Origin of the sequence: Frateuria sp. Soil773 (assembly GCF_001428405.1) — a bacterium.
Classification (GTDB): domain Bacteria; phylum Pseudomonadota; class Gammaproteobacteria; order Xanthomonadales; family Rhodanobacteraceae; genus LMSL01.
The window spans coordinates 109719-163913 of record NZ_LMSL01000034.1; the positions used below are offsets into that span (position 1 = coordinate 109719).

The window sequence follows — 54195 nt, forward strand, 5'->3', positions numbered from 1 at the left end:
AGGCGCCAACGGGCCACGGCGGCGTCCACCGCAGCCCTGTAAGCCTGCTCGCTCATGCTCAGGCAGGCTGCCGGGCGGTGTGCACCCGATGGTGAGCCAGGTGATCTGGGTGAGGGTGCTCAGCCGGATGCGCGGGTAACCGCAACTTGCGGCCACGCAAAGGTGCGTATTCCGAACCATCCAGATCAGGGCCGATTTGCACGAAGCCATCGGCATCGACCCAGAGCAACCCACGATCAAACAAGGTGTGGATGTCAGAGCGCAGGAGCAGGCCGTTCGGCACCACGTTCGAGGCCGCGCCACCGGATGCATACGGCACGATGTGCGCGCCTTCCAGGATTGCGAGGACCCCGCAGCCGGTGATGGCGCACTGGTGACCATACGCATCGAGCAAGGCCGCCTTGAACTGCGGCTGCCCTTCGCGTAAGGCGATGGCGCGCATTTCGTAGCGTCGCGCATCGGGTTCGCTCGCGAAATCGGGCAGGGCATCCCCGTAGACCTCCGCGCGGGCTTCCGCCAGCGCCTGTTCGGCCGGTCCCAGGTCCAGCTTCACGGCTTCCCATTTGCCCTCGGCGGACGGGCGCAAATCCCAGACGCCATGCTGGGCCACGTCGTAGAGCTCATACGTGACCCCGGTGGTCTGATCGCCCCGGCGATACAACACGTCTTTCGGGTGGCCGCGATCGGTGCGGTAACTCTTGCGGCCTGCATCGAAGTGGGGGCGGTTCGGCTCGTTGACCGTCAGCATCCCCGCGTTCTGGCGCACATCGGGGTGCCGCACTTCCGAATGATGCGCTTCCAGCCAGTCCGTGATTTCGCGGATCGTGCTGGGCCGGCTCAGCGCCTGCACCGCTTCCAGGACTTGCCAATACCGCGCATTGCGATCGAGGCGTGCGGCGGCTTTCTCTCCGGTCAAGCCCAGGTCGGCCGTTTCGGAATAGGGCGCCGGGCCACCGGTGGCGTGGTCGTAAAACCAATACCGCACGTCCCGCCCACCGCGAACGCCCACCCGGATCAGGAGGTCCTTCGGGTTACCTGCATCCGGCGTGAAGTCCTGGCGGGCGCGATCGTTGTGATGCCGGTTGGTGTCGTTGATCGACAAAACCGAGAGCTTGTTGGCCACGTCCGTCCACTTGCCCGGGTGGTGGCGTTCCAGCCACACGGTGATTTCCTTCACGGTGCACGGGCGACCGATCGCCCCAATGGCTTCCAGCACCTGGTCTCGCTTCGTCATCCCTGTTTCCCCTGATTTGTTGAGCATCCATTCTAGCCGTGGACCCGTCTCACGGCCTGCGCCAGGTCACCGCTTCCCGCGCTTCCCCTTCGCCTTCCGTGCCGCCTCCGCGGCCAGGATTTTGGCCTGGCTCATCGCCAGGGAGCGATTCGCAATCAGCTGCATGCGCAGGGGTGTGGAGAGTTCCCCCTTCGCGGACATCGTCCGGATGTCCGCGAGCACGACTTCCGGTTTGCAACCGAGGTGAGGCGCCATGGCGCTGCCACACAAGCCTTGACGGATCAGATCCGGGATCGCCTTGCGGCGGGCGACATGGGGCGGATCGAACCGGACCACCTGTTCAGCGTCCCTGAGTTGCGCCACGCGCTGGCGGGAGATGCCCAGAAGGCGTGCGATGTCGGAGCCGGAGGTGCCGGCGGCGGAGAGTTTGACGATTTTGGCGCGCCGCTGGGCTGCGCGATGGGGAGACATGACCATGGACCAAGGGTCGATGAAGGCTATGGGGCTGTCAAGGATTGGACGGACGACAGCCGGTGTCGAGACCGCACCCCAAACCCGTCTCCCATGCGTGGAAGGCCACCTGCGGTTCCGGTTCACCCCTGATGCGGGTCACGTTGGCTCAACGGCCGTCCCGGTCAACCCTTCGGGTGCGCCATTGCATTTCGCCCACCGCTGCACGCTCACGCGTTGGCTTTGTGGTGTCAGGGCCTTGTGCCGATGAGCCGCCGGTTCCCCGCGGGGCAATCCAGCCCCGAAGGAGCCACCCCATGTTTGCACGAGACGTTTTGGGCCACTACACACTGACACCGAGCACCGGGCCGCAAACCGAAGAAGACATCCTGGCCGCCGCCGAAGACATCCTGGCCCGTCGGCTCTACCGCGAAGCCACGATCAGCAACCCCCGCGACATGGAGCAGTTCTTGCGCATGCGCCTGGGTCACCTGGCGCACGAAGTCTTTGACGCAGTGTGGCTGGACAACAGGCACCGGGTCATCGGCGTGGAACGCCTGGCCACCGGCACCGTGGATGGAGCGTCGGTGCATCCCCGCGAAGTCGTCAAAGCCGCCCTTCGGGCCAACGCGTCAGCCGTGGTGTTCTCGCACAACCACCCTTCGGGTCTGACCACCGAATCGCAGGCCGACAAACAGATCACGAAAGAGCTGCAAGCCGCTTTGGCGCTGGTGGGCACCCGGGTGCTGGATCACCTGATCGTCAGCGCCGGCCAAGAATGCACCAGCTTTGCCGCACGCGGGCTCTTGTGAGCCCGCACCACCCTAGCCAAAGCAAAGGCCCCTTTCGGGGCCTTGTTTCATGGCAAAAACAGGGAAAAGCGGAGTGTCGCTTAACCAACACCTTGACGTGGCCGTGCTTTTTTGAGTGGCGTGGGTTGACGGCAAGCGAAGTTTTGAGAAGATCATGGGTGAGGCATGGAGCGCTTCATCCCCCGCCCAGGCGGGGACCGTTCCGCATCCGCCGGGACAACGACCCAGGAGCGCTACCCATGTCCGATTTTATCGTGCGGCACCGCGATCACTTTTCCATCCATGCGTCTTACAACCCGGATCTTGTTTCCGAGATCAAAGCCATCCCTGGACGGACCTTTCAAGGTTCGGACAAGACGTGGAATGTGCCCCTCGATGAAGGGGCTGCACTTGATCCCATTGCGGAGAAATACAACTTGATGCGGGGTTTCACGCACGATGGTGTGCAAACCTTGGAAGACTTGAAGAAATATCTGGCACAGCCCACGACGGAAGCGTTGGAGGGGCAATTTGGTCTGCTTAAACCCTTGCATGGAAGCGATACCACCATGGGATTCAGCAACGACGTCAACCATGTCTTTTCTTACAGCAACACCCGCGATACGGAACGCGTGACATTACTGAATGGCGCCTCGGCCGAAATGACCAAGGCACTCCTGGAAGCGGGGGCTGAGGTGAACCCCAAGCAAGAATACACAAACCTCACCCCACCGCCCGTGCCGCCACTTCACTCGGCCAAAACCGTCGAGGTCGCCAACCTGCTGATGGCGGCGGGTGCGGATCCCAATGGTGAAATCCAATACACAAAAGATCGCCCACTTCACCGAGTTGAAAACCCCTATGTGGCGGTAGCTATCTTTCGAGGTGGCGCCGATCCCAACGCGCGGAACCAAGAAGGCAACACCCCATTGCACACGGCCCGGACATCGGATGTGGCCACTGCGCTGTTGCAGACCGGGGCGGATCCGCACGCAGTGAATGAACGCGGTCAAACAGCATTGCATGCCTTGTCAGATGTCATGGCAGCGGCCTGGCGTGCTGGGCAGAACAGGTGGCCCACCAAGGAAATCTGGGATCAGCATTGGGAGACCGAAATGAATGATCACGCGGCGCACGCCCAGACCTTGCTCGCCAAAGGTGTCGATCCTGCTGTCCGCGATCAGGAAGGGCGCACCGCTGCTGAATACATGCAGCAGCAGCGATTCCCTTTCAACAACATGCTGGAATACGAGCAAAGCGTCAGTCCGCCTGCACCCCGTCAATCCATGCCTGAATTGCATGATCCCGGCCGGGAAACACCCGGCGTCAGGCAAACCATGCCAGTGCTCCAAGATGGCGGGGAGGGCTTTCGGCCGAGGCGGAACGATGGCCGCGGGATGGGTTTGTAGGCTCATTGAAACGACAAGGGCCGCAACAGCGGCCCTTTTCTTTTATCTACCGCCCTCATTTACTCCGGCAGTCGCTCAGTAGTCCCGTCGATCGTTCGTGGTCGCTCGCCACGACCGTAAGGCGTCCAGCTCCGCACGCCGGGCGGCCAGGACTTGGCGCGTTTCAGCCGCCTTCCTCGCCTCTATCGTATTCATGATGCGCGCGTGGTCCTCGGCGACCGCGATGCGCTGACGCTCATAGTCCTCCGCTTCATCACGCCGATTCCGATCACGCCGGATCAGGTCCTCGCGCACGGCCACCTGCGTGCGGTGGCGCCGCCAGAAACTCATCCAGATGCTTTCCTCGTCGAGAATTTGACCGATGTTCATGGTGTGCACTCCGCAGGGTTGAAGGTCTCGATGCCTGTCTTACCATCGACAACGGGCGAAGTGTCGATGGCAAGAAGGGGCGTTCAGGAGCCGGATCGTCAGTGACCGATGATGTCCACGCCCACGCTGGGGCCGCTTGGGGTGTTATCACCGCTGCACCAGAAGGTCACCTTCGACATGTCCAGTTTCCCACCGGTCAGGATGGAGTCGCCGCCCATGAAGCCAGGATCCGAGTCCCCCACGATGACGTCGTCATAGCCTGAGTTGCCAAGCGCCATGAGGAGCTTGGTGCACTCCGCGCCGGCCTGCGGAATGTTGTTGATGTTGATGTCGAATTGCGCTTTGGACTTATACCAAGGAGCCGTTTGGATCAAGCCGTAGTCGGTATTTGGTTTACCGTCGACAAGCAGGTTCGCCGGAAAGATCGCCCCCTTCAACGCGGAATCATTCGACAAGCCGGTGTAGTCATGAGCAAGGCCGAAGGGGCTCGCGCGCAAGTTCGCAGCCAAGAGGTTCAACTGATCGGCCGTTTTCGCGGCCCCGCTGGAAGCGCTGGCCGACGAGAACACGGTGAACGTCACCGCGGCCGCGCCGATCACGATGGCGAACACCAGGATGACTTCGAGCAAGCCGAAAGCGCGGCTGCGGCGCTTCATGCGCACGCGAGGGAACATGGGGGAGAGGGTGAGGGTGGTCATGATGGGTCCGAGGGGTCAGTGGGTGATGAATTCCACGCCCACGCGGTCATGCGCGCGGCACGCGTGGTCGAGAGCGGAACGGTCGAGGTGGCCGTGGCGGAAGACGGAGCCGCCCACGGCGGTGGGGCCGGCAGCGGCCATCCAAACGTCATCGAAATCCGGCGCAGCCGTCGAGACGAAGGCCACGCAATCCGCTTGCGGCACGCCGTCGATGTGGAGCGCGAAGTTCTTGAACGAGTGCGTATCCGGATACGGACCCGAGAAGGCGGTGAGTTCTCCCCATGGCAACATGACCGTGCCTTGCGGCGGGTTCAGATCGGCGTAGTTGCCCTTGTGGTTCAGGCGGATTTGCTGGGCGACGGAGGCCACCACCTGGGCCGCGCGGGTGGTGTCCGAAGCAAAAGCGGGCGAGGCGGCCAGGGCGAGGGTGGCGGCGAAGATCAGCGCTTTCATCACTGCACCCCCGCATTCACGGGTGCCACGCTCAACCCATCACGCGAGCGGATGAGCAGCACGTCCTGGCCCACCCGAATGTCCTGGTCGGCGTCCTGGACGACGCTGGTCAGGTTCGGGTTTGGACGGCCATTCGCTGCCGTGGTTTGCACGAAGATCTGGACGCCTTCATGGACGCGTGGCCGGTTACTGATCCCATTGCCAATCGCGGCCCCGGCCGCACCCCCAACAATGGTGCCCAGCCCGCGAAAGCTGCCACTCGATTTACGCGTGACGGCATAGCCCGTGGCCGCGCCGATCGCCGTGCCCACAAAAACCGAGGTATGGCCGTTGGGCTGCACTTGGATCTGCACGGGGCGGATCGCGACGACGCGGGCGAGGGAAGCCTGTTGAGCCGTCAAGGCGCTGCGGCTCGTGTAGACCTGTCCGCTGGTGTTGGGCAGGGTTGAGGCCGAAGCGCAAAGCGGCAGGGCGAGGAGAGCAAGGAGGGGAAGAGCAGAAGCGCGCATGGAAGGCTCCGGAGATTAGAAAAGGGTGGTGGCGTCCACGGCTTCGTCCACGTTTTGCGTGGTTTCGGCGGTGGGCGTGGAGTGCGAGAGGGCGACGCCGCTCAGGCCCAAGGCGATCGTGTCGAGGCAATCTTTGTCGTCACCGGTGGAGCAGACATTGCGAGCGTTCACGCTCACCGATGCGATTCGGCTGGGCGCCTGGATCGTGGCGGCATACGCGCCGTTGCCGTCCGTTGACACGGTTTCGTGGCGTGAGAAGCCGCCCTCGAGCACCACGACCACGTCCACTTTGGCGCGAGGCAGAGTCTGGCCTTCGGCGAACACGACACCGCTGACTTGGACGCGACGGTGCAGCCATGAATAGCGCAGGGTGGGCAGAGTCGTGGGTTGCACGTTGTGGGGTCCGCGAGCGTATTCACTCTCGACAGTGAGGGGGAATTGAACAGATGGGCCGACGGTTGCTCCCCAACCACTGAACCAACTGTCGCCATCTGGCAGCTGGTAGTCATTGGCGAATGCCGGCGTGTTCGAATCGGTGGACGCTTCCTGGGCGTGCAGGTCGATGCATTTCAAGCCGCCCAAGACGAAAAACGCGGCGACGAAGAGTTTGGCGGTGGTGCGGTCGAAGGCAGAGAGAGAGAGCACGGCGATGGCCTGTTTGGTCGGGACACCTCCAACTTCTCAAAAGACCTAAGACTGTCAAGGTCATAACCTCAAAAAAGAAGCCGCCCGGAGGCGGCTGCTAAATGGAGAGACTGATCCCCGCTCTTCTGGTCGCCCGCCTGGGACAAAAGAAGCAGCCCCAGGCGAAGCGCCAGAAGAAACACCACCGCTAACGTCCACTAACTCGAACCTGTTGTTGAACTTTTCCAGAGCGACGCAACAAGAACGAGCCTTCCAACACCCAAGCCAGCCCAGAGGTCTGACCCGACAAACAACTTATCTCCTACCACCAGCCTCTCAAATCGCCCAGAACTGTCAAGGTGCAAACCCAAAAAAGGAAGCCGCCTTTCGGCGGCCTCTCTTCATCTGGTGAACTCACCCACCGCATCGACTTCCAGATCCTCAGGCGAAGGGTTCGCCAGGCGTGAGTCGGGGTCGCCCAACTCTCGCGTGAGGAAGTCGAAATAAGCGGCGGCGGCGTTCACCACGAATACCCGACACCGGCGCCGATGGTCCGTTCGCGACCGGCGATCGCGCCGCCCACGTTCCAGGCCACACCCTTGTCCGTCACATGCTGGTAGCCCACGCTCACTGCGGAGGTGCCACCCGCAAACCCGGTGCCCGCGGCAATGCGGTTGTGGGCGGACGGATCCGCACCGGCGAACGTCGCGACCATTTGCGTCTGAGCAGTGCCCAGCGCTTGGGTGCGCGAGAACCGATCGTTGAGTTGTGAGAAACGCCAGTCGGTGTAGGTGTTGGCGGACTGCAAGGTTTGCCGGTCCCCGGCATCCGCATACGACTTGGCCGTGGCAATGGCCTGTTCCACCTGCGCGGACACCTGGCCCACGTTGGCCGCGTCATCATCCGCGACGCCGGCTTTGACGTTGCTGATCGTGGTGCCGTCGGTGCCGGCCAGGGTGACCGTGGACTGGGTGCCGTTGTCGTAGTGCACGGCCAACGCATCGGTGCCCGTGCCAGTCCCGTCTTTACCAGGCGCACCCGGATCGCCCTTCGGGCCTTGCGGCCCGGTGGGACCCGTCGGCCCTTGCGGCCCGGCCGGACCGGTGCCCGAAGGCGGCAAGTTGTCCACGCGGGTGTTCACCGCGTTCAGCCCGTTGTCCAGGGCCAGCAGCGCGCTGTTCGTGTCCGAGTAAGTGCCCGCCGCACCGGGAGCGGTCAGGATGAACTGAGGCGCGGTGTAAACCCCGCCGAGGAAACTGGCGCCACCGCCGAAGCCGGCCATCACCTGATTGATCTGATTCACGGTCACGCCGTCCTGCAACTGCACCCCGTTCGCCATCTGGCTGACGGTGCGGTTGCCCACCGCAACCGTGTTCGCACGATCGGTGCTGGTGAACTGGCCGAGCGCCACGGAGCCAGTGGCGTTCACGGTGGCCGAGGCTCCTTGGCCCAGGACAGTGCTGCCCGGCGCATCGGCGGCGGCACCCGCACCCACCGCGGTGGCCTGGCCGCTCACCCCATCGGCATCCGCCACAGTGCCCGCGGAGGCATCGGCGCCCACAGCGGTGTTCCCGCCATACGAGCCACCGGCCATGCCCGTCTTCGCATTTGCACCCACCGCAGTGGCGCCCCAGCCATTGGCCGAGGCCGGCGTGTTCGGATCATCCGAAGCCAGCCACGCAGGGGGCGGTGTGGGCGTGCCACCCGACGTGTTGATGTTGGTGATCTGGGTTTGCAGGCCGCTCAGGGCCGAGCCCACGTCGTGATACGTGTTGCCGCCCAGGCTATATGTCGGCGGGTAGAACGTGCCGTTGTTGAACACGGCCCCGCCTCCCAACCAGCTGGACATCGCGGACCAGCCCGCGGTCATGGACGTGTCCAGATAGTTGAGCGCGTCGCCCACCGTGTGGAAGGAAGCTGGGACGCCGCTCGCCAGCGAGTAGGTTGGCGTGGTGAACACGCCCGCGTTGTAGCCGGCTCCGCCGCCCAACGAAGCGGCCTGGTCCTGCACCTGGCCCACGGTGGCGGCATCGTCGAATTGCGTGCCGGCGGTCACTTGGGAGAGCGTGCGGTTGCCGAAGGCCGTTGTGTTGGCTCGATTGGTGGAGGTCCATGCGCCGATGGCGGTGCTGTTCACCGCATCCGTGCCGGTGGTGGCGCCCACGCCAAAGGTGGAACTGTTGTCCGCTTGCGCATTGCTCAGGGCACCCACCGCCGTGGTCTGACCCACGGTGCTGTTAAGGCCGGCGTTCGCGCCGTAGCCGAAGGCTGAGTTGTAGACCCCGCCGGAGGCATTTCCAGCTACCGCGTTCGGGCCCACGGCCACCTGGCCGCGGAATGCGCTCGTGTCGCCGTTGACGGTGGCCGGCGCCGAGGTGTCGGTGGCGGCGATCCAAGTGATCGGATCACTGGTGCCCCCGGTGGGCAGGCCTGCAATGGCGCTGTTCAATTGCTGCACGTTCACGGCATCGAGCGGGTTCGTGCCGGCCGTCACCTGCGTGATGCGCCGGTTGCCGACGGCCACGGTGTTCGCTTCGCTGTTTTGCGTGTTCGCGCCGAGGGCCACGCTGTTGGGGGCCATGGCGAAAGCCTGGTAACCGAAGGCCGAAGCGTTGGGCGCCGACCCGTTGTTCGCCAAGCTGCCAGCAAAGGCGCCAGTGCCCACGGCGGTGCCGTTGGCCTCGTAGGCCGTGCCACCGATGGCAATGGTGTTGGCACTGAACGCCGTGCCACCGATCGCGATCGCCTTGGTGTTCTGCGTGGGGTCGTTGCCGAACCCGGCCTGGCCAGAGATGGCGATCGAGTAATCCGATTTGGCGTTGCCGTTCAACGCAATGGCACCCAGGCCCGGGGCGTTGGAGGCGTTACCGAAGGCCAAGCTGTAATCACCGGTGGCCGTTGCCTGCTGACCCCAGGCCAGCGAGAACTGGCCGGTGGCCTGCGCCAGGTTGCCGAAGGCCCAACCATCCAGCGCGGCGGTCGCACTGTTCCCGAACGCGACGGCGGTGGACTGATCCGTGATCGAGGCGGGTTGTGCAGGCTGGGTGCCCACACACAGGAAGACATAGGGACATTCAGCCGTCACGGCGGGATCCGCACGCACCGGGGTGGGCGAGGCGGACAAGCCCACCGCCAAAGCGAGGGCCAGGGAAAGGGCGAGTGGGCGGGTGCGCATGGGGAGAGGTCTCGATGAGGAAAGGAAATCAGGAGTTGCCTTCAACCTCTCAAAAATCTTCGAACCGTCAAGGTGCGCACGCGAAAATGAAAAAGGCCGCGCTGAGGCGGCCTGGATTTCCATTGCTTGCTTGGGTTGCGGTCAGTGGAAGCCGGGCAACCGCTTCGTGAGCTCGGCGGCCACCGCGTGCGCTTGTGCGTCGGTCAGGCCACCCGCGAGCACCGTGCGAGTGCCGTCGTGCTCCACCTCCACCGTGTGCGAAATCTGGGTCAGGAGCGCGAGGGTGCCCGCGGTCATTTGACTGACGCCCGCCGCCACACCGTGGCCTGTGACCACAACCACGCGGCCATCCTGGGCGTTGCGACGCACGATGGCGTAGATCCGATCGCGCGGAACCATCGTGGCGCCCAGACGGATGCCACGGGAACACACCGAAAGCGGTTGGTGGACCACCTGACGACGGTGGTCGTGATACGTCTGCCACAGGCGGCGAATGACGATCCCCAGCGTGAGCCAAACCCCCATCGCCGCCAGCGTCGCGCCCACAGGTTTGGCTTGGCGGATCATGAAAGCGACCCACACCACCACGGCCAAGCCGGTGGCGAAGACGACAGAAATGGCGGTGAGCCGCTTGGGCAGCGGGGCCGGGGTGGCGACGATGACGGTCCACCCGTTGTCTTCCGTGACGTGCAGCGGCGGCGCCTTGGGCTGACCGGCCCCGAAGCGGTTGATGGCCCACACGCCACCGCAGAAGAGACCGAGGGCCAGCAGGACGGGAATGAGGACTTCCATGTCAAGGCCTCAGTTCGACTTGCCAGCAGGATCGAAGCCTTGCACCCACAAGACCTTGCCACCGGTGTTGCTGATGCCCTTCGTCGTGGCGTCCTCGAAACCCGCGGCATACATCACGCGCAGCAGAATTTCATGATATTGCGGCATGAGGGCCGGGCCCTCCGCGCCGAAATTCAAGGCAAAAAGCATGTGCGGCGGATTGGGACCGGCGTTGCGCGTGTTGGACGTGTCCGCGTGGGTGATGCCCTGGATGTTTTGCGCGGTGTCCATTTGCACCGTCACGCTGGACGCGGAGTGCGTGGCGCTCAGCTGCATCGAGCCGCCCATATCGTCTTTGATGTAGAGCGGGGCGTTGCAGACTTGGAAGGTCTCGACATGCGACGACCGCGCCGAACGCCAGATCGTGGCGCGGGCGGTCCAACACGGCAGGGACGGGCCCCAGCGGGTGAAGTAGACCGAGGCCCGCGGCCACGCATCCCCCGAGTGCCAAGTGTCGAACAAGCCCTGGAACTGACCGCCTGATGCCGGGGTGATTGGGCGGAAAGTGGCGCCCGTGGTGGTGGCGCCACCGCCAGCCGCATTGGGGTGGCCAAGCACCTGGCTGGCCCCCGTTTTCAGTGCCGCACCGGCGCGGTGGAAGAAGCCGGCCACGCCGGACTGCTGGGCGTGCACGGTCGAAGCACACACCGCGAACACCAGCGCGCTGGCCATGATGGATAGTTGTTTCATCGGGATCCCCTGTTGGACGCGGGCCAAGCACCACGGCCAAGGCGCCCGCACCCTCCCTGGCGGGTTCAGGTTACCGATTTTCACCGGGCGATAACACAACCTCGACTAAACGGGTAACGTAGGCCGGCCTTTTCGCCTTTCCCGTTTAACGTCAAGGCCTTCCTTGATGTGGTGCAGGCCATGGCTCCAAAACCCCGCGCACCGGCCGCGCAAAAATCGCTCTACCGGCCCGAATTGCAGGTGTTTCTGGGCGTGTTGCGCACGTTGCGCGAGCGCACGGAACTCAACCAGACCGATTTCGCCCAGCGCCTGGGCCGCTCGCAAACGTATGTGAGCGCCGCCGAGCGGGGCGCCGTGCGCCTCGATGGCTTGCAGCTGATGGATTGGGTCCGAGCGTGCGACGCGGACTTGCGCGAGTGGGCCGATCTGATCGAAAGCCAGTTGACGCCGGTGGCCGGAAAGCCGAGCAAGAGCAAAAACGCTGGGGTGGGGAAGAAGCACAAATGAACGAGCCGCCTCGCGGCGGCTCGGTTGGTGCATCGGCTTCCTTGCGGACCTGACTTCCCAACGGTTTCCAGTGTGCATGGGCGGACGACTTTTGCCAATCAGATCCCAATCAGATCCGGACTCGGCGTGCGTCATCCGTTTCTGACGCCGTGTCATCCACCCAGCTGGCGGGGCCATGGGGCGGCGCGGACGTGATCCAGCGTGGCCCGCCACACCGCCGGACCTTTCGTGGCTTGCAGGAACGCCAGATCGTCATGCAGGAAACCCAGCTCTTTTTGCATGAGCGGATGGGCCGCGATCGTGGCCTCAAAATTTCGGTCGGCTGGGTCCAGGTCCAGGGTGCGCTGCACGAACAAGTCCAGGGTGTCGCGGCGGGCTTCCACGGCCTCCACCAGTTGCTGCACGTCCTGGTCTTCGAGGAAGGCGAGCACGCAACACGCGATGTTGACCGTGTCGATCGCCGCGGAGGCGAAGGGGGAGGCGTGATCTTCCGAATCCGGCAAGACGGTTTCGCAGGCGGCAACCGAGACGAATGCGGGGGGCGCCGCGCCCTGTTCCAGCGCGGCCCAAGCCTGCGCGAGCGCCGCCCGCAACACGCCGCCGCCCAGGCAACCGGTGTCCGATTGAAACTGGAAGAAGGCCGGAAGGGCGCGCTCCAACACGCACACGCCGAAAGCCAGCTGGCGCGTGGGGTCCAGCGCCTTCAAGTCGGCGAGCAACGGGTTCAGATCAAACGAGTGGGCCATGGAGAATAGATACGTCACTGTTTCAGGGGTGACAAGGGTTTCACGCCTTGCTGTTCCATTGTCTGAGCGCACGAGGGACAAATCGGCCGGCTGGCGGCGGTGCCGGTTGGGGTCAAACCCATTTCACGAGCCGCGTTGATTCCATTGACTTCGGCGTGGGTGCCCGCCACACCTTTGGCGGCCACTTCCCCTTGGCCGAGCGCCGCCCGAGCGGCCGGACGCAATGCGCCTTCGCTCGATGACACGACGCGGGTGCCTTCCTTGGTTTCCGTCACGGCAATGGTCACCGCCCGCTGAGTGCGGGCGCTCATCGTGCCGGCAATGGCGCCTGCGCGGTCCACAGCCGCGGCCCCGCGGATGCCATCGGCGGCCGCCCCACCCACGACCGGGACGATGCCCACCACGGCCGCTGAAATGTTGACGGCCGATGGATTCGCAAACGCATTGGCGATGTTCATGCCATCGCCGATCACCGGCAACATGCTGAAACCGGCCTGGATGGCCGGCCCCACCGGATCGTTGGGCGAGGTGTAGGTTTGCGCCTTGCCGCCCATCATCACGAATTCGGAATGGAAGGCGATGCCCGTTTCGCGACCGTCCGGGTCGATGTTGACCACGGGATTGTTGTTTGCGTAAACGTAGCGGTTGAAGTTGAACGCGTTGCCAGCGGCTGGCGGATTGGGATCCACGCTCAGGAAACGACCGGTTGAAGGGTCGTAATACCGGGCTTGCATGTAGACCAGACCCGTCTCCGGGTCATTCACATGGCCCGTGTAGCCGGGGCCATTCGGCGGCGCGCTCATGCTCGCCACGGACGTGCCGTAAGGCGAATAGTCGAACCGTGCGGTGATGTTCCCGTTCGCGTCGGCTTCCGCCAAAGGCGTGCCTTGCGGGTCGGTGTAGATGTAAGTGACCTTGCCGGCGTGCGCGCCCGCAATGTAGAACAACGCCAGCAAGCAGCAGAGCCACTGGCCCACGCGACGGTTCCCCATGACCCTCTCCTTGTGCCCCTTCCAGACTCGAAGCCTACACCCGGATTCGGCGGACTGGAAACAAACCGATATTCCCGGTGCTCGCACACTGTTGACGGCCTTTCGGGCACGCTTCGGGCATCAAGTCGAGGACAAACCATGGCCAAAACACGCGAAGAACTCCAAGCCCTGCTGGACACCTTGCGCGAACAGGTGCCAGCGCTGGTGCGCGAACACACGGACGAGGGCGATTTCTGGTCGAATTTTGCCGGTGCTTCGGACTTCATCCTTGATGACGCCGGCCCCGATGACTTCGAGTGGGCGCTGGAACAGATCAATGCGATGCTGGCGGCCAACGGAAAGGCGAGGTGAGCCATGTGCGGACGCTACGCGCGGCAGTTGGAGATTGAATTCACTCCCGAAGAGCGTGAGGCGCTGGATCAGCTCAATCCGCTCCTGGTGGACCAGCTGATGCAGCGGGAACCCGCTTACAACATTTGCCCCACCCAGATTCAGCCCGTGATCGCGCGGAGCGATGATGGGGTAGAGATGAAAGGGTTGCGCTGGGGCCTCGTGCCTGTCTGGGCGAAGGACCTGAAAATGGGCGCCCACGCGATCAATGCGCGGCAAGAAACGGTGCAGGAAAAGCCGATGTTTCGGGCCGCGTTCAAGAAGCGCCGTGCGTTGGTCCCGGCCACCGGTTACTACGAGTGGACCGGCGAACCCGGGCACAAGCAACCGTGGTTCATCTATCCGCCCAACCATTCCCTGCTGCTGTTCGCCGGGTTGTGGGAAGCGTGGAAGGACAAGAACGATCCGGAGGCGGAGTGGATCAAAACCTTCACGATCATCACAGGCGAGCCGGGAAAGGTGTCCGGCGACGTGCACGACCGCCAACCGGTGATCCTGCCGCCATCGATGTGGGAGCCGTGGCTCGACGGCACGCCGGAGGAGGCGGCCGCGCTGCTGGCCGAGGTGCCGGAAGCTGAGCTGACGTATCACCCCGTGACCAAGGCGGTCAGCTCCCCAAAAAGCCAAGGGGAGCAGCTGGTGGCGCCGATCGAGCTATAACCTGCGCGGCTTGTCGAGCCGCCGCGGCGGCCGTTCCACCACCGCCTCAGGCAGACTTGATCGGAGCCCTTTGCCGCGGGCGATCGCGGCTTGCACGCTCAACGCCTCCGCTTCCTGGGCCAAGGCCTCACCTTGGGGCGTGCCCGCTCGACGCCTGGCCCAGTCGCGGGCTTCTGCGGCCGCCGCTTCGAGCAAGGACGCGCGTTCGTCCAGTGTCAGGTTCATCGTTGGCGCCCCAGGTTGATGGCCCATCATACGGATCACGCTCTCAACGCGTGAGACCCCGCCGGTGGTAATCTTGATTTCTGTTCAGTAATCAAGATGCCTTCCCATGACACCCTCCGAACACGGCGGTTTCCGCCCCGGCGCCGGCCGCAAACCAGGCTCCGGCGGCCTTTACGGCGAGCCCACCCGCCAGTTGCGTGTGCCTGAAAGCCAGGTCGAAACCGTGGTCGCCTACCTCGATGCGTATCGGCAGCCGGCCACGGCCGAGCACCCACGGCCGGTGGAGCGCCACCCGGTGTCGCTGGGCCTCACGGCTTTCGCCCATGGCGTTCAAGCCGGTTGGCCGTCGCCGGCCGACGATTACCTCGACGACACCGTCGATTTGAATGCGGAGTTGATCGTCAAAGGGCACGAAGCCTGCACCTTCGTGCTGCGCGTGGCCGGCTGGTCGATGATGCAGGCCGGCATCTTCGACGGCGACCGCATCGTCGTCGATCGCTCGCTGTCGCCCGTGCAGGGCGATGTGGTGGTGGCCGTCATGAACAACGACCTGACCATCAAGCGCTTGGGGCGGGTCGATGGGAAACTCGCCCTGTTGCCCGAAAACCCGCATTTCAAGCCGATCATCCTGGAAGAAGGGGACACCCTCGAAATCTGGGGCGTGGTCACGAATTGCTTGCGGCAGTTTCGCCGAGGCGGTCGATGAAACCTCCGCATTTCACACGGATTTGAAACGTATAAATAAAAGGGTCAAACCAAGGAGAAACACATGACACAGTTCCATCCAACCTACGACCGTGATGTGCTCGCACACGCATTCAACAACAAGACGTTCCACACTTTTTCACTCGGCACCGCCGACATCTCGGCGATCGGAGTCACGCATCCCGATGATGTGGCGCAAATCCGAGACGGTGGTCGATTTGACCTGACGCCGTGGCACAACCTGGCGGGCCAGATTCCCCGATTGATGGAGAAAAGTCCCGTGCAGATCCTGCAAGACGCGAGCACCGTGGTGCCGTATCTCTACCTGCAACTCGACCAGAGCGCTGGGCTGGATGGGAGGGGCGACATCACAGCCACCTACAACCCGGAGCCGAACGCGGCGACCACTCGGATCCTGACCGTGGTGCCACCGCAGCCATGAAACCGGAGCCCCGGCGCATCGCCCTGGTCGATGCGAATTCGTTTTATTGCTCATGCGAACGGGTGTTCCGCCCCGATCTGGAACACACCCCGCTGGTGGTCCTGTCGAACAACGACGGGTGCGTGGTCGCTCGCGACGCCCTGGTGAAGCGCCTGGGCGTCCAGATGGGCGTGCCCTGGTTCCAGTTGAAGGAGCAAGCGGAGCGCCAGGGCATCGTGTGCTTTTCCTCCAATTACACGCTTTATGGCGATCTGTCGCGGCGCTTCATGAGCGTGTTGGGCCACTACGTGCCGGCAGAGGACCAAGAGGTTTATTCGATCGACGAGAGTTTCCTCGACTTCACCCACCAGCCGCAGCTGGACTTGACGACCACAGGACAGGCGATCAAGGAGCGGGTTCGGCGGTGGACCGGGCTGCCGGTGTGCGTGGGATTTGGCGCATCGAAGACGCTGGCCAAATTGGCCAACCACGTGGCGAAGAAGCAAGCCCCATGGGGTGGGGTGTGCGACCTCACGGCGTTGACCGAAGCCGAGCGGCGGGGCGTGATGAAAGGCATCGAGGTGCGGGAGGTGTGGGGCGTGGGAAGGCAGATCGCCAAGCAGCTGATGTTGCGCGGCGTGAACACCGTGGCGGACCTGGCGGCGTGCGACCCCAATCGGATCCGCGAGCGGTTCGGCGTGGTGGTGGAGCGCACGGTCAACGAACTGCGCGGGATTTCATGCATTGATTTCGAGATGGCACCACCGGCCAAGCAGCAAATCATCGCCAGCCGATCGTTCGGCGGTCCGCTCTACACCATCGCCGACCTGGCCGAACCCCTGCGCCTCCACATGGGCCGGGCGGCGGAGAAATTGCGCCACCAGCAGAGCACCGCGGGGGTGGTGGGCGTCTGGATTCAAACCAACCAGTTCCGCCCGCAAGATCCGCAATACTGGCCCACGCGCACGATCAAGATGACCGAGCACAGCGACGACACCGCGATGCTCACGGCCTGGGCGATGAGCGTGCTGCGGTCCATCCACCGGCCCGGCTACCGCTACATCAAGCTGGGCGTGATGCTGATGGACTTGCGGCCCCGCGCGCTTCACCAAGGCTCGCTGTTCGACGCCACGCCGCCGGAGCTCGACGCACGCCGCGAGAAGCTGATGGGGGTGCTCGATAAAGCGAACGGGAAGTGGGGCCGCGGGTCGATGGGCATCGGCAGCGCTGGGGTGAAGGCTGACCGCGCCTGGACGATGCAGCGCGGTAACCTGTCCCCGTGCTACACCACGCGCTGGAACGAATTGAGGACCGTGTCATGACGCAAGAACCCCAACCCACCGACGCGGGAAAGCGGCGCTGGCCGCACACCGGTGGCTACGTCTTCGTGAACGACGGCGAGAGACTGCCGTGCACGTGCCTGGACACCTGTTCCGTGCCGTATTGCTCCGGGCGGTGTGGCTGCGATGCGTGCAGCCTGGCTTTCACCATCACGCTCGATGAAATGGGTGTGCTCGGGCCGGACGGCTACACGATCAGCGAGGAGGAAGGGCGGGCACGGTTCGGGCCGCTTTGGCCGAACCCGTGAAACCGCCTCAGGCCTTGGGCCGAGGTGCGCGCACCGGCGTGTCCTCATCACGCGGCGGGAGTTTGCCCGCACGGGCCGCACGCAAGGCGGCCTCTTCGGCACGCTGAGCGGTCACCTCCGCGTGCAGGAACGCGGCCAAGGCTTCCGCATACGCACTGAGCGACATTTGCTGGCACGTCGCATCGGCGAGCGTGTCCGGGTCCATGTCGAGGGTGGCGATCAGGTCCACGGGCCGGCGCAACGGGTTGCCAGGGGTGGGCGAAGGCACATTGAGAAAAACCCACTCGTCGTCGGGTGCGCCAACGGACAGGAACGCTGCGGTCGAGGTCTGATTGACCCCACCGCGAGCCTGGCCAGCGCGCAACCTTTCGTCGTCAAATCCAAAGATCCGCACCGCATCCTTGCCGGCGATCTGGCGAACCTTCTCCGCGGCCGTGGTGGGGGCCGTCGGGGAAGCAGGCGCCGGAGCCGGGGGAATGGCCACGGCCGTCGCTTCCAATTGCTCGCGCGAATACCGACGCAGTTCGCCCAGTGGATAGCGCACGATGCCATCGTCAGTCCAGCCCGGGGGACGCTTGCCTGCGGCGCGCCACTCGGCGAGCGAAGTGACCGAGCGGGAGAGGAAACCGGCGGCCTGTTCAATCGTCAATTGCTGGGCGTCGTCGCGACCTTCCAGTGAGCGAAGGAAGGGGTCAGCGGTGAGTTCGGCGAGGGATCTTTTGGCCATGTCTGAGGATAGGGGGCCGCAGCATTCGCGTGCAAATCGAGCCGGGGAGCGGGGGCCGCCTTCGAGGTGACCGAGGGGGCCGAGTGGGGGCCGCAAACGAAAAAGGCCACCCGAGCGGATGGCCTAACCTGTTGATGCTGTTGCACTTTCTAACGGTACCCCATTCAGCAACGGCGGGATTTTCAATCCCCTGCTCTACCAACTGAGCTACTCGGCCATATTGCGTGGAGCCGTGCATTTAAGCGGATGCGCGGCGGAACGTCAAGACTCGTCGGGTGCGACGTAGCCTTCCGGGCGTTGCGCCTCGCCGCCGCCGAACAGGAATTTCTCCATCTCGGCGCCGAGGAACTGGCGCGCCTTGGGATCGAGCGGGTTGAGCCGGTATTCGTTGAGCAGCATGGTCTGGTGCGCCAGCCATTGCTGCCACGCCGGCTTGGAGATCTCCGCGTAGATGCGCTGGCCGAGCGGGCCGGGCCAGGGGGCGAAATCCAGTCCCTCGGCCTCGGTGCCGAGCTTGCTGCAATGGATGGTGCGGCTCATGGGGTTTTCCTCGGATGCTTGCCGGCGCGTGCGGCGCTCGCGGGACGGCTGCCCGCCTGCGCGAACGGCTGGCCGATGCCTTGCAGCAGGGTGCGCACGGGGGCGGGCAGGCCCAGCGCGGCCAGTTCGATGCCGTCGCACCAGCGCAGTGACTGATTATCGGCGATGCCGTGCAGGCTTGTCGCGCCGTCGAACAGCAGCGGCTCGACGTTCAGCCGGTAATGGCTGAAGACGTGCACGAAAGGCGCCAGCGGCTGTGCGTCGTCGATGCGCGCGTGCCGCTGCGCGGTGCGCCATGCGGTCTCGTGGTCGCCGGCCTCGGGCAGGCTCCACAGGCCGGACCACACGCCTTGCGGCCCGCGCCGTTCCAGCAGGACGCGACCGTCGGCGTCGCGCAGGACCAGCATCACCGTTTCGCGCGTGGGCAGTGCCTTGCCGGGCTTGGCGGTGGGCAGCAGATGGGTGAGGCCGTCGCGGCGCGCGACGCAGCCGTCGGCCAGCGGGCAGGCCGCGCACAGCGGGCGCGAACGCACGCAGACGGTGGCGCCCAGGTCCATGATCGCCTGGGTGTAGTCGGCGACGCGTTGCGCGGGCGTATGCGCGTCGGCGTGCTGCCAGAGCTGCTTCTCGACCGCGCTTTGTCCGGGGTGGCCGTGGATGCCGTGGTAGCGGGCGAGCACCCGCTTGACGTTGCCGTCGAGGATGGCGAAGCGCAGGTCGTAGGCCTGCGCCAGGATCGCGCCGGCGGTGGAGCGGCCGATGCCGGGCAGGGCGGCGAGCGCGTCGAAATCGCGCGGCAGCTCGCCGCCGTGGCGTTCCACGCACAGTTGCGCGGCGCGCTGCAGGAAGCGCGCGCGGCGGTAGTAGCCGAGGCCCGACCACAGCGCCAGCACGGTGTCCTCGTCGGCCGCGGCCAGCGCGGCTAGCGAGGGCAGCGCGGCGACGAAGCGCTCGAAGTACGGGATCACCGTAGCCACCTGGGTCTGCTGCAGCATCACCTCGGACAGCCACACGCGATAGGCGTCGCGCGGCCCGTGTTCCGTGCGCTGCCATGGCAGGTCGTGGCGGCCGTGCCGGTCGAACCAGGCCAGCAGGGCGTTAGCGAATGGGTTCATCTAGGACTTCTTGGGCTGCTTGACGGCCGGCTTGGCGCTTGTCGCCGGCGCGCTGCTGGAAGAGGGGGCGGGAACGTCGGCGCCGGCCTGCAGGCTCAGGCCCTCGATGACGATGCCGGAAGCCTCGATCTTCGCCGCCTCGAGGTGGCCGCTGCCGGGCGGCACCGACAGGCGCGGCTCCTGCGTGCTTGCCAACTGGCTCCACCAATGCGCCAGCGCCAGCGGCGGCAGGCGCAGGTCGGCGTGGTTGGACGGGCCGTCCAGTTTCAGGGCGAGCAGCAGCGGGTCGCGCTGGTTGGCGGGAGTCAGTTCCAGCGCCACGTCGTAGGGACCGACCTTGGCCTCGTCCAGCTTGCCGCGCAGGCTGGCCGAGGCGTCGGCGGCGCCGTGCCAGTGCGCGCTGCCGCCCAGTTGCAGCGACAGCGACGGGCCGTACGACAGGTGCAGGGCCACGTCGTTCAGTTGCAAGGTGTTGCCCAGGAGGGCCGGCGTGGCGGACAGCTCCAGCCGCATGGGCGTGCCGGCGGCATCCTTGGCCGCCACGTCGAGCGGGAACGGCTGGCCGGGCACCAGGCTGCCCGCCTTCAGCGACAGCTCGCCGAGCAGCAGCTGGTTGCCGCGCACCAGGCTGCCGCGGGTGATGCTGACGCCCGCGTCGATGCGCGGGATCGACGGCACGCTGTCGGGGCGCGACGGCAGGCCGGACAGCCAGGCCTGCAAGGCGTCCAGGTCGACCCGGGGCGCATCGATCTCGAGCCGGGAAATCACCGTCGGGCCGCCGAACAGGGTGCGCCAGGGCAGCGCGAGCCGTCCTCGCGCGGCGAGCAGGATCGGCATGCCGGCGCCCTCGGCGTTCAGGGTGAGCCCCTGCAGCTCCAGCGCCGGCCGCGGGAACAGGGTGGGGCTGGCGGGGCTGGCGAGGTTGAGTTCCAGGCCGGCGTTGCGCGCCTGCCGCTGCAGCATCGCGGTGAACCGCTCCGGCTGCAGCAGCACGTAGACCGTCACCACCGCGACCAGCAACCCGACCAGCAGCAGCCCGGCCAGCGTCCATAGCAGCAGGTGCCATCGGCGCGACACGCGCGTCAATCCTGTGGGCCGCGGGCTTCAGCCATGGCCGAGCGCAGCCGGCAGCAGGCCGTCGACGTAGGCCTCGGCGTCGAACGCGCGCAGGTCGGTCGCGGTCTCGCCGAGGCCGACGAAGCGGATCGGCAGGCCGAACTCGCGCGCCAGCGCGAACACCACGCCGCCCTTGGCGGTGCCGTCCAGCTTGGTCACCACCAGGCCGGTGACGCCGACGATCTGGCGGAACTGGCGCACCTGGCTCACCGCGTTCTGGCCGGTGGTGCCGTCGATCACCATCAGCACCTCGTGCGGCGCGTCGGCGTCGAGCTTCTTCAGCACGCGGGCGATCTTGCCCAGCTCGTCCATCAGGCCGCCCTGGGTATGCAGGCGGCCGGCGGTGTCGGCGATCAGCACGTCGGTGCCGCGCGAGCGCGCGGCCTGCAGGGCGTCGAAGATCACGCTGGCCGAATCGGCATCCTGGCCCTGCGAGATCACCGGCACGCGGTTGCGCTCGCCCCAGGTCTTCAGTTGTTCCACCGCGGCGGCGCGGAAGGTGTCGCCGGCGGCCAGCAGCACCTCGCGGCCCTCGTCGCGCCAGCGGCGCGCGAGCTTGCCGATGGTGGTGGTCTTGCCGACGCCGTTGATGCCCACGGTGAGGATCACGAAAGGCTTGCGGCCGGCGATGTCGAGCGGCCGCTGCACCGGCCGGAGCAGGGCGACCAGCTCCTGCCGCAGCGCCGCCAGCAGGGCGGCGGCATCGGCGAACTCGCGCCGGTGCATGCGCTTGCGCAGCCCTTCCACCAGCGTCGTGCTGGCCTCGACGCCGACGTCGGCGGTGATCAGGGTGGTTTCCAGCTCGTCCAGCAGGTCGTCGTCGAGCTTGGGGTGGCGCACGAACAGCGAGGAGAGCCCGCGCGCGAAGCCGCTGCCGGCCAGCCGCTCGCGCCAGCCGCGCCGGGCCGGCGCGGCCTCGTCGTCGTCGGGCACGCCGGTAATGGGCTCGCCAGGGCCGGCCTGGGCCGGCTCCGCCGTCGGCGTTTCCGCCAGCGCCTCGTTCAGGCCGGGCGCGGCGCCGTCGACCGGGGGCACGGGGGATGCCGGGTCTTCGCTGGTTGCGGCAGGGCCGGTCGCGGCAGGCTGCTCCGAAGTCGTTTCGGCGGGCTTCTTCTTCCAGAACTTGAGCATTGCGGCAGCGATTCAAAGACAATGCCCCCATGCTATCACCCCGACCCAGACTGCCCGCTGAGGACGCCCGCCCGTGCCGCCGCCGCTGAGCGCCGCGCCGGGGCGCATCCGCATCATCGGCGGCAGCCTGCGCAATTCGCGCCTGCAGGTGCCGGGCCTGCCCGGATTGCGGCCGACCCCGGAGCGGGTGCGCGAGACGCTGTTCAACTGGCTGGCGCCGGTCATCGGCGGCGCGCGCTGCCTGGACCTGTGCGCGGGCACCGGCGCGCTGGGCATCGAGGCGCTGTCGCGCGGCGCCGGCGCGGTGCAGTTCGTCGAGCGCGACGCACAGGCGGCGCGCGCCCTGCGCGAGAACCTCGCGCGCCTGAAGGCGGCCGGGGGGCAGGTCGCGGCGGCCGACGCGCAGGACTACCTGCAGGGCGAGCCGCAGCCCTTCGATCTGGTGTTCCTCGACCCGCCCTTCGCGTTGCAGTTGTGGTCGCCGCTGGCGCAGCGGCTGGAGCGGGGCGGCTGGCTGGCGCCGCAGGCGTGGCTCTACGTGGAGTCCCCGCGCGACCCGCCGCCGGCCCTGCCGTCGCAGTGGCGGCAGCATCGCGCGGGACAGGCCGGCGAAGTGGCCTACGCGCTCTATCGCCGGGCCCCGGGGCTTCCGTTAAGCTAAAGCCTTTCCGCCCAGTCCATCGCCCGTGAACAAGCCGTCGGCCAATACGCGCCTCGCCGTCTACCCCGGCACCTTCGATCCGATCACCAACGGCCACACCGATCTGGTGAGCCGCGCCGCGCCGCTGTTCGACAAGGTGGTGGTGGCGGTGGCGGAAAGCTCCAGCAAGGGGCCGGGTTTCAGCCTCAACGAGCGCATCTCGCTGGCGCGCATGGCGCTGGCCGATCTGCCGAACGTGGAGGTGCGCGGCTTCGACTGCCTGCTGGCGACCTTCGTCGGGCAGATCGGCGCCGGCGTGATCATCCGCGGCCTGCGCGCGGTGTCCGACTTCGAATACGAATTCCAGCTGGCCAGCATGAACCGGCACCTGATCCCGCAGGCCGAGACGCTGTTCCTCACGCCGGCGGAGCAGTACAGCTTCATCTCATCCTCGCTGGTGCGCGAGATCGGCCGCCTCGGCGGCGACATCTCGGGTTTCGTGCATCCGGCGGTACAACAGGCCATGCGCCAGCGCTGGCACAAAAAGCAACCTGAAACAGAAGGTGATCACTATGCGTAAGTTCGCTCTCGCCGCCACGCTCGCGCTGTCCGGCGCCCTGCTGCTGACCGCCTGCAACAAGCAGGAGGACGCCAGCCAGGGCACCGAGCAGGTGCAGAAGCTCACCAAGCCTACCGACCCGAACGACAGCAAGGCGTGGAACGCCTACCTCGGCCAGATCGTCAGCAGCAACATGCAGGGCATGACCGCCGAGCGGCCGTACCCCTACCTGGTGCCGGCCGGCGACGACGAGGATGCCCAGGCCAAGTACGACCGCCAGTTGCAGAACGTGCAGGACACCGTGGCCCGCGGCGTGCTGCCGGGCAACATGCTGGTGTTCGCCGGCCCCAGCTCGGCCAAGACCGCCGACCTGGTGATCGCCGCCTTCAAGGACGCCAAGCCCGGTTCGTTCAAGGACGTGATCGTGCTGTTCATCGGCGACCAGGCCGACCAGGAGCGGGTCACCACCGCGCTGCAGCCGACCGGCGCCACCGTGCGCTTCGTCGCCATGTAAGACCTGCGGCGACCGCCGCGCGCGGCCGCCATCGCCGCCCTCTCCCCGCGCGGGAGGGGGCCGGCAGGGCCAGCCTTCGCGGCGGCCCGCCGCGCGGGCCATTCCGCGCCCAGCATGTACTATCGATGCCATGTCCCTGAAGATCCTCGATACCTGCGTCAATTGCGACGTCTGCGAGCCGGCCTGCCCGAACAAGGCGATCTCGCTCGGCGAGGAGTTCTACGTGATCGACCCGGCGCTGTGCACCGAGTGCGTCGGTCACCATGACGAGCCGCAGTGCGTGGTGGTGTGCCCGGTCGAATGCATCATCGACGACCCGGACCGCCCCGAGACGCGCGACCAGCTCGAACTCAAGTACCGCCAACTGATGGCGAAGGAGACCGCGACATGACGTTTTCCCGGCGCCGGCCCGCGTGGGGCCGTTCCGCTTCGCGCGGGCTCGCCCTGCTGCTCGGGTTGCTGCTCGGCGGCAGCGCCGCCGCCTTCGCCGCCGACGGCCCGCGCGCCGCGACGGCCGCCGCCCCGTCGCAGGCGGCGCAGAAGCCCGGCCGCGCGGCGATCGCCAGCGCCAACTTCCATGCCACCAACGCCGGGCTCGAAGTGCTCGCCCGGGGCGGCAACGCCTTCGACGCCGCCGTGGCGGTGGCGTCCACCCTGTCGGTGGTGGAGCCGGAAAGCTCCGGCATCGGCGGCGGCTTCATGGCCGTGCTGCGCCGCGCCGGCGACGGCCGCGAGGTGTTCATCGACGCGCGCGAGACCGCGCCGGCCGCGGTGGACAGCAAGGACTACCTCAAGCCCGACGGCACGCCCAACCGCGACACCGCGCTGAACGGCCCGCTCTCCGCCGGCATCCCCGGCGAGCCGGCCGGGCTGGCCTGGCTGGCGAAGCATTACGGCAAGCTGCCGCTGAAGGATTCGCTGGCGCCGGCGATCCGCATCGCCCGCGACGGCTTCGAGCCGGACAGCCGCCTGCGCGAGGCGATCGCCGACCGCGCGGACGACCTCAGGCGCTGGCCCGCCTCGGTCGCCAAGTACCTGCCCGGCGGCAAGCCGCCGGCCGAAGGCGCCGCCTGGCGCGATCCCGACCAGGCGCACACGCTGGAGCTGCTGGCCGAGCGCGGCGCCGACGGTTTCTACCGCGGCGAGGTGGCGCAGAAGCTGGTCGCCGCGGTGCGCGCCGCGGGCGGCAACTGGAGCGCCGCCGACCTCGCCGGCTACCAGGTGAAGGAGCGCGCGCCGATCAGCGTCGACTACCGCGGCTACCGCATCGTCACCGCGCCGCCGCCGTCTTCCGGCGGCGTGGCGGTGGCGGAGATCCTCAACATCCTGCGCGGCTTCGATCTCGGCAAGCTGGACCGGGCGCACCGCATCCACCTGGTGATCGAGGCGATGCGCCGCGCGTTCCGCGACCACAACGACTACCTCGGCGACCCGGACTTCGTGAAGATGCCGCTGGAGATGCTGCTGTCGCCGTACTACGCCGACGGCCTGCGCCAGAGCATCCTGCCGGACAAGGCCACACCCTCGTCGATGCTGCCGTACACCGCGGCGGCCGACCCGGGCATGCACACCACGCATTTCTCGATCATCGACAAGGACGGCAACATGATCGCCGTCACCTCGACGGTGAACTACACCTTGGGCTCCACCTTCGTCGCCGCCGGCACCGGCGTGCTGCTCAACGACGAGATGGACGACTTCGCGCTGGTCGCCGGCAAGCCGAACGTGTACGGCCTGCTCGGCAGCGAGGCCAATGCGCCGAAGCCGGGCAAGCGCATGCTGTCGTCGATGACGCCGAGCCTGGTGATCGGCGCCGACCGCAGCGCGGTGATCGGCTCGCCCGGCGGCTCCACCATCATCACCCAGGTGCTCGAAGGCATCCTCGCCTTCATCGACGGCAAGAGCGCCACCGCGATCGCCGCGCAGAAGCGCTTCCACCACCAGTTCATGCCCGACCGCGTGGACGTGGAGGAGGGCGTGTTCGACCCGGCCACCGCCGAGTCGCTGAAGCGGATGGGCTACGAGCTGCACCCGCGCCAGTCGTGGGGCTTCATGAACGTGGTCACCTGGGACCACAAGACCAACACGCTCGACGCCGCCAGCGACCCGCGCCGGCCGTCCGGGCTGGGCAAGGTGCAATAGCGATGGCGCCGCGGCCGCTCCGCGCCGGCTCGCGGCAGACCGGGGGCGGCGCGCCGCCGCCCGGTTCGTCCATGGACTTCGTCGCGCGTTTTGCGCGGGCTTGTCCGCGGCGTCCGGATCCGCTTGCGGCGGGTCCGTCGGCAACGAGGTACTGATTCGTCATGGAATTCTGGTCGATTCTCGGCAATTCGCAGCAACTCGACGGCGGCGCGATGTTCGGCAACGCGCCGAAGGCGCTGTGGTCGCGCTGGATCGCGCCGGATGCGCAGAACCGCATCCCGCTGGCCTGCCGCTGCCTGCTGGCGAGGGACCTGGACGGGCGCAACGTGCTGTTCGAGACCGGCATCGGCGCGTTCTTCGAGCCCGCGCTGCGCGAGCGCTATGGCGTGGTGGAAGATCGCCACGTGCTGCTCGACTCGCTGGCCGAAGCCGGCCTCTCGCACGAGGACATCGACGTGGTGGTGCTTTCGCACCTGCACTTCGACCATGCCGGCGGCCTGCTCGCGGCGTGGCAGGAAGGGCAGCCGCCGCGGCTGCTGTTCCCGCGCGCGCGCTACCTGGTCGGCGCCGAGCACTGGCGCCGTGCCATGCAGCCGCATCCGCGCGATCGCGCCTCGTTCATTCCCGAGCTGCAGGCCTTGCTGGAACAGAGCGGGCGGCTGGAGCTGGTCGAGGGCGAGCATTCGCCGACCCTGGGCGAGGCGGTGCGCTTCCATCATTCGGACGGCCATACGCCGGGGCTGATGCTGGCCGAAGTGGCCGGCGTGGTGTTCTGCGCCGACCTGATTCCGGGGCGCGCCTGGGTGCACCTGCCGATCACCATGGGCTACGACCGCTTCCCGGAGGCGCTGATCGACGAGAAGCGCGGCTTCCTCGCCGACATGCTCGCGCGCGACGTGCGGCTGTTCTTCACCCACGACCATGCCTGCGCACTGGCGCGGGTCACCCGCGACGAGCGCGGCCGCTACGGCACCGCCGACGAGCAGCCCGCCCTGGCCGGCTGGCAGGCCGGAGCGCGCGGATGATCCGGCTTCGGGCAGGCGCCGTGGGCGGCATGGCGCTGAAGGCGGCCGGCACGTTGCTGCTGCTTGCCGGCGTCGGCCTGGGCGCGCTGACCGAGCGCAACCTGGTCCTGCATCGCGTGGCGGTGCAGCGGCACGGCGGCCTGGTGGCGGACGTCGGCGATGGCGGGCCGCAGGCCGGGTTGCACGGCGGCATGGTGCGGGTTTCCGGCCCGCTGCAGGTGATCGAGCCGGCCCGCGACGCGGAATTCAACCAGACCGTGCCGACGCCGGTGCTGGTGCGCCGGGTGGAGATGTTCCAGTGGCGCGAGGTGCGCGTGGGCGGCGACGTGCACTACGAGCTGGACTGGGCGGACCGGCCGCTAGACGCCACCGATTTCAAGCAACCGGCCGGCCACGTCAATCCCGGCGAATTCCCCGTGCGCGGCAAGCAGTTCGATGCCGGGCAGGTGCGTGTGGGCGGCTATGCGCTCGACACGCAGCTGCTGCACGCGCTGCCGGGAACGCAGCGGGTCGAGCCGGACCTGCGCCACCTGCCGCCGAACCTCGCGGCCAGCTTCAGCCTGTACCAGGACCGCCTGGTCACCAGCGCCAACCCGGCCAACCCGCGCCTGGGCGATGTGCGGGTGAGCTGGGATGCGGTGCCGCTGCAGGAGGTGACGGTATTCGCCCGGCCGGAAGGCGACCGCCTGGTGCCGGCCGGCGATGCGGCGGACGGCAAGGGCTACGAGATCCAGGTCGGCGACCGCGCCTTGACCGACGTGCTGCCCGACGTGCCGCTGGCACCGGAATTCGTGCAGGTGCGCCGCGCGGTCGCCGTGCTGCTGGCCGCACTCGGCGCGCTGGCGCTGCTGTGGGAACACCGCCGGCGCGACGCGCTGCTGGCGCTGGGGATCGGCGTGGCGCTGGTCGCCGGCGTCGGCTGCGTGCTGTGGCTGGGCGGCGGCTGGTCGATCGCCCTGGGCTGGCTGCTGGCCGCCGCGGTTGGCGTCGCCGTTGCGGTGTGGCGGCTGCGCCGTCCCGGTTGACGCGCATGCGCCGGGCGGTTCGTCGATGCCTGCGCGCTCGGCGGCCCATGCCCGTCATTCCGCGCCGACTTCGTCATTCCAACTTCCGCTGGGATGACGTCCAGGGAACCACCCAGTTGCCCCGTCATTCCGGCGCAAGCTGGAATCCAGCGCCTTTGGCTGTCCGCGGATACGGAGTCGCTGGATCCCAGCCTTCGCTGGGATGACGTCGAAGGAGTCTCGCCCGACCGCCCCGTCATTCCAGCGCAAGCTGGAATCCAGTGCCTTTGGGTATTCGAGGGTACGGAGTCGCTGGATCCCAGCTTTCGCTGGGATGATGTCGAGGGAGCCTCACCCGATCGCCTCGTCATTCCAGCGAAGGCTGGAATCCAGCGCCTTCGGCGCACGGCGCCCGAAACCCCACGGCACCAACAGCTCAAGCAGCCTGCTGCTCCGCATGCGCGAACACCTGGTCCGCCCACTGGGTCGCTTCCAGGTAGATCGCGGCCAGGCGCTGGATGCGCTGCGGCTGCGTCTGCTGGGCGCCGAGTGTGCCGGCTTCCCAGGCGTAGACCTGTTCGAGCAGTTGCGCGAACGGCCCCTTGTTCTCGACCAGCGCCTCGCGGATCTCGGGCACCAGCGGCAACTGGGTGAGCACGAACTCCATCGGCGCGCTCATCAGCGTGTCCAGCAGCGAGAACAGGCCGGCGGTGAACGCCATCTCGCGTTGCTCGCGCGGCAGGCCGTCGGCGAGCTTCTCGCACATGTGGGCGCGGATCAGGGCGGCGCGCAGCAGCTCCGGCGGGCGGTCGTCCATGCTGCCGAGCGCCATCGTGTAGATCCAGTTGCGCATGCGGGTGACGCCGAAGAAGATCGCCGCCTGCTGCACCGACTTCAGTTGCCGCGGCAGCGCGAAGTAGGCGGAGTTCACGCAGCTCAGCAGCTTGTAGCTGAGGATCGCGTCGTTGCGGATGATCTCGCCCAGCTCGACCGGGCCCGGGTTGCCGTCCTGCAGCATACGCATCAGGCGCAGGATGCTCAGCCGGTTCGCGCTCAGCACCGGCACGTCGACCCGGTCGGGAATCAGCAGGTGGCGGCCCTGGATCGCATGCAGCGGCAGGGCCAGGCAGCGCTGGTAGGTGGCGTGGTCGTCGACGTGGCCGGCGACCACCCAGATGCCGCGCTCGTGCAGGCTCTCGCTGCGCTCGCGCAACTGCTCGGGCGACAGGGCGCCGGCATCGAGCCGGACGAACTGCACGATCTGCAGCAGCGCCTCGAGCGCCGCGCTGTCTTCCGGCGCGGTGGTGCCGGCATCCAGCATCAGCAGCGAACCGCGCTGCGCCATCTTGCGCAGCAGGTCCATCAGGTCCGCGTCGGTGGCCGCCGCGGGCGGCAGTATCACGCCGAGGCGCGGATGGTGCTGCAGCACGTCGGCATGGCCGAGCAGCAGCTCGCGCGACAGCGACAGGAAGGTGCGGTTGCCGCGTACCAGCCGGTTGAGCGCGCCGTCGGCGATGGTGGACAGCACGTGCTGCATCAGCATCGCCTCGTCGCCGGCGCCGCGCTGGAACGCCAGCTCGTAGGCGAACAACTGGCGGTCGGGGTCCAGCATGGGCACGCGCACCACCGGCAGCGACAGGTCGCCGGTCGGCGGTGCGGGGGAATGGGACGCGGCGCTGGCGGTAACGGCGGTTTCGCTCATGGTCTGTCGTCTGCTGGAGCGGCGCGTGGGGGCGCGCCGCGGGTCGTGATCGCGCCGTGGCACGGCGCCGCCGTTCGGTTCCTCAGGCCTGCGCGAGCTGCTGCGAACGGGGGCGCGCGCGCAGCTCGCCGCTCGGTCCGTACAGTTCGGCGTCGCCGGGCTGGCCGGTCAGCACCGCCAGCGCGCGGCGCACCTGTTCCAGCCGTTGCGCCACCAGGCTGCCGTTGCGCTGGTTGAGCTGGCGGCAATTGGCCAGGGTCTGCAGCACCTCCTGCCAGCGCGTGGCGAGCAGGGCCGCCGCCGGCAGCGCCTCGCTCAACTGCACCCGCTCGGCGTCGTACTGTTCCAGTTGCTGCATCAGTTGCTGCTTGTGCGAACCGATCCGGTCCAGCGCGGCGGCGTCGGCGCTGGCCAGCGCATCGCGCTCGGCTTCCAGCACCCGGGCCAGCTCGTCGGCGGCGCGGCGGATGTCCTCGACCACGGCGGTCAGGGCGGCATCCAGTTCGGTTTGCAACTGGCGGTTCATGCCTTGTCTGCGGACGGCGTGCCGCCGATCTGGGCGTCCAGCGCCAGCATGCGGTCGGCGATGCGGGCCGGGTCGATCCGGTAGCTGCCGTCGGCGAGCGCCGCGCGGATCTTCTCCACCCGCTTGGCGTCGATCGCCGCGGCGTCGCCGGTGCGGGCGGCGTCCTGCAGGGCGCGCGCCGAATCGGTCAGCTTGACGCGGTCGTCGTTCCTGGCCGCCGTGCCCACGGCAACGTCGCCGCCGGCCGTCGCGCCCTGCGCGGGGCCGCTGGGCTGGCTGCCCGGGGGCTGCGGGAGCTTGGGCATGCCGTTGTTGGAGATCGTGGTGTTCATCGGTGCATTCTCGATGCGGTATGGATTCCGTCCCGGATGGGATCGGCCGGGCGGGCGGAAACTTTAGGGTATCTCCTGGCGGCCGGCGCCGCCGGTGGCGGGCGGCCGTTCATGGCAGCGCCACCACCTGGCCGGGGCCGCGCACCAGCGCGTCGACCACCCGGCCGGAACTGCCGTTGCGCACGCGCAGGCGCGCGCCGTTGTCGCCGCTGCCCAGGGCGGTGCCGTCGGCGCGCACCTGGATGCCGTCCAGCTCGGCGATCAACTGGACGTGGTCGCCCGCGCGCACCATCTGCCGGCCGCCGAGCGCGCCGGGCGTCAGCACGCTGCCGGCCGCCAGCGGGCGCGCCAGGGTGCGTTCGGCCACCTGCGCCATGTCCTCGACGTAGCCGTAGCCGAGCCGGGTGACGTCGCGTTCCTCCGCGTGCACGTCGCCGGCGGCGATGCCGTCGCCGCGGACCAGCGGCCGGCTGGCGACCAGCACCTGGCGGTACAGCTTCAGCCGCACCGGTACGCGCACCGTCCAGCCGTCGCGGTCGGGGCAGCGCACCAGCACGCTCATGCGCGGCGCCGGGCGGGCGTTGGCGGGCAGGCTGGCGTCGAGCGGCGCGGCGCAGGCGGTCAATTGCAGGCGGGTGTCGAGCGGTTCGGCGTGGACCTCGAGGCGGCTGCCCGGCTGCGCATAGTGCTGGCGCAGCCACCGTTCGGCGGCGGCGGAGGCGTCCGCCGCCGAGCCCCGCGCGAAGCCCGGCGCGGCCGCGACGAGCGCGGCCAGCAGCCAGGGGCGCCAGGGCATGCGCATGCTCATGCGTCCGCCAGCAGGGCGGCAAGCTGTTTCACCAGCGCCTCGCGCTCGCTTTCGAGCTGCCGCGATACCTGCGCCGCCTGTTCCAACTGGCCTTCGCAGAGCAGGCCGACGAAGGCCGCGCTGTGCGCGGCGAGCCGCGTGCCGGCCTCGCGCATGGCGCCGGCGGCATCGCCGTGGTGCTGTGCGGCGAGGCGGTCCACGCTGCGGCCGAGGGTGCCGGTGTCGAACCAGCGCCGGTCCAGCGCGGAGGGCTCCTGCAAGGCCAGTTCGGTCGCCTGGCGGATGCCCTGCGCGGATTCGCGCACGGCGAGGCTGAGGCTGGCGCGGTCGCCGTCGCTGTCGTGTTCCAGCCAGCCGAGCGCGAGGTGGTGCGCGAGCAGGGCGGCGCGGCTGAGCGCCTCGGCCTGCCGGCGCGCCTCGGTGCCCCGACGCTGCAACGCGCCGAGCGCGGCCTGGGCGGCGGTGGCGCGCGCGTGCTGGGCGTCCTGGCTGCGCTGCAGCGCGGCGATGCGCTCGGTGGCCAGGTACAGCGCGGCCTCGCCGTCGCGCTGCGCGGCCTCGGCCTGGCCGACGCCGGCCTGGGCGCGTTCCAGGCGCTGCATGCCCTGCTGCACGTCGCCGTCGAGCTGCAGCGAGAAATCGCCGATCGAGCCGGTGACGCTCTCGATCTCGGCGGTGGTCTGGGTGGTGCGTTCGGCCAACTGCTTCACTTCGTCGGCGACCACCGCGAAGCCGCGCCCCGCCTCGCCGGCGCGCGCCGCCTCGATCGCCGCGTTCAGCGCGACCAGGTTGGTCTGGTGGGCGATTTCCTGCACCACGCCGGTGAGCTTGCGGATCTGCGCCACCTGCTCGGCCAGCCTGGCCTGGTTGCGGTTCATCGCCGACAGCGCGCTGCGCAGCAGGCGCAGCTGGCCGTCCAGTTCGCCGACGCCGCTGGCGTGGCCGGCCTGGGCGGCATTGCTCAATGCGGCGGCGACCTGGGCCAGGGCCGTCGAGATCCCGGCGCTGCCGTCCGTCAAGCGACCGACGCCATCGCGGCTTTCCTGCGCGGACTTGTCCAGCGCGGCCTGCTCGCGCGCGAGCTGCTGGGCGGCCGCGAGCACCAGCGCCTGCTGCTCCAGCGCCTGCGGCGCGACGGCGGCCGGCGCGCGCGCGGCGAGACGGGACAGCAGCGGCGCCAGTGCCTGCGCCAGCCGGGGATGGCGCTGCGACAGTTGGGCGAGCCGCGGCCCGTCGCCCGCCGCGGCGGCGTCGGCGAAGGCGGCCAGGTGCTGGCTCCGGATCAGGCTCATGGGCGGCGGGTTCCTTGCGGCACGGTTCGATGTCCCGGGATCGGCAGTGGCGGGCGGAACTTGAGAAGCAAGCCACGTGCCATGCGCGCGGCACGGGCTCAAGCGGGCCGCGATCCGGCCGATATGCCTTGCGGCCCGGACGGCGGGCGTCGAGGAAGCAACGATGAGCGGCCCGCTGCTGGACAACGTGGAGCGCCAGACCCGCCTGGCCGGGCACAACCGGATCGCGCTGCTGCTGTTCCGGCTCGGCGACGCGCAGTTGTTCGGCATCAACGTGTTCAAGGTGCGCGAGGTGTTGCGCCGGCCGCCATTGGAACGCATGCCGGGCGCGCACGCGCTGATCGCCGGCAGTTGCGACTACCGCGGGCAGACCATCCCGGTGATCGACCTGGCCGGCGCGCTCGGCTATCCGCCGCTGCGCGACGATCCGGCGGCGCACCTGATGGTCACCGAGTTCAGCCGCACCGTGCAGGGCTTCCTGGTCGCCGACCTGCAGCGCATGGCGCATTGCGACGGCGAGGCGATGACCGCGCCGGACGCCGCGCTCGGCTTCGGCGCGCGGGTCAACGCGATCACCCGCGTGGACGGTAGCCTGGTCGCGGTGATCGACGTGGAGCAGGTGCTGGCAGGCCTCGACGCCGCGCCGCAGGCGCTTTCCGCGCAGATGCTGCGCGTCGCCGGCGCGCACCGGCTGCATCCGCGCCGCGTGCTGGTGGTGGACGATTCGGTGATCGCGCGGCACCGGCTGGTGAGCCTGTTCAAGCAGATGGACATCGAATGCGTGCTGGCACAGGACGGCCGCGAAGCACTGCAGCGCCTGCACGAGCTGGCCGACGCGCCGGCCGGCGAAGGCGTGAACCTGGTGGTGTCCGACATCGAGATGCCGCAGATGGACGGCTACGCGCTGACCCGCGCGGTCCGCGAGACGCCCGCGCTGCGCCGGCTCAAGGTGGTGCTGCACAGCTCGCTCAGCGGCATCTTCAACGAGGCGATGGTGAAGGAAGTCGGCGCCGACCGCTTCGTCGCCAAGTTCCAGCCGGACGTGCTGGCGCAGGCGGTGATCGAGTTGCTGCCGGAGCCGGCGGGGTGACCCGCGCTAGTCATCCCGGCGAACCCCGAAAAGGGGGCAAGAGCCGGGATCCAGTGGCTTTGGGCCTCCCAGACAACCAAGGCACTGGATTCCAGCGTCCGCTGGAATGACGGGTGTTGAGGGATTCGGGAAACCGGAGGGCCCGGCCTTTGTCCGTCATCCCGGCGAACCCCGAAAAGGGGGCAAGAGCCGGGATCCAGTGGCTTCGGGCCGCCAAGACAATCAAGACGCTGGATTCCAACGTTCGCTGGAATGACGGGTGTTGGGGGATTCGGGAAACCGAATGGCCGGCCTTTGTTCGTCATCCCGGCGAAAGCCGGGATCCAGTGGCTTTGGGCCTTCCAGACAGCCAAGGCCCTGGATTCCAGCGTTCGCTGGAATGACGGGTGTTGGGAGACTCGGGATCTTGGACGGCTCAGCCTTTGTTCGTCATCCCGGCGAACCCCGAAAAGGGGGCAAGAGCCGGGATCCAGCGGCTTTAGACTTCCCAGGTAGCCAAGGCCCTGGATTCCAGCTTCCGCCGGAATGAGGGGTATTCGAGGGGCTTCGGGGTCTTGGGCGGTTTGGCGCTTGCCCGTTTTTCAAAGCGCCACCGGAACGACGAAGCGCCGCGTCAGAAATCCGTCTTTGCCGCCGCGACAACCGCGACGCTCCGCCCCCGCGATGGCGCAAACCGAGTCCCCGCAAGCCTTCGCAGGCCATGGCATGCAATTTGCTCGAAGCCCCGTGCGGATGTTCCGGCCGCGCGGAGGCAAGCATGAGCCAATCCATCGACAACCTGTTCGGCATGCACACCGGCGCGCTGGCGCTGTGGCAGCGGCGTACCGAGGTGCTGGCGGGCAACCTGGCCAACGCCGACACGCCCGGCTACCTCGCGCGCGACGTGGATTTCCGCGCGGCGCTGGCCGCGGCCGGCGACGACGCCCGGCTGCGCCTGAGCGCGCCGACGCCGGGGCAGATCGACACCGCGGCGCAGGCCGCGGACACGCTGGCCTACCGCGTGCCGACCCAGCCGAGCATGGACGGCAACACCGTGGACGCGCAGCAGGAGCAGGCCAGCTTCGCCGCCAACGGCGTGCACTACCAAGCCAGCCTGGCCTTCATCACCGCGCAGGTGCGCATGCTGCGCACCGCCATCACCGGAGGCCAGGGCTGATGTCGCTGTTCAACGTATTCAACGTCGCCGGCTCCGGCATGGCGGCGCAATCGACCCGGCTCAACACGGTCGCCAGCAACCTGGCCAATGCCGACAGCGTGTCCGCCACGCCGGAGGGCGCCTACCGCGCGCGCGAACCGCTGTTCGCCACGGTGCGGCGCAGCCTGGACGGCAAGGCGCCCGACGCCGGCAGCGACGGCGTGCGGGTGCTCGGCATCGCCGAGAGCCAGGCGGCCATTCCCAGCCGCTACGAGCCGGGCAACCCGCTGGCCGACGCGGACGGCAACGTCTACGCCAGCAACGTCAACCCGGTGGACGAACTGGTCAACATGATCTCCGCCTCGCGCTCGTACCAGAACAACGTCGAGGTGATGAATTCGACGCGCCAGCTCATGCAGAAGACGCTGGACCTGGGCAAGTGACGCGGGCGCGGACGAGGAGGGCGGCATGAGCGACATCGCGATCGGACCGAATGCCAACGCTGCCGCGCAGGCGGCCGGCGCGGGCAAGGAGAAGACGCTGAAGCAGGCGGACTTCCTGAGCCTGCTGATCCAGCAGATGCGCAACCAGGACCCGACCCAGCCGATGGATTCGTCGCAGATGGTCAGCCAGCTCGCGCAGATCAGCCAGGTCTCGGCGACGCAGGCGCTGCAAAGCTCGTTCGACGCGCTGAGCCAGTCCATGCAGGGCAACCAGTTGCTGCAGGCCAGCGGGATGGTCGGGCGCAGCGTGGTCGTGCCGTCCGCGGCCGGCAAGCTGCAGGGCGGCAGCCTGGACGGCGCGGTCAACGTGCCCGACGGCGGCGGCAGCACCTTCGTGCAGGTCACCGACCGCGACGGCAACGTGCTGCGCACGATCGACCTGGGCATGCAGGAAGCCGGGCTGGCGACGTTCCACTGGGACGGCACCGGCAGCGACGGCCAGCCGCTGCCGCCGGGCACCTACGGCCTGAAGGCGCAGTGCGGCAACACCGCCATCGCCACCTATGTCAGCGGCAAGGTCACCGGCGTGGGCATGACCGGCGCCGACGGCGCCTACCTCGACGTATCCGGCTTCGGCGGCGTGCTGCTGAGCCAGGTCGCGCAGATCAACTGACCGGTCCCACCGGACCCAAAGAGGAACCATCACGATGGCTTTCAATATCGCATTGAGCGGCCTGAACGCAGCCTCCTCGGACCTCGAGGTGACCGCGAACAACATCGCCAACACCGCCACCACCGGCTACAAGGGATCGCGCGCCGAGTTCGCCGAGCTGTACAACGCCGCCGGCCGCAACCTCAGCGCCACCCAGGTCGGCAGCGGCGTGCGCCTGACCAACGTGGCGCAGCAGTTCGGCGCGGGCAGCGTGGAGAACACCGGCAACGCGCTGGACTTCGCGATCAGCGGCAACGGCTTCTTCACCCTGCGCGACGGCCAGGGCTACTCGTACACCCGCGCCGGCGCGTTCCGCCAGGACAACCAGGGCTTCGTGACCAACGCCAGCGGCCAGCACCTGCAGGTGTTCCCGCCCAACAGCAACGGCACCTTCGACACCAGCACGCTGCGCGACCTGCAGATGGTCACCTCGCAGAACGCGGCCAAGGCCACCGGCAAGGTGCAGATGTCGTTGAACCTGCCGTCCGACGCCGCCGCGCCGGCCGGGGCGTTCGATCCCACCGACGCGCTCAGCTACAACCAGGCCACGCCGTTCACCGCCTACGACTCGCTCGGCGCCACGCATACCGGCACGGTGTACTTCGTCAGGGGGGCCGCGGCGAACAGTTGGAACGCGTACATGTACGTGGACGGCGTCGCGGCCGGCGCGCCGCAGGCGCTGTCGTTCACCAGCAGCGGCGCGCTGGCGGCGCCCGCCGACGGCAAGCTGGCGTTCCCGACGCTGTCGGTGAGCCCAGGCGCCGAGCCGATGACGCTCACCATCGACGTGTCCAAGGCCACCCAGTTCGGCAACGACTACGCGCCCGGCACGATCACCCAGGACGGCTACCCGACCGGCACGCTGTCCAGCGTGGACGTCTCCGCCGACGGCGTGGTGCAGGCGAAGTTCTCCAACGGCCAGTCGGTCGCGCTGGGCCAGCTCGCGCTGGCCAACTTCAGCAACCTGCAGGGCCTGCGCCAGCTCGACAACACCAACTGGGCGGCCTCGTACGACTCCGGCACGGCGGTGATGGGCGTGGCCGGCAGCGGCACCTACGGCAACGTGCAGTCCGGTGCGCTGGAGGCTTCCAACACCTCCGACCTCACCGCGCAACTGGTGAACATGATCAAGGCGCAGCGCAACTACCAGGCGAATGCGCAGGTGATTTCCACCGACGACAAGCTGACCCAGACGATCATCAATCTGGGCAATTGATTTGGCATAGGCGTGGATTGAAGGCGCTGGATTCCGGCTTTCGCTGGAATGACGGCTCGGAAGCCCCCGCCCCCGTCATCCCGGCGAACCCCGAAAAGGGGGCAAGAGCCGGGATCCAGTGACTGGCATCGGGCAACACGAAGCCACCCGGCAAGACCGGACGGCAGACAGACGAAACGAGGCAAGCCGTGGACAGATCGCTCTACGTAGCCATGACCGGCGCGACCCAGATGATGCGGGCGCAGACGGAAGTGGCGCACAACCTGGCCAATGCCGACACGGTCGGCTTCAAGGCGCAGTTGTCGGCGTTCCAGGCGCTGCCGGTGCTGGGCCCGGGCCTGCCCACGCGGATCAACGGCGTGGCGCACGGCGAAGGGCTCGACCTGAGCGCGGGCGGCCAGATCGACACCGGCCGCGAACTCGACGTGGCGGTGCAGGGCAACGGCTGGCTGGCGGTGCAGACCGCCGATGGCGGCGAGGCGTACACGCGCGCCGGCAGCCTGCAGCTCACCGCCGACGGCCTGCTCACCGACCAGCGCGGCAACCTGGTGCTCGGCGACGGCGGCCCGATCAGCGTGCCGCAAAGCTCGCGGCTGAACATCGGCGCCGACGGCACGGTGTCGGTGGTGCCGATGGGCCAGAGCCCGGACACCATCGCCGCGGTCGGCCGCCTCAAGCTGGTGAACCCGCCGGCCGACCGGCTCGCGCAGGGCGGCGACGGGCTCATGCACCTGGCCGGCGGCGGCATCGCCGAGGCCGATCCCGGGGTGACGCTGCAATCGGGCGTGCTGGAGTCCAGCAACGTCAACCCGTCGCAGATGCTGGTGGAGATGATCCAGCTTTCGCGCCAGTACGAGCTGCAGGTGAAGGCGATCAGGAGTGCCGACGACAACGCGCAGTCGGCCTCGCGCCTGCTGCAGGTCGGCTGACCATCATTCGGACGTCCAGACGGAGACGGCACATGTTTTCATCACTTTGGGTGGCCAAGACCGGGCTCGATGCGCAGCAGACGCGCATGGACGTGGTCTCGCACAACCTCGCCAACGCCAACACCACCGGCTTCAAGAGCTCGCGCGCCGCGTTCCAGGACCTGGTCTACCAGAACCTGCGCCAGCCCGGCGGGCAGACCACCGAGCAGACCCAGGCACCGTCCGGGCTGATGCTCGGCACCGGCGTGCGCGTGGTCGGCAACGAGAAGCTGTTCACCCAGGGCAACATCGAGCAGACCGGCAACTCGCTGGACGTGGCGGTGCAGGACCGCGGCTTCCTGCAGGTGACCATGCCCGACGGCACCGTCGCCTACACCCGCGACGGCTCGCTGCACATGGACCAGAACGGGCAGATCGTGAACGCCAACGGCTACGCGATCGAGCCGGCGATCACGATTCCCGCCAACGCGCAGAAGATCACCATCGGCAGCGACGGCACGGTCAGCGTGAACCTGCCGGGCCAGGCCGCGCCGCAGCAGGTCGGCACCATCCAGTTGGCCGACTTCATCAACCCCGCCGGCCTGCAGCCGAACGGCGACAACCTGTACCTGGAGACCGCCTCCAGCGGCACGCCGCAGGTCGGCCAGCCGGGCCTCAACGGCCTGGGCACGCTGGCGCAGGGCGCGCTGGAAAGCTCCAACGTCAACGTGGTCGAGCAGATGGTGGACATGATCCAGACCCAGCGCACCTACGAGATGAACTCCAAGGCGATCTCAGCGGCCGACCAGATGCTGCAGTTCCTCACCAACAAGACCTGAGCCGCGCCGCCATGCCGATCCATCGCTTCGTCCCGGTCCTGTGCGCCGCGCTGTTGCTGGCCGCCTGCGCCGGCGTGCCGGCCGCGCGCGACGACGGCCAGTGGGCGGCCACCGCGCCGATGGCGCAGGAGGCCGCGCCGCCGGCCGACGGCGCGATTTACCACGACGCGCAGAACATGGAGCTGTTCGCCGATCCGCGCGCGCACCGCGTCGGCGACATCCTCACCATCGCCCTGGTGGAAAGCACCCAGGCCAGCAAGAAGGCCAGCACCAGCACCAGCAAGACCGACAAGGCGGACATCGCCTCGCCGACCATCCTGGGGCAGGGCGTGTCGATCGGCGGCAAGGCGGCCAGCATCGGCCTCGACGGCAAGCGCAACTTCGACGGCGCCGGCTCCAGCAGCCAGAGCAACCAGCTCACCGGCCAGATCACCGTCACCGTGGCGCAGCGCCTGAGCAACGGCAACCTGATCGTGCGCGGCGAGAAGTGGCTGACCATCAACCAGGGCCAGGAGCTGGTGCGCATCTCCGGCATCGTGCGCCCGCAGGACATCGGCCAGGACAACGTGGTGCCGTCCACCCGCGTCGCCGACGCGCGGATCGGCTACACCGGCCGCGGCACCCTCGCCGACGCGAACACGCGCGGCTGGCTGTCGCGCTTCTTCAATTCCAAGTGGATGCCGTTCTGATGAACGCTTCGGACGCCGCCGTGGCCGGCACTGCCGCCTCCCGAGATGCCGTGCATCGCACCGGCGTCGCTCCGGCGCAGGCCGGAGCCCAGTGTCTTGCGTACTCCGGGGCATCAGGCCGCTGGATTCCGGCTTTCGCCGGAATGACGGGATTTGGCGCAACGAGGAATGGCGAGGCCATCCACGGCAAAGGCGCCGCGGCCGGTGTACTCGCCCGTCATTCCGGCGAAAGCCGGACAAAAACGAGCTTTGCGAGCGTTGAACAGCCGAAGGCTGGCCCCGAAGGGGCGAGCGCGGCGAGTCAACCAGTCATTGCCACCTCGCGCGGTACTCGACCCCGTCATTCCGGCGAAAGCCGGAATCCAGCGACTTTGCGCCTCGAAGCCCACAAGGCACTGGATTCCGGCTTTCGCCGGAATGACGGTGAGGTGGCGGGGGGCAGGATGTTTCGCTTGGCGGGAGGACGCGCCACGCGCGCCCTGGTCGCGGTACTGGCCGCACTGCTGGCCGTCCTCGCCATGCCCGCCCGGGCCGACAAGATCCGCGACCTCGCCTCGGTCGCCGGCGTGCGCTCCAACCAGTTGATCGGCTACGGCCTGGTGGTCGGCCTCGACGGCAGCGGCGACCAGACCACGCAGGCGCCGTTCACCACGCAGAGCCTGGAGAACATGCTGCAGCAGTTCGGCATCACCGTGCCGGCGAACGCGCGGCCGCAGTTGAAGAACGCGGCGGCGGTGATGATCACCGCCGAGCTGCCGCCGTTCGCCAAGCCGGGCCAGCTTATCGACGTCACCGTGGCCTCGATCGGCAACGCCAAGGGCATCCGCGGCGGCCAGTTGCTGATGTCGCCGCTGCGCGGCGCCGACGGCAACGTCTACGCGATCGCGCAGGGCAGCGTGGTGGTGGGGGGCGTCAGCGCGCAGGGCAAGAGCGGCTCCAGCGTGCAGGTGAACATCTCCGCCAGCGGACGCATTCCCAACGGCGCCTCGGTGGAGCGCAGCGTGCCGTCGTCGTTCGCCGGCAACGGCGACCTGATGCTCAACCTCAACACGCCGGACTTCACCACCGCCGCGCGCATCGCCAAGGCGGTCAACCAGGCCTACGGCGCCGGCACCGCGCAGGCGGTGGACGGCGGCTCGGTGTCGGTGCGCGGCCCGCTCGACCCGTCGCAGAAGGTGGCCTGGCTGGGCGCGATCCAGGACCTGGACGTGATGCCGGGCGACGCGCCGGCGCGGGTGGTGGTCAACTCGCGCACCGGCACGGTGGTGATCGGCTCGGACGTGCGCGTGAGCGCCGCCGCCGTCGCCCACGGCGCGATCCAGGTGACGATCAGCGAGCAGGCGCTGGTGAGCCAGCCGGCGCCGTTCTCGCGCGGCGGCCAGACCGCGGTGGTGCCCAGCAGCGACGTGCAGATCAGCGAGGGCGGCGCGCACATGTTCAAGTTCGGCCCGGGCGTGAGCCTGGACGCGATCGTGCGCGCGGTGAACCAGGTCGGCGCCGCGCCCAGCGACCTCATCTCGATCCTGCAGGCGCTCAAGCAGGCCGGCGCGCTGCACGCGGAACTGGTGGTGATCTGATGGACGCCGCGCCGGCCAGCGGCGGCATGCCCGCGCTCGACACCTGGACCGAGCTGTCCGGCTTCAACCGGCTGCGCGCCCAGGCGCAGGCCGACGGCAAGGCGGCGCTGCCGGCGGTGGCCAGGCAGTTCGAGGCGATCTTCACCCAGATGATGCTCAAGTCGATGCGCGCCGCCGGCGACAGCATCGGCGGCGGCATGGGCGACAGCGAGCAGGGCCAGGCCTACCGCGACCTGTTCGACCAGCAGTTGTCGCTGAGCCTGTCCAACGGCCACAACGGCCTGGGCATCGCACGCATGCTGATGCGCCAGCTCGGCGGCCGCGGGCCGGGCCAGCCGGATCCGGCGGCCGGCGGAGGCGTGGAGCTTCCGGCCGGCGCGCTGCCAGCGGCCGGCGACGATCCGCTGGCGCCGCTCGGCGGCGGCATCGATGCGGGCGCGCGCGCCGTGCTGGCGCTGGGCGGGGACGGCCAGGCCGGCGACGGCTTGGCGGCGCTGGTCGCCGATGCTTCCGCGCAGCCCTGGCGCGCCACGCTGGACCGGCTGGCCCGGCGCGCCACGCAGGCGGCCGGCACGGCGGCCCGGCTGCTGCCGGGCGGCGATCCGGTGGCCTTCGTGCAGGCGCTGGCGCCGCACGCGCAGGCCGCGGCGGCTCGGCTCGGCGTATCGGTGCGCGCGCTGCTGGCGCAGGCCGCGCTGGAGACCGGCTGGGGCAAGCACCTGCCGGGCCGCGGCGACGGCGGCAGCAGCTTCAACCTGTTCGGCATCAAGGCCGGCGGCAGTTGGGACGGCGACCGGGTCAGCGTGCCCACGCTGGAATACCAGGACGGCGTGGCGGTGCGCCGCCGCGACAGCTTCCGCGCCTACGACACGCCGGCCGACTCGTTCGCCGACTACGCCCGGCTGCTGGCGGACAACCCGCGCTACGCCGCCGCGCTCGGCCGCGGCGAGGACGTGGCCGGCTTCGCGCGCGCGCTGAGCCGCGGCGGCTACGCCACCGACCCGGCCTATGCGGCCAAGCTCACCGCGATCGCCAACAGCCCGCAGATGCGCGAGGCGCTGGCGGCGCTTTCGCCGCCGGAGGCGCCGTGAATCCGCGAGAGCTTGCGTCCCGGCGCCCACGGCGCGTTCAAGTACGCGCGCGCGCCGCCGTCACAGTACCCATGAACCGCGTGGCCCGCGTGCCACCTCCAGCAAGGAATACGCATGGCTGACATGCTTTCCACCGGCGTGTCCGGCCTGCTTGCCGCGCAGGTCGGCCTCAGCACCGTCGGCCACAACGTGGCCAACGCCAACACCGACGGCTACAGCCGCCAGCAGGTGGGCTTCGGCGCGCGGCTGCCGCAGCAGCAGGGCAACTACTACATCGGCACCGGCGTGGACACGCTGGCGGTGCAGCGCGCCTACAGCCAGTACCTCAACAGCGCGCTGTGGTCGGCCAGTTCGGCCCAGGGCCGCGCCAGCGGCTTCCAGGCACTGACCGGGCAGATCAACAACCAGCTCTCCGGCAGCAGCAACCTGCAGAGCGCGCTGGACGCGTTCTACGGCGCGGTGCAGGACATGGCTAACGCCCCCGGCGACGCCTCGTCGCGGCAGGTGCTGCTGGCGCGCGCCGGCGCGCTGGCCGGCACCTTCACCTCGCTGTCGCGGCAGTTCGAGCAGCTCGGCAGCCAGGTGCAGCAGCAGATCGGCACCACCGTCGATTCGATCAACAGCGACAGCGCCTCGCTGGCCAGGCTCAACGAACGCATCCGCACCGCCTACGCGGGCGGCGGCGAGCCGTCCGACCTGCTCGACCAGCGCGACGCGCTGGTGAAGAAGCTGGCCGGTTCGGTCGGCATCAGCGTGGTGCCGCAGAACGACCACACCCTCAACATCTACGTCGGCAACGGCCAGGCGCTGGTCACCGGCACGCAGTCGCACGAACTCGGCACCGCGCCGAACCCCTACGACGCGACCCGGCTGGAAGTGGTCGGCAAGGACACCGGCAGCGTGCTCAGCGGGCGCATCGGCGGCGGCACGCTGGGCGCGCTGCTGGACTTCCGCAGCACCGTGCTCGAACCGGCGCAGAACCAGCTCGGCCGCGCGGCGCAGGCGATGGCCAGCGCGTTCAACGCGCAGAACGGGCAGGGCATGGACCTGGACGGCCAGATCGGCGGCGACGTGTTCAGCGTCGCCGGCCCGCAGGTGCAGGCGGCCAGCGGCAACGCCGGCGGCGCCAGCGTGAGCGCGCAACTGGCCGACGTCGGCGCGCTGACCGGCAAGGACTACGTGCTCTCCTACGCCGGCGGCGCCTGGAGCCTGAAAGACACCAGCGGCAACCCGGTGGCGATGCAGGGCAGCGGCACCAGCGCCGATCCGTTCACCGTCGACGGGCTCAGCCTGGTCGTCGACGGCGGCGCGAGCGACGGCGACAGCTTCCGCATCCAGCCCAGCCGCGGCGCGGCTTCCAGCTTCGCGCTGGCGATCAGCGACCCGGACCGCTTCGCCGCCGCCGCCCCGCTGCTCGGCAGCGCCGCCGGCGCCAACACAGGCACCGGCGTGCCCGGCGGCATCGCGATCACCGACGCCAGCCAGCCGAACCTGCTCGCCGGCGCCGAGATCGTGTTCGACTCGCCCACCAGCTACCGCATCGACGGCGGCCCGGCGCAGACCTTCACGCCCGGCCAGCCGATCGAGCACGGCGGCTGGAGCCTGAAGCTGGACGGCGCGCCGGCGGCGGGCGACCACTTCAGCGTCAAGCCCAACCACGACGCGCGCGGCGACAACAGCAACGCGCTCAAGCTCGGCGCGGTGGCGAACCAGGGCGTGCTCGACGGCGGCGCCACCAGCGTGGGCCGCGCCTACGCGCAGATGGTCAGCGCGGTGGGCAGCGCCGGTTCCCTGGCGAAGGACGCGCTGACCACGCAGACCGGCGTCTACAACCAGGCGCTGGCGCAGCAGCAGAGCGTGTCCGGGGTGAACCTGGACGAGGAGGCGGCCAACCTGGTGCGCTTCCAGCAGGCCTACCAGGCATCGGCACAGGTCATTTCCACCGCGAGCAGCATCTTCGATGCGCTGCTCGGCGCGGTGCGCGGCTGAGGAGCGGGACATGCGCGTTTCCACCAGTTGGATGCAGCAGCAGTCGGTCAACACCATGCTGGAGCAGCAGGGCAGCCTGTCCGACCTGCAGACCCAGCTCGGCACCGGCAAGCGGATCAACCAGCCCTCGGACGACCCGGTCGGCGCGGCCAGCGCGCTGGCGCTCAACCACCTCGCCGCCGACACCGCGCAATACCAGCGCAACATCGGCGTGGCGAACGGGCGGCTGGGCCTGGAGGAGCAGACCCTGGCCTCCGCCGGCAACGTGCTCGGGCGCGTGCGCACCCTGCTGCTGGAGGCCGGCAGCGGCAGCCAGAACGCCGACACGCGCAAGGACATCGCCACCGAGATGGTGCAGTTGCGCCAGCAACTGCTCGGCCTGGCGAACAGCAAGGACGGCCAGGGCGACTACCTGTTCGCCGGCAACCGCACCGGCACCGCGCCGTTCGTGTCGGCGTCCGGCGGCGTCGGCTACGCCGGCGACGACGGCCAGCGCATGGTCGCCGCCGGCCCGGGCCTGCAGGTGGCCACCGGCGATCCGGGCAGCGCGATCTTCATGGACGTCGCCACCGGCAATGGCAGCTTCGCGGTGAGCGCGGCCAGCGGCAACGGCGGCACCGCGGTGGCCGGCGCCAGCAGCGTCGCCGACCGCGCGGCGTGGGACGGCGGCAGCTACAGCATCGTGTTCACCGCCGCCGACGCCTACGAGGTGCGCGACGCCGGCGGCGCGGTGGTCGGCAGCGGCAGCTACGACCCGGCCAAGGGCGGCGACATCGGCTTCCGCGGCGCGCAGGTCTCGCTGAGCGGCGCGCCGGCGGCGGGCGACACGTTCGAGGTGGCGCCGTCGGGAACGCAGGACGTCTTTGGCACGATCGACCGCATCGTCGACGCGCTGCGCCGGCCCGACGGCGACCAGGCGGCGATGCAGAACGAGCTCAACACGCAGTTCGCCAACCTCGACCAGGCGATCGATTCGCTGACCCGCGCGCGCGCCGGCATCGGCGCGCGCATGAACGCGCTCGACCAGCAGGGCGCGCTCAACGGCGACCTCACGCTGCAATACCAGGGCGCGCTGTCGGACGTGCAGGACCTCGACTACTACGACGCGATCAGCAAGCTCAACCTGCAGGCGAACGCGCTGCAGTCCACCCAGCTCACCTACAGCAAGCTGCAGGGGCTTTCGCTGTTCAACTACCTGAAGTGAAGCGCGCGCGTTCGCGCGGCGAAAATTTCCATTGACGTACTCAAGTTTCCATGCGCCGGGTCGAAACATTCTCTGAGGCGGCGGTGTTCCCAACGGAATCCCCGCTGGCAACCACCGCCGGCCACCGGCACAGAAGACCCGCTACGGAGACATTCCCATGGTCATGAGCGTCAACACCAACATCAGCTCGCTGAACGCGCAGAGGAACCTGGCCGCGTCGCAGAGCAAGCTTTCCACCGCGATCGAGCGCCTGTCCTCGGGCATGAAGATCAACAGCGCGAAGGACGACGCCGCCGGCCTCGCCATCTCGACCCGCTTCACCACCCAGATCAACGGCCTGAACCAGGCGGTCAGCAACGCCAACGACGGCATCTCGCTGGCGCAGACCACCGAGTCGGCGCTGAACGAGGTGACCAACAACATGCAGCGCATCCGCCAGTTGGCGGAGCAGTCGGCCAACGCCACCAACTCGCAGCAGGACCGCGACGCGCTGGACGCCGAAGTGCAGCAGCGCCTGGCCGAGATCACCCGCATCTCGCAGCAGACCACCTTCAACGGCCGCCACGTGCTCGACGGCAGCTTCGGCAGCGCCGCGTTCCAGATCGGCGCCAACGTCGGCGAGACGATCTCGGTGAACCTGAGCCAGGGCGTGGGCTCCAGCCAGATGGGCGCGGCCGCGACCACCAAGAGCGCCGACATCAGCGCGCTGTTCGGCGCGGGCAGCGCGGGCACTCCCGCCGCCGACGGCACGGCCACCACGATCGACCTCAGCACGGCGCTGGGCGGTGCCGGCCTCGTCGTCGGTGCCGGCGACCTGACGGTCAACGGCAACAACGTCGCCGCCGCGACCTACACGGACGGCTCCGTGCTGGCCTCGGCGATCCAGACTGCCGGCGGCTCCGGCGTCACCGCGTCCTTCGACTCGACCACCCACCAGATCACCATCACCAACGCCAACACCACGGCGGCGACGCTCGGCGGCACCAATGCCAGCGCGGTCTTCGGCAGCACCACCAGCGTGGCCGCGCATACCGACGCGGTTCCCGCCACCGGCGCGGGCCTGACCCTGGCGGCCGGCGACCTGACCATCAACGGCAAGGACATCTTCGCCGGCACCTACAAGGATGCCCAGTCGCTGGTCGACAAGATCAACAGCAGCGGCATCGAAGGCGTCTCGGCCTACTACGACAGCGACAGCAAGACGTTTGGCCTGAACTCGCCGAACACGCTGACCGTGGCGGGTGCCAAGTCCGGCACGGGCACCGGCAACTTCAACTTCTCCAACGCCGGTTCGGCGATCGCCGCGGGCGGCAGCCTGGCCCAGAGCGACGTCAAGTCGGTGAGCGGCGCCAACCAGACGATCAGCCGCATCGACGTGGCGCTGTCCACCATCAGCTCGATGCGCAGCGACCTGGGCGCGGTGCAGAACCGCTTCACCTCCACCATCTCCAACCTGCAGACCATCTCGCAGAACCTGAGCGCGTCGCGCAGCCAGATCCAGGATGCCGACTTCGCGCAGGAGACCGCGAACATGTCCAGCGCCAACATCCTGCAGCAGGCCGGCGTGTCCGTCCTGGCGCAGGCCAACTCCACCACGCAGAGCGTGCTCAAGCTTCTGCAGTAACCACCGCCGGAGCGGCCGCGGAACATCGCGGCCGCTCCGCCTTCCTTGAGGAACCCCGTCCATGGCGATCACCGTCGGCTCCACCGCCCCCACCACCGGTCTGCTGACCTCCAAGGGGATAACGTCGGGACTCGACGTGGACAAATTGGTTTCGCAGCTGGTCGCCGCCAAGAAGGCGCCGCAGCAGAACCAGATCACCGCGCAGGCGACCGACGCCAACACCCAGCTTTCCGCGCTGGGCCAGATCGGCGCCGCGCTTTCCGCATTGCAGTCGGCGCTCGCGTCCATCAAGGACGGCAGCGCCCTGGCCGCGCGCAAGGTCACCGTCGGCGACGACGACGTGCTCGGCGCAAGCGCCACCGGCAAGGCGGTGAACGGCAGCTACAACATCGTGGTGGACAAGCTCGCCACCTCGCTCAAGGCTTCTTCCGGCGCCTTCACCGACGCCGCCACGGCCGTCGGCACCGGCACGCTCACCCTCGCGGTGGGCGACAAGTCGATGTCGCTAGTGCTGGACTCCAAGAACAACTCGCTGGCGGCGATCCGCGACGCGATCAACAAGGCCAGCGACAACCCCGGCATCTCCGCCACCATCGTCACCGGCACCGACGGCGCCCATCTGGTGCTGAGCGGCACGCGCACCGGCGCGGCCAACGGCTTCACCGTGTCCAGCAGCGGCGGCGACGGCGCCCTGGCCGCGCTGAACTACGATCCGGCCGCCACCGGCGGCAACGCGCTGAGCGTGATCACCGCGGCCGCGGACGCCGAGTACAGCATCGACGGCCTGCCCGGCCACAGCGCCGGCAACACCATCAGCAGCGCCATCGACGGGCTCACGCTCAACCTCGCCAAGACCGGCAGCAGCACGCTCACCGTGACCAGCGACACCTCCAAGGCCACCTCGGCGCTGGGCAACCTGGTCAGCACCTACAACAGCTTCGTGGGGATCTACCAGAACCTCACCAAGTACGACGTGGACAGCAGCACCGCCGGCGCGATGATCGGCGACGCCACGCTCAACGGCATCAGCCTCACCCTGTCGCGCATCGTCGGCGGCAGCGCCAACGGCGCCACGCTGTCCTCGATCGGCATCTCGCTGCAGACCGACGGCACCCTGAAGCTGGACAGCGACAAGCTGTCCAAGGCGCTCGACGACGGCGGCGTGCAGGTAGGCAGGCTGTTCGGCGGCGACGACGGCTTCGCCGCGCGGCTGGACACCCAGCTCACCGGCTGGGTCGGCAAGGGCGGGCTGCTGGACAGCCGCACCGCCAGCATCGGCCAGCAACTGAAGGACCTGAAGGCGCGGCAGGCCTCGCTGGACAGCCGCATGGACATCCTCACCGCGCAGTACCAGGCGCAGTTCACCGCGCTAGACACCATGATGTCCAAGCTCAACAGCACCAGCGACTACCTGCAGAAGCAGTTCGACGCGCTGACCAACGCGAACAAGAAATAAGACCCCACGGAGCAGACACCATGGCATTCGGATACGGCGCAGGCGCCTACCAGCAGGTCCGCTCGCACGGCGGCGTGGAATCGGCCGACGCGCATGGCCTTATCACCCTGCTGATGGATGGCGCGCTGGAGCGCCTGGTACGGGCGCGCGGCCACATGCAGCGCGGCGAGGTGGCCGCCAAGGGCGAGCTGGTCGGCCGCTGCATCGCCATCGTCGGCGAGCTGCGCAACAGCCTCGACCGCAGCGTGCAGACCCCGCTGGTCGACCAGCTCGACGCGCTCTACGACTACATGGGGCGCCGCCTGCTGCACGCCAACGTGCACGACGACGCGGACGCCCTGGTCGAGGTCGGCGACCTGCTGCAGAAGCTGCGCGACAGTTGGGTGCGGCTGCCGGCCGAGGCGCGCGGGCAGCGCGCGGCCGGGCAGGCGGCATGAGCGTGGCGCCGGGCACCGCGCCGCTGGCCCAGGCCCTGGTCCTGAGCCGCGACATGCTTGCCGCCGCGCAGGCGGCGGACTGGGCCCTGCTGGCCGAACTGGAGGCCCGGCGCGAACCGCTGGTGATGCGCGAGCACGCGCCGGACGGCGCCAGCCGGCGCCAGCTCGGCGAGATCCTGGCGTACGATCGGGAATCGGCGGCGCTGGTGGCCCGCGCGCGGGACGAGGCGGCGGCGCAGTGGCAGGCCGCGCGCGGCCGCGCGCAGGCCATCGCGGCCTACGGCGAACCGGCACGCTAGGCGGGTGGAGACATGGCTACGATCGGCTGGGACGATTTCGAGCAGCGGCTGAGCTGCGAGGACCACTGGCACGCTGACAGCGAACCGCTGGCATGGCCGGTGTCCGACACGCTGGCGCTGCGGCTGGCCGAGCGCAACGCGGCCACCCTGGCCAGCATCGCCGCGCTGGAGGAGCGCCGCGCCGACGGCGCCGACGACGACAACCCGGTCATGCAGGAACTGCAGCGGCTGGACGCCAAGCTGACCGCCCTGGTCGACATCGTGAACCGGATGGTATTGCCGGCCGACCAGTTGCCGCCGCGGCAATGGCTGCGCTTCAACGCGCTCGGCGCGGTGCTTCCGGAGGCGCTGGTGCCGCCGGACGCCCCGGCGCTGCTGCTGCGGCTGCGCTTCGACGCGTGCCGCAGCCTTCCGCTGGAATTGCCGGCCCGGGTGGCGAGCCGGCTCGGCGACGGACGGGTCTTCGTGGCCTTCGTTTCGCTGGGCGAGGACATCGCCGCGTCACTGGACCGGCTGGTCTTTCGCCATCACCGACGCAAAGTGGCAGTCGCGCGCCAGATCGCCGGCTGAAGGCCGCGCCGGCGGCGTCATCTTCCATGTGACGCCCATCACAATTGCAAATTGTCCTACAAGATTTATTTGACCCGCTTCACGCGGCGGTGTCGCAACGTGTCACACGCCGGGCGGCGAGCGACCCGCGTCAAGACTCCGGCACAGCAAGCCCTGGCGGCCGCTTCGCGTCTTCCATGCGCTGGCGAACCGTCATCAGGTGACGCAGAGCGACCATCGAAACGCCCGCGCCGACCCCCGCCGCTGGCCTCCTTTTTGCTCCCTGACCATCGGCGACCGGCGACGGAAAGCCGGCACGTGGAGTTCGGGCGCGACGGGACGGTTCGCGCCCTGCATGAAAGAGGGGCACACATGAACAAGTTCGACTTCCTGGTGATCGAATCGGACGCGGTACGCGCCGAATCCGTACTTTCCGCCTTGCACTTCCTTGGCTACCGCCCGCAGCGCGGCGAGGACTGCGCCGCCGCGGACGAGGCCACGCACGCATGGCGCGGCGTCTACATCGGCAGCATCGGCGAACCGGCCGAGGCCGAGCGCCAGTTCGCCCTGCTCGGCGACGCCGCGGCGCAGGTGCCGGTGCTGCTGGCCGGCGACTCGGCGTGGGCGGCACGGCTTTGCGCGCCCGGCTCGGCGTTCGCGCCGCGCGTGGGCGCGGTGGATTTCCCGCTGCGCTACGAGCAGCTCGCCGAGACCATGCGCAGCCTGTACGCGCGCCTGCTCGGCGGCCGCCGCGGCGAGCTGCGCTTCGTCGGCGATTCCTCGCCGATGCTCCACCTCAACACGCTGATCCGCCAGGTCGCGCCGTTCGATTCCAGCGTGCTGGTGCTGGGCGAGTCCGGCACCGGCAAGGAGATGGTGGCGCGCACCATCCACGAGTGCTCGCCGCGCCGCGACAAGCCGTTCGTGGCGATCAACTGCGGCGCGATCCCCGCCGAGCTGCTGGAGAGCGAACTGTTCGGCCACGAGAAGGGTGCCTTCACCGGCGCGATCAGCGCGCGCAAGGGCCGCTTCGAGCTGGCCGAGGGCGGCACGCTGTTCCTCGACGAGATCGGCGACATGAGCCTGCCGATGCAGGTGAAGCTGCTGCGCGTGCTGCAGGAGCGCGTGTACGAGCGCGTCGGCGGCACCCGCACCCAGCGCTGCGACGTGCGCATCATCGCCGCCACCCATCGCAACCTGGAGCAGTCGATCGCCGCCGGCAGCTTCCGCGAGGACCTGTACTACCGGCTCAGCGTGTTCCCGCTGGAACTGCCCGCGCTGCGCGAGCACCTGGCCGACCTGCCGCTGCTGATCAACGAGTTCAACCAGCGCCTGGCGCGGCGCGGGCTGAGCTGCGTGCGCTTCAGCGCCAGCGCGCTGAATGCGCTGCACGGCTATGCGTGGCCGGGCAACGTGCGCGAACTGTGCAACCTGGTCGAGCGGCTGGCGATCCTGTATCCGCACGGCGAGGTGCGCGCCAGCGACCTGCCGGAAAAATACCGCGGCCACGCGGTGGCCGACGAGGCGCGCAGCGTCTCGCTGCTGGCGATGATGGACGCACCGGCCGTCGCCAACGATGCGGCGCCCGCCGCCGGCGACGCGCTGCTGCTGCCCGAGGGCGGGCTCGACCTGAAGGACCACCTGGCCGACATCGAGGTGGGCCTGATCCGCCAGGCGCTCGACGTCACCGGCGGCGTGGTGGCGCATGCCGCCAAGCTGCTGCGCATGCAGCGCACCACCCTGGTGGAGAAGCTGCGCAAGTACGGCATGCAGAGCGGCCTCGCGGCATAGCGGGCCGCAAGCGCGCGCGACGCGGCACGCCTGCTCCGTCGCGCATGCGACGCGCGCGCCAGCCATGGCACAGCTCTTGCCTCCAACCCCATAACGCATGCCACGCGCCGGAAAACCGACATGAGCCAGATCGACGTCAACAACCTGCTCTCGCAGATGCGCCAGCTCTCCGCGCAGGTGCGCCCGGCGGAAGCCGCGCCGCGCGCCGCGGCGCCGACGCAGGCGGACTTCGGCGCGCTGCTGCGGCGCTCGATCGCCGCGGTGGGCGACAGCCAGACGGAAGCCGGCCGCATGGCGGCGGGCTTCGAGCGCGGCGACGCCGGCGCCGACCTGGGACGCACGATGGTGGCGATCCAGAAGGCCGACCTGTCGCTGCGCACGATGACCGAGGTGCGCAACAAGCTGGTCGATGCCTACAAGGACATCATGAACATGCCGGTCTGATCCCGGCTTCCTCCGCTTTCCGCTGACCGACGACGAGTTCATTCATGGCCGACAACGCCATCGCGACCACCGAGAACGGCGGCTCGCGCCTGGATCCCCTCAAGCAGCTCGCGCGCAATCCGGCGACGCGCCAGGTCGTGTTGCTGGTGGCTGTGGCGGCGGCCGTGGCGCTGGGCGTGGCGGTGGTGCTGTGGTCGCGCGGGCCGAACTACGGCCTGCTGTACGCCGGGCTGGAGCAGAAGGACGCCGCCGCGGTGGTGCAGGCGCTGCAGGCCGCCAACACGCCGTACAAGCTCGGCGGCGACGGCAGCTCGATCATGGTGCCGGCGGCCGACCTGGCCGGCGTGCGGCTGAAGCTCGCCGCGCAGGGGCTGCCGCAGGGCAGCGCCGCGGGCGGCACGCTGCCGGCGGCCGATTCGCCGTTCGGCATGAGCGACCTGGCCGAGCGCACGCGCTACCAGCAGATGCTGGAGACCGACCTGGGCAACACCATCGGCGCGCTGCAGTCGGTGCGCAGCGCGCGCGTGCACCTGGCGCTGCCGAAGCCGTCGGCGTTCGTGCGCGACAACCGCCAGGCCAGCGCCTCGGTGCTGCTCACGCTGTACCCTGGACGCCAGCTCGACGCCGGCCAGGTGGCGGCGATCGTGCACCTAGTGTCCTCCAGCGTGCCCGAGCTGGACGCCAGCCAGGTGTCGGTGGTCGACCAGCAGGGCCAGTTGCTCACCAGCACCGACCCGGACAGCGCCACCGCCGTGGGCGACAGCCGCCTGCGGCTGGCCACGCGGATGGAGAACACCTACGCGCAGCGCATCGAGGCCCTGCTGACGCCGCTGGTCGGCCCGGGCAAGGTGCGCGCGCAGGTCTACGCCGACCTGGATTTCAGCCAGAGCGAGAAGGCCACCGAGACCTTCGGCCACGACCATCCCGCGCTGCGCAGCGAGCAGACCAGCAGCGAGCGTCGCAGCGGCGCGGCGGCCGATGCCGGCGGCGTGCCCGGCGCGCTGAGCAACCAGCCGCCGACCCTGGTGGCGCAGCCGACCGCGGCCAGGCCCGATGCCGGCGGCAAGCCGGCGGCCAACGCGACCGCGCAGGCGCAGCAACCCGCCGAGAGCGGCGACAGCACCAGCAGCGCCACCCGCAACTACGAACTGGACCGCACCATCAGCCACGTCAGCGACCCGGCCGGGCGGCTGGCCCGGCTCACCGTGGCGGTGGTGGTGGACAACAAGTCGGCGCCGGGCGGCGGCGACAAGAGCGTGCCCTTCACGCCGCAGGAACTGGAACACCTCACCGAGCTGGCGAAGAACGCGGTGGGCTTCAACGCGGCGCGCGGCGACAGCGTCAGCGTGGTCAACCAGCCGTTCCACCAGGGGGCGCCGGCCGGCGACGCGCCGGCCGACCTGCCGCTGTGGCAGCGGCCCGGCGCGATGGACCTGATCAAGCAGGGCATCGGCGTGCTGATCGCGCTGCTGGTCGCGTTCGGCCTGCTGCGGCCGCTGCTCAAGGGCCTGCTGCGCACCGCGCCGCAGCCGGCGCTGGCAGCCGCGCTGCCTACGGTGTCGGTGCGCATCGACGACGCGCCGGCGGAGGAGGGCGCGTCCTCCGGCCGCCTCGGCGCGCCCGCGTCGCTCGGCTACGAGCAACGCATCGGGCTGGCGCGGCGGATGGTCAGCGAGAACCCCAAGCAGGTGGCGCAGGTGGTGAAGAACTGGGTGGGCGAAGATGGCGGCTGATCATTCCCAGAACGGCGGCGCGCAGCGCGCCGCGATCCTGCTGCTCACGCTGGGCGAGCAGGACGCCGCCGAGGTGCTCAAGCACCTGAGCGCGCGCGACGTGCAGGCGGTGGGCTCGGCGATGGCCTCGCTCACCAGCGTCACCCGCGAACAGGTGGAGCAGGTGCTGGCCCGGCTCAACGACGACATGGGCCGGCAGACCGCGCTCGGCGTCGGCACCGAGGACTACATCCGCAAGATCCTCACCAACGCGCTGGGCGAGACCCGCGCCGGCGGCCTGATCGACCGCATCCTGCTCGGCCGCTCCAGCAAGGGGCTGGAATCGCTGA

Annotated in this window: 62 protein-coding genes and 1 tRNA gene (2 of these 63 running past the window's edge); 37 read left to right on the forward strand and 26 right to left on the reverse strand. The window is 68.8% G+C overall.

From position 1 onward, the window contains the following. From ASG87_RS10445 to ASG87_RS10455, 3 genes are all read right to left on the reverse strand, one after another. Window positions 1-56 carry the 5' end (the start) of a hypothetical protein gene (locus ASG87_RS10445; protein ID WP_056004678.1) on the reverse strand. It extends 319 nt beyond the left edge of the window, so only the first 56 of its 375 coding nucleotides appear in the window; its start codon is at window positions 54-56; its stop codon lies off the left edge, out of view. A 2-nt stretch (window positions 57-58) separates the two neighbouring features. Continuing rightward, window positions 59-1234: an HNH endonuclease gene (locus ASG87_RS20920; RefSeq protein WP_056004679.1), complete on the reverse strand. Its 1176-nt coding sequence runs from the start codon at window positions 1232-1234 to the stop codon at window positions 59-61. Window positions 1235-1300: 66 nt separating this feature from the next. Continuing rightward, on the reverse strand, window positions 1301-1705 hold the full coding sequence (locus ASG87_RS10455; RefSeq protein ID WP_162258353.1) for a helix-turn-helix domain-containing protein: 405 nt from the start codon (window positions 1703-1705) through the stop codon (window positions 1301-1303). 296 nt (window positions 1706-2001) lie between these two features. Here ASG87_RS10455 and ASG87_RS10460 point away from each other — a divergent pair, with 296 nt between their 5' ends. Next, window positions 2002-2496, forward strand: a complete 495-nt coding sequence (locus ASG87_RS10460) for a JAB domain-containing protein (protein WP_056004681.1) — start codon at window positions 2002-2004, stop codon at window positions 2494-2496. Window positions 2497-2735: 239 nt separating this feature from the next. Next, complete coding sequence (locus ASG87_RS19415) at window positions 2736-3884, forward strand: hypothetical protein (RefSeq protein WP_162258354.1); 1149 nt, start codon at window positions 2736-2738, stop codon at window positions 3882-3884. 75 nt (window positions 3885-3959) lie between these two features. Here the strand turns inward: ASG87_RS19415 and ASG87_RS10470 are convergent, their stop codons facing one another. The 9 genes from ASG87_RS10470 to ASG87_RS10505 all read right to left on the reverse strand — a co-directional run bounded on the left by ASG87_RS10470 (window position 3960) and on the right by ASG87_RS10505 (window position 11233). Beyond that, the gene (locus ASG87_RS10470) at window positions 3960-4253 is read right to left on the reverse strand and encodes a hypothetical protein (RefSeq protein WP_056004683.1); all 294 of its coding nucleotides are present in this window, start codon (window positions 4251-4253) and stop codon (window positions 3960-3962) included. Window positions 4254-4351: 98 nt separating this feature from the next. Next, entirely contained in the window at window positions 4352-4951 is a 600-nt protein-coding gene (locus tag ASG87_RS10475; RefSeq protein WP_056004684.1) for a type 4 pilus major pilin, read from the reverse strand. A gap of 15 nt (window positions 4952-4966) precedes the next feature. After that, window positions 4967-5404: a hypothetical protein gene (locus ASG87_RS10480; RefSeq protein WP_056004685.1), complete on the reverse strand. Its 438-nt coding sequence runs from the start codon at window positions 5402-5404 to the stop codon at window positions 4967-4969. Then, window positions 5404-5913, reverse strand: coding sequence for a hypothetical protein (locus tag ASG87_RS10485; protein WP_056004686.1), 510 nt, complete (start codon window positions 5911-5913; stop codon window positions 5404-5406). Before ASG87_RS10485 ends, ASG87_RS10480 begins: the two co-directional genes overlap by 1 nt. A gap of 15 nt (window positions 5914-5928) precedes the next feature. After that, complete coding sequence (locus ASG87_RS10490) at window positions 5929-6558, reverse strand: hypothetical protein (protein ID WP_056004687.1); 630 nt, start codon at window positions 6556-6558, stop codon at window positions 5929-5931. Between the two features lie 380 nt (window positions 6559-6938). Beyond that, entirely contained in the window at window positions 6939-7061 is a 123-nt protein-coding gene (locus ASG87_RS21200) for a hypothetical protein (protein ID WP_268761809.1), read from the reverse strand. Beyond that, window positions 7058-9712 (reverse strand): YadA-like family protein, encoded by a 2655-nt coding sequence (locus ASG87_RS10495; protein WP_162258355.1) that lies wholly within the window; start codon window positions 9710-9712, stop codon window positions 7058-7060. Before ASG87_RS10495 ends, ASG87_RS21200 begins: the two co-directional genes overlap by 4 nt. A 141-nt stretch (window positions 9713-9853) precedes the next feature. Then, entirely contained in the window at window positions 9854-10504 is a 651-nt protein-coding gene (locus ASG87_RS10500; RefSeq protein WP_056004689.1) for a hypothetical protein, read from the reverse strand. Window positions 10505-10513: 9 nt separating this feature from the next. Then, window positions 10514-11233: a hypothetical protein gene (locus ASG87_RS10505; protein WP_056004690.1), complete on the reverse strand. Its 720-nt coding sequence runs from the start codon at window positions 11231-11233 to the stop codon at window positions 10514-10516. Window positions 11234-11413: 180 nt separating this feature from the next. Here ASG87_RS10505 and ASG87_RS10510 point away from each other — a divergent pair, with 180 nt between their 5' ends. After that, entirely contained in the window at window positions 11414-11740 is a 327-nt protein-coding gene (locus tag ASG87_RS10510) for a helix-turn-helix transcriptional regulator (RefSeq protein WP_157511036.1), read from the forward strand. Between the two features lie 152 nt (window positions 11741-11892). Here the strand turns inward: ASG87_RS10510 and ASG87_RS10515 are convergent, their stop codons facing one another. Then, window positions 11893-12486: a DUF416 family protein gene (locus tag ASG87_RS10515; RefSeq protein ID WP_056004692.1), complete on the reverse strand. Its 594-nt coding sequence runs from the start codon at window positions 12484-12486 to the stop codon at window positions 11893-11895. A 14-nt stretch (window positions 12487-12500) separates the two neighbouring features. Then, complete coding sequence (locus ASG87_RS10520) at window positions 12501-13478, reverse strand: RHS repeat-associated core domain-containing protein (RefSeq protein WP_056004693.1); 978 nt, start codon at window positions 13476-13478, stop codon at window positions 12501-12503. A gap of 138 nt (window positions 13479-13616) precedes the next feature. Here ASG87_RS10520 and ASG87_RS10525 point away from each other — a divergent pair, with 138 nt between their 5' ends. Both ASG87_RS10525 and ASG87_RS10530 read left to right on the forward strand, forming a co-directional pair. Beyond that, window positions 13617-13829 carry a hypothetical protein gene (locus ASG87_RS10525; RefSeq protein WP_056004694.1) on the forward strand — a complete coding sequence of 71 codons (213 nt, stop codon included), beginning with the start codon at window positions 13617-13619 and terminating at the stop codon, window positions 13827-13829. A 3-nt stretch (window positions 13830-13832) separates the two neighbouring features. Beyond that, on the forward strand, window positions 13833-14528 hold the full coding sequence (locus ASG87_RS10530) for an SOS response-associated peptidase (protein WP_056004695.1): 696 nt from the start codon (window positions 13833-13835) through the stop codon (window positions 14526-14528). On the opposite strand, the gene ASG87_RS20135 is transcribed toward ASG87_RS10530, so the two are convergent. Then, on the reverse strand, window positions 14523-14753 hold the full coding sequence (locus ASG87_RS20135; RefSeq protein ID WP_157511037.1) for a hypothetical protein: 231 nt from the start codon (window positions 14751-14753) through the stop codon (window positions 14523-14525). The genes ASG87_RS10530 and ASG87_RS20135 overlap by 6 nt on opposite strands. Before the next feature lie 106 nt (window positions 14754-14859). On the opposite strand from ASG87_RS20135, the gene umuD reads away from it, so the two are divergent. The 4 genes from umuD to ASG87_RS10550 all read left to right on the forward strand — a co-directional run bounded on the left by umuD (window position 14860) and on the right by ASG87_RS10550 (window position 17467). Continuing rightward, complete coding sequence (gene umuD / locus ASG87_RS10535) at window positions 14860-15459, forward strand: translesion error-prone DNA polymerase V autoproteolytic subunit (RefSeq protein WP_056004696.1); 600 nt, start codon at window positions 14860-14862, stop codon at window positions 15457-15459. Window positions 15460-15522: 63 nt separating this feature from the next. Next, window positions 15523-15900 carry a hypothetical protein gene (locus tag ASG87_RS10540; RefSeq protein WP_157511038.1) on the forward strand — a complete coding sequence of 126 codons (378 nt, stop codon included), beginning with the start codon at window positions 15523-15525 and terminating at the stop codon, window positions 15898-15900. Beyond that, a complete protein-coding gene (locus ASG87_RS10545) occupies window positions 15897-17201 on the forward strand; it encodes a Y-family DNA polymerase (RefSeq protein WP_056004698.1) in 1305 nt (434 codons plus the stop codon). The genes ASG87_RS10540 and ASG87_RS10545 overlap by 4 nt, the downstream gene beginning before the upstream one ends. Then, entirely contained in the window at window positions 17198-17467 is a 270-nt protein-coding gene (locus ASG87_RS10550; protein WP_056004699.1) for a hypothetical protein, read from the forward strand. Before ASG87_RS10545 ends, ASG87_RS10550 begins: the two co-directional genes overlap by 4 nt. Window positions 17468-17474: 7 nt before the next feature. Here the strand turns inward: ASG87_RS10550 and ASG87_RS10555 are convergent, their stop codons facing one another. From ASG87_RS10555 to ftsY, 6 genes are all read right to left on the reverse strand, one after another. Continuing rightward, window positions 17475-18194 (reverse strand): hypothetical protein, encoded by a 720-nt coding sequence (locus ASG87_RS10555; RefSeq protein ID WP_056004700.1) that lies wholly within the window; start codon window positions 18192-18194, stop codon window positions 17475-17477. A 76-nt stretch (window positions 18195-18270) separates the two neighbouring features. Next, window positions 18271-18411 (reverse strand) — tRNA-Phe (locus ASG87_RS20140). Between the two features lie 44 nt (window positions 18412-18455). Next, window positions 18456-18734: an oxidative damage protection protein gene (locus ASG87_RS10560; protein ID WP_056004701.1), complete on the reverse strand. Its 279-nt coding sequence runs from the start codon at window positions 18732-18734 to the stop codon at window positions 18456-18458. Further along, window positions 18731-19849, reverse strand: a complete 1119-nt coding sequence (gene mutY / locus ASG87_RS10565) for an A/G-specific adenine glycosylase (RefSeq protein ID WP_056004702.1) — start codon at window positions 19847-19849, stop codon at window positions 18731-18733. Before mutY ends, ASG87_RS10560 begins: the two co-directional genes overlap by 4 nt. Next, entirely contained in the window at window positions 19850-20926 is a 1077-nt protein-coding gene (locus tag ASG87_RS10570) for an AsmA family protein (protein WP_056004856.1), read from the reverse strand. It lies immediately after the preceding gene. A 27-nt stretch (window positions 20927-20953) separates the two neighbouring features. Further along, window positions 20954-22096, reverse strand: a complete 1143-nt coding sequence (ftsY, locus tag ASG87_RS10575) for a signal recognition particle-docking protein FtsY (RefSeq protein WP_082582908.1) — start codon at window positions 22094-22096, stop codon at window positions 20954-20956. Window positions 22097-22169: 73 nt separating this feature from the next. Here ftsY and rsmD point away from each other — a divergent pair, with 73 nt between their 5' ends. The 7 genes from rsmD to ASG87_RS10610 all read left to right on the forward strand — a co-directional run bounded on the left by rsmD (window position 22170) and on the right by ASG87_RS10610 (window position 28001). Continuing rightward, complete coding sequence (rsmD, locus tag ASG87_RS10580) at window positions 22170-22757, forward strand: 16S rRNA (guanine(966)-N(2))-methyltransferase RsmD (protein ID WP_056004703.1); 588 nt, start codon at window positions 22170-22172, stop codon at window positions 22755-22757. A gap of 25 nt (window positions 22758-22782) precedes the next feature. After that, window positions 22783-23316 (forward strand): pantetheine-phosphate adenylyltransferase, encoded by a 534-nt coding sequence (gene coaD, locus ASG87_RS10585; protein WP_056004704.1) that lies wholly within the window; start codon window positions 22783-22785, stop codon window positions 23314-23316. Then, window positions 23309-23809 (forward strand): hypothetical protein, encoded by a 501-nt coding sequence (locus ASG87_RS10590; protein ID WP_056004705.1) that lies wholly within the window; start codon window positions 23309-23311, stop codon window positions 23807-23809. Before coaD ends, ASG87_RS10590 begins: the two co-directional genes overlap by 8 nt. A 130-nt stretch (window positions 23810-23939) precedes the next feature. Beyond that, the gene (locus tag ASG87_RS10595) at window positions 23940-24200 is read left to right on the forward strand and encodes a YfhL family 4Fe-4S dicluster ferredoxin (protein WP_056004706.1); all 261 of its coding nucleotides are present in this window, start codon (window positions 23940-23942) and stop codon (window positions 24198-24200) included. Further along, window positions 24197-25951: a gamma-glutamyltransferase gene (ggt, locus tag ASG87_RS10600; RefSeq protein WP_056004707.1), complete on the forward strand. Its 1755-nt coding sequence runs from the start codon at window positions 24197-24199 to the stop codon at window positions 25949-25951. The genes ASG87_RS10595 and ggt overlap by 4 nt, the downstream gene beginning before the upstream one ends. A gap of 161 nt (window positions 25952-26112) precedes the next feature. Beyond that, complete coding sequence (locus ASG87_RS10605) at window positions 26113-26976, forward strand: MBL fold metallo-hydrolase (RefSeq protein WP_056004708.1); 864 nt, start codon at window positions 26113-26115, stop codon at window positions 26974-26976. Continuing rightward, window positions 26973-28001 carry a TMEM43 family protein gene (locus tag ASG87_RS10610; RefSeq protein ID WP_056004709.1) on the forward strand — a complete coding sequence of 343 codons (1029 nt, stop codon included), beginning with the start codon at window positions 26973-26975 and terminating at the stop codon, window positions 27999-28001. Before ASG87_RS10605 ends, ASG87_RS10610 begins: the two co-directional genes overlap by 4 nt. Before the next feature lie 415 nt (window positions 28002-28416). Here ASG87_RS10610 and ASG87_RS10615 read toward each other — a convergent pair whose 3' ends face one another. The 5 genes from ASG87_RS10615 to ASG87_RS21205 form a co-directional block, all read right to left on the reverse strand. After that, window positions 28417-29682, reverse strand: a complete 1266-nt coding sequence (locus tag ASG87_RS10615) for an HDOD domain-containing protein (RefSeq protein ID WP_056004710.1) — start codon at window positions 29680-29682, stop codon at window positions 28417-28419. An 82-nt stretch (window positions 29683-29764) separates the two neighbouring features. Further along, window positions 29765-30208 (reverse strand): flagellar protein FlgN, encoded by a 444-nt coding sequence (locus ASG87_RS10620; protein WP_056004711.1) that lies wholly within the window; start codon window positions 30206-30208, stop codon window positions 29765-29767. Beyond that, the gene (flgM, locus tag ASG87_RS10625) at window positions 30205-30540 is read right to left on the reverse strand and encodes a flagellar biosynthesis anti-sigma factor FlgM (protein ID WP_056004712.1); all 336 of its coding nucleotides are present in this window, start codon (window positions 30538-30540) and stop codon (window positions 30205-30207) included. Before flgM ends, ASG87_RS10620 begins: the two co-directional genes overlap by 4 nt. Window positions 30541-30649: 109 nt before the next feature. Continuing rightward, window positions 30650-31336: a flagellar basal body P-ring formation chaperone FlgA gene (gene flgA, locus ASG87_RS10630; RefSeq protein WP_235499619.1), complete on the reverse strand. Its 687-nt coding sequence runs from the start codon at window positions 31334-31336 to the stop codon at window positions 30650-30652. A gap of 8 nt (window positions 31337-31344) precedes the next feature. Further along, a complete protein-coding gene (locus tag ASG87_RS21205; RefSeq protein ID WP_056004714.1) occupies window positions 31345-32640 on the reverse strand; it encodes a methyl-accepting chemotaxis protein in 1296 nt (431 codons plus the stop codon). Between the two features lie 163 nt (window positions 32641-32803). Between ASG87_RS21205 and ASG87_RS10640 the strand changes: the two genes are divergently transcribed. From ASG87_RS10640 to fliG, 21 genes are all read left to right on the forward strand, one after another. Continuing rightward, on the forward strand, window positions 32804-33730 hold the full coding sequence (locus tag ASG87_RS10640; RefSeq protein ID WP_056004715.1) for a chemotaxis protein: 927 nt from the start codon (window positions 32804-32806) through the stop codon (window positions 33728-33730). A gap of 757 nt (window positions 33731-34487) precedes the next feature. Beyond that, entirely contained in the window at window positions 34488-34886 is a 399-nt protein-coding gene (gene flgB / locus ASG87_RS10645) for a flagellar basal body rod protein FlgB (RefSeq protein ID WP_056004716.1), read from the forward strand. Continuing rightward, entirely contained in the window at window positions 34886-35308 is a 423-nt protein-coding gene (gene flgC, locus ASG87_RS10650) for a flagellar basal body rod protein FlgC (protein WP_056004717.1), read from the forward strand. The genes flgB and flgC overlap by 1 nt, the downstream gene beginning before the upstream one ends. Window positions 35309-35333: 25 nt before the next feature. Next, window positions 35334-35981 (forward strand): flagellar hook assembly protein FlgD, encoded by a 648-nt coding sequence (locus tag ASG87_RS10655; RefSeq protein WP_056004718.1) that lies wholly within the window; start codon window positions 35334-35336, stop codon window positions 35979-35981. 34 nt (window positions 35982-36015) lie between these two features. Beyond that, the gene (flgE, locus tag ASG87_RS10660) at window positions 36016-37236 is read left to right on the forward strand and encodes a flagellar hook protein FlgE (protein WP_056004719.1); all 1221 of its coding nucleotides are present in this window, start codon (window positions 36016-36018) and stop codon (window positions 37234-37236) included. Between the two features lie 188 nt (window positions 37237-37424). Beyond that, window positions 37425-38165: a flagellar basal-body rod protein FlgF gene (flgF, locus tag ASG87_RS10665; RefSeq protein WP_082582909.1), complete on the forward strand. Its 741-nt coding sequence runs from the start codon at window positions 37425-37427 to the stop codon at window positions 38163-38165. Window positions 38166-38197: 32 nt separating this feature from the next. Further along, window positions 38198-38983 carry a flagellar basal-body rod protein FlgG gene (flgG, locus tag ASG87_RS10670; protein WP_056004721.1) on the forward strand — a complete coding sequence of 262 codons (786 nt, stop codon included), beginning with the start codon at window positions 38198-38200 and terminating at the stop codon, window positions 38981-38983. Window positions 38984-38994: 11 nt separating this feature from the next. Next, window positions 38995-39672, forward strand: a complete 678-nt coding sequence (gene flgH, locus ASG87_RS10675; protein WP_056004722.1) for a flagellar basal body L-ring protein FlgH — start codon at window positions 38995-38997, stop codon at window positions 39670-39672. Window positions 39673-40115: 443 nt separating this feature from the next. Then, window positions 40116-41249 (forward strand): flagellar basal body P-ring protein FlgI, encoded by a 1134-nt coding sequence (locus ASG87_RS10680; RefSeq protein ID WP_056004723.1) that lies wholly within the window; start codon window positions 40116-40118, stop codon window positions 41247-41249. Next, a complete protein-coding gene (gene flgJ, locus ASG87_RS10685; RefSeq protein ID WP_200949064.1) occupies window positions 41249-42340 on the forward strand; it encodes a flagellar assembly peptidoglycan hydrolase FlgJ in 1092 nt (363 codons plus the stop codon). The genes ASG87_RS10680 and flgJ overlap by 1 nt, the downstream gene beginning before the upstream one ends. A gap of 114 nt (window positions 42341-42454) precedes the next feature. Further along, the gene (flgK, locus tag ASG87_RS10690) at window positions 42455-44329 is read left to right on the forward strand and encodes a flagellar hook-associated protein FlgK (protein ID WP_056004724.1); all 1875 of its coding nucleotides are present in this window, start codon (window positions 42455-42457) and stop codon (window positions 44327-44329) included. Between the two features lie 10 nt (window positions 44330-44339). Beyond that, window positions 44340-45533, forward strand: a complete 1194-nt coding sequence (gene flgL, locus ASG87_RS10695; RefSeq protein WP_056004860.1) for a flagellar hook-associated protein FlgL — start codon at window positions 44340-44342, stop codon at window positions 45531-45533. A 157-nt stretch (window positions 45534-45690) separates the two neighbouring features. Further along, window positions 45691-47157 carry a flagellin gene (locus ASG87_RS10700; RefSeq protein ID WP_056004725.1) on the forward strand — a complete coding sequence of 489 codons (1467 nt, stop codon included), beginning with the start codon at window positions 45691-45693 and terminating at the stop codon, window positions 47155-47157. Window positions 47158-47218: 61 nt separating this feature from the next. After that, window positions 47219-48613: a flagellar filament capping protein FliD gene (fliD, locus tag ASG87_RS10705; protein ID WP_056004726.1), complete on the forward strand. Its 1395-nt coding sequence runs from the start codon at window positions 47219-47221 to the stop codon at window positions 48611-48613. Window positions 48614-48633: 20 nt separating this feature from the next. After that, window positions 48634-49050, forward strand: a complete 417-nt coding sequence (fliS, locus tag ASG87_RS10710) for a flagellar export chaperone FliS (protein ID WP_056004727.1) — start codon at window positions 48634-48636, stop codon at window positions 49048-49050. Further along, the gene (gene fliT / locus ASG87_RS10715) at window positions 49047-49349 is read left to right on the forward strand and encodes a flagellar protein FliT (RefSeq protein WP_056004728.1); all 303 of its coding nucleotides are present in this window, start codon (window positions 49047-49049) and stop codon (window positions 49347-49349) included. Before fliS ends, fliT begins: the two co-directional genes overlap by 4 nt. Window positions 49350-49361: 12 nt before the next feature. Beyond that, window positions 49362-49919, forward strand: coding sequence for a PilZ domain-containing protein (locus ASG87_RS10720; RefSeq protein ID WP_056004729.1), 558 nt, complete (start codon window positions 49362-49364; stop codon window positions 49917-49919). A gap of 351 nt (window positions 49920-50270) precedes the next feature. Next, entirely contained in the window at window positions 50271-51689 is a 1419-nt protein-coding gene (locus tag ASG87_RS10725; RefSeq protein WP_056004730.1) for a sigma-54-dependent Fis family transcriptional regulator, read from the forward strand. Window positions 51690-51809: 120 nt separating this feature from the next. Beyond that, window positions 51810-52133, forward strand: coding sequence for a flagellar hook-basal body complex protein FliE (gene fliE / locus ASG87_RS10730; protein WP_056004731.1), 324 nt, complete (start codon window positions 51810-51812; stop codon window positions 52131-52133). A 44-nt stretch (window positions 52134-52177) separates the two neighbouring features. Then, a complete protein-coding gene (gene fliF, locus ASG87_RS10735) occupies window positions 52178-53866 on the forward strand; it encodes a flagellar basal-body MS-ring/collar protein FliF (protein WP_056004732.1) in 1689 nt (562 codons plus the stop codon). Continuing rightward, window positions 53856-54195, forward strand: the start of a protein-coding gene (gene fliG / locus ASG87_RS10740; protein WP_056004733.1) for a flagellar motor switch protein FliG. Its footprint extends 674 nt past the window's final position; the window shows 340 of its 1014 coding nt (coding positions 1-340); its start codon is at window positions 53856-53858; its stop codon lies beyond the right edge, outside the window. The genes fliF and fliG overlap by 11 nt, the downstream gene beginning before the upstream one ends.

What these genes read in the sequence shown, in the direction of transcription:
- ASG87_RS20920 (WP_056004679.1), bottom strand. Translation starts at nt 1,234, where the DNA reads ATGACGAAGCGAGACCAGGTGCTGGAAGCCATTGGGGCGATCGGTCGC.
- ASG87_RS10455 (WP_162258353.1), bottom strand. Translation starts at nt 1,705, where the DNA reads ATGTCTCCCCATCGCGCAGCCCAGCGGCGCGCCAAAATCGTCAAACTC.
- ASG87_RS10460 (WP_056004681.1), top strand. Translation starts at nt 2,002, where the DNA reads ATGTTTGCACGAGACGTTTTGGGCCACTACACACTGACACCGAGCACC.
- ASG87_RS19415 (WP_162258354.1), top strand. Translation starts at nt 2,736, where the DNA reads ATGTCCGATTTTATCGTGCGGCACCGCGATCACTTTTCCATCCATGCG.
- ASG87_RS10470 (WP_056004683.1), bottom strand. Translation starts at nt 4,253, where the DNA reads ATGAACATCGGTCAAATTCTCGACGAGGAAAGCATCTGGATGAGTTTC.
- ASG87_RS10475 (WP_056004684.1), bottom strand. Translation starts at nt 4,951, where the DNA reads ATGACCACCCTCACCCTCTCCCCCATGTTCCCTCGCGTGCGCATGAAG.
- ASG87_RS10480 (WP_056004685.1), bottom strand. Translation starts at nt 5,404, where the DNA reads ATGAAAGCGCTGATCTTCGCCGCCACCCTCGCCCTGGCCGCCTCGCCC.
- ASG87_RS10485 (WP_056004686.1), bottom strand. Translation starts at nt 5,913, where the DNA reads ATGCGCGCTTCTGCTCTTCCCCTCCTTGCTCTCCTCGCCCTGCCGCTT.
- ASG87_RS10495 (WP_162258355.1), bottom strand. Translation starts at nt 9,712, where the DNA reads ATGCGCACCCGCCCACTCGCCCTTTCCCTGGCCCTCGCTTTGGCGGTG.
- ASG87_RS10500 (WP_056004689.1), bottom strand. Translation starts at nt 10,504, where the DNA reads ATGGAAGTCCTCATTCCCGTCCTGCTGGCCCTCGGTCTCTTCTGCGGT.
- ASG87_RS10505 (WP_056004690.1), bottom strand. Translation starts at nt 11,233, where the DNA reads ATGAAACAACTATCCATCATGGCCAGCGCGCTGGTGTTCGCGGTGTGT.
- ASG87_RS10510 (WP_157511036.1), top strand. Translation starts at nt 11,414, where the DNA reads ATGGCTCCAAAACCCCGCGCACCGGCCGCGCAAAAATCGCTCTACCGG.
- ASG87_RS10515 (WP_056004692.1), bottom strand. Translation starts at nt 12,486, where the DNA reads ATGGCCCACTCGTTTGATCTGAACCCGTTGCTCGCCGACTTGAAGGCG.
- ASG87_RS10520 (WP_056004693.1), bottom strand. Translation starts at nt 13,478, where the DNA reads ATGGGGAACCGTCGCGTGGGCCAGTGGCTCTGCTGCTTGCTGGCGTTG.
- ASG87_RS10525 (WP_056004694.1), top strand. Translation starts at nt 13,617, where the DNA reads ATGGCCAAAACACGCGAAGAACTCCAAGCCCTGCTGGACACCTTGCGC.
- ASG87_RS10530 (WP_056004695.1), top strand. Translation starts at nt 13,833, where the DNA reads ATGTGCGGACGCTACGCGCGGCAGTTGGAGATTGAATTCACTCCCGAA.
- ASG87_RS20135 (WP_157511037.1), bottom strand. Translation starts at nt 14,753, where the DNA reads ATGAACCTGACACTGGACGAACGCGCGTCCTTGCTCGAAGCGGCGGCC.
- umuD (WP_056004696.1), top strand. Translation starts at nt 14,860, where the DNA reads ATGACACCCTCCGAACACGGCGGTTTCCGCCCCGGCGCCGGCCGCAAA.
- ASG87_RS10540 (WP_157511038.1), top strand. Translation starts at nt 15,523, where the DNA reads ATGACACAGTTCCATCCAACCTACGACCGTGATGTGCTCGCACACGCA.
- ASG87_RS10545 (WP_056004698.1), top strand. Translation starts at nt 15,897, where the DNA reads ATGAAACCGGAGCCCCGGCGCATCGCCCTGGTCGATGCGAATTCGTTT.
- ASG87_RS10550 (WP_056004699.1), top strand. Translation starts at nt 17,198, where the DNA reads ATGACGCAAGAACCCCAACCCACCGACGCGGGAAAGCGGCGCTGGCCG.
- ASG87_RS10555 (WP_056004700.1), bottom strand. Translation starts at nt 18,194, where the DNA reads ATGGCCAAAAGATCCCTCGCCGAACTCACCGCTGACCCCTTCCTTCGC.
- ASG87_RS10560 (WP_056004701.1), bottom strand. Translation starts at nt 18,734, where the DNA reads ATGAGCCGCACCATCCATTGCAGCAAGCTCGGCACCGAGGCCGAGGGA.
- mutY (WP_056004702.1), bottom strand. Translation starts at nt 19,849, where the DNA reads ATGAACCCATTCGCTAACGCCCTGCTGGCCTGGTTCGACCGGCACGGC.
- ftsY (WP_082582908.1), bottom strand. Translation starts at nt 22,096, where the DNA reads ATGCTCAAGTTCTGGAAGAAGAAGCCCGCCGAAACGACTTCGGAGCAG.
- ASG87_RS10590 (WP_056004705.1), top strand. Translation starts at nt 23,309, where the DNA reads ATGCGTAAGTTCGCTCTCGCCGCCACGCTCGCGCTGTCCGGCGCCCTG.
- ASG87_RS10595 (WP_056004706.1), top strand. Translation starts at nt 23,940, where the DNA reads ATGTCCCTGAAGATCCTCGATACCTGCGTCAATTGCGACGTCTGCGAG.
- ggt (WP_056004707.1), top strand. Translation starts at nt 24,197, where the DNA reads ATGACGTTTTCCCGGCGCCGGCCCGCGTGGGGCCGTTCCGCTTCGCGC.
- ASG87_RS10605 (WP_056004708.1), top strand. Translation starts at nt 26,113, where the DNA reads ATGGAATTCTGGTCGATTCTCGGCAATTCGCAGCAACTCGACGGCGGC.
- ASG87_RS10610 (WP_056004709.1), top strand. Translation starts at nt 26,973, where the DNA reads ATGATCCGGCTTCGGGCAGGCGCCGTGGGCGGCATGGCGCTGAAGGCG.
- ASG87_RS10615 (WP_056004710.1), bottom strand. Translation starts at nt 29,682, where the DNA reads ATGAGCGAAACCGCCGTTACCGCCAGCGCCGCGTCCCATTCCCCCGCA.
- ASG87_RS10620 (WP_056004711.1), bottom strand. Translation starts at nt 30,208, where the DNA reads ATGAACCGCCAGTTGCAAACCGAACTGGATGCCGCCCTGACCGCCGTG.
- flgM (WP_056004712.1), bottom strand. Translation starts at nt 30,540, where the DNA reads ATGAACACCACGATCTCCAACAACGGCATGCCCAAGCTCCCGCAGCCC.
- flgA (WP_235499619.1), bottom strand. Translation starts at nt 31,336, where the DNA reads ATGCCCTGGCGCCCCTGGCTGCTGGCCGCGCTCGTCGCGGCCGCGCCG.
- ASG87_RS21205 (WP_056004714.1), bottom strand. Translation starts at nt 32,640, where the DNA reads ATGAGCCTGATCCGGAGCCAGCACCTGGCCGCCTTCGCCGACGCCGCC.
- ASG87_RS10640 (WP_056004715.1), top strand. Translation starts at nt 32,804, where the DNA reads ATGAGCGGCCCGCTGCTGGACAACGTGGAGCGCCAGACCCGCCTGGCC.
- flgB (WP_056004716.1), top strand. Translation starts at nt 34,488, where the DNA reads ATGAGCCAATCCATCGACAACCTGTTCGGCATGCACACCGGCGCGCTG.
- flgC (WP_056004717.1), top strand. Translation starts at nt 34,886, where the DNA reads ATGTCGCTGTTCAACGTATTCAACGTCGCCGGCTCCGGCATGGCGGCG.
- ASG87_RS10655 (WP_056004718.1), top strand. Translation starts at nt 35,334, where the DNA reads ATGAGCGACATCGCGATCGGACCGAATGCCAACGCTGCCGCGCAGGCG.
- flgE (WP_056004719.1), top strand. Translation starts at nt 36,016, where the DNA reads ATGGCTTTCAATATCGCATTGAGCGGCCTGAACGCAGCCTCCTCGGAC.
- flgG (WP_056004721.1), top strand. Translation starts at nt 38,198, where the DNA reads ATGTTTTCATCACTTTGGGTGGCCAAGACCGGGCTCGATGCGCAGCAG.
- flgH (WP_056004722.1), top strand. Translation starts at nt 38,995, where the DNA reads ATGCCGATCCATCGCTTCGTCCCGGTCCTGTGCGCCGCGCTGTTGCTG.
- ASG87_RS10680 (WP_056004723.1), top strand. Translation starts at nt 40,116, where the DNA reads ATGTTTCGCTTGGCGGGAGGACGCGCCACGCGCGCCCTGGTCGCGGTA.
- flgJ (WP_200949064.1), top strand. Translation starts at nt 41,249, where the DNA reads ATGGACGCCGCGCCGGCCAGCGGCGGCATGCCCGCGCTCGACACCTGG.
- flgK (WP_056004724.1), top strand. Translation starts at nt 42,455, where the DNA reads ATGGCTGACATGCTTTCCACCGGCGTGTCCGGCCTGCTTGCCGCGCAG.
- flgL (WP_056004860.1), top strand. Translation starts at nt 44,340, where the DNA reads ATGCGCGTTTCCACCAGTTGGATGCAGCAGCAGTCGGTCAACACCATG.
- ASG87_RS10700 (WP_056004725.1), top strand. Translation starts at nt 45,691, where the DNA reads ATGGTCATGAGCGTCAACACCAACATCAGCTCGCTGAACGCGCAGAGG.
- fliD (WP_056004726.1), top strand. Translation starts at nt 47,219, where the DNA reads ATGGCGATCACCGTCGGCTCCACCGCCCCCACCACCGGTCTGCTGACC.
- fliS (WP_056004727.1), top strand. Translation starts at nt 48,634, where the DNA reads ATGGCATTCGGATACGGCGCAGGCGCCTACCAGCAGGTCCGCTCGCAC.
- fliT (WP_056004728.1), top strand. Translation starts at nt 49,047, where the DNA reads ATGAGCGTGGCGCCGGGCACCGCGCCGCTGGCCCAGGCCCTGGTCCTG.
- ASG87_RS10720 (WP_056004729.1), top strand. Translation starts at nt 49,362, where the DNA reads ATGGCTACGATCGGCTGGGACGATTTCGAGCAGCGGCTGAGCTGCGAG.
- ASG87_RS10725 (WP_056004730.1), top strand. Translation starts at nt 50,271, where the DNA reads ATGAACAAGTTCGACTTCCTGGTGATCGAATCGGACGCGGTACGCGCC.
- fliE (WP_056004731.1), top strand. Translation starts at nt 51,810, where the DNA reads ATGAGCCAGATCGACGTCAACAACCTGCTCTCGCAGATGCGCCAGCTC.
- fliF (WP_056004732.1), top strand. Translation starts at nt 52,178, where the DNA reads ATGGCCGACAACGCCATCGCGACCACCGAGAACGGCGGCTCGCGCCTG.